The sequence below is a fragment of the Petrotoga sp. SL27 genome, from assembly GCF_002924605.1.
Lineage (GTDB): Bacteria > Thermotogota > Thermotogae > Petrotogales > Petrotogaceae > Petrotoga > Petrotoga sibirica.
The window spans coordinates 173014-230684 of the sequence record NZ_JAIP01000004.1; the positions used below are offsets into that span (position 1 = coordinate 173014).

Sequence of the window (57671 nt, forward strand, 5' to 3'; positions counted from 1 at the left end):
CACAGCGACAGCAAGTTCAAAGAAATTTGACGCACCGATCATACTGGCTGGTGCAGCGATATCATGTGGTAATTTTAATGCCTTGCTTGAAAAATAAGCAATGAAAAAAACAAGGAATGTCTGTATAATCAGAGGTATTGCGATCAAAATTATGTGTAAAGGATTATTGAGAATAACATCACCCTGGAATGAAAAAATGATGATTAATGTCAAAAGAAGTCCAATGGTTGTGACATTTCCGAACTTCGGAATAAATTGGTTCTGAAGATATTCCAGTCCATGCTTGCGGATAATATAATTCCGAGTTATCACTCCGCCTACAAGTGGAATGACAACGAACAAAACTACCGAAAGAATCAGAGTGTCCCATGGAATAGATACTCCTCCGACTCCAAGTAGAAATGCTACGATCGGAGTGAAAGCTACAAGAATAATCAGGTCATTAGTTGCAACCTGTACCACAGTATATGCAGCATTGCCATTTGTCAGATGGCTCCATACGAATACCATTGCAGTACAAGGTGCAGCTCCCAAAAGGATGGCACCTGCCAGATACTCCTTAGCTAGCTCTGGGGGGATAAGTGCTTTGAAAATCACAAAGAAAAACACCCAGGCGATTCCGAACATAGTGAAAGGCTTGATGAGCCAATTTATCACCCATGTTACAAATAGTCCTTTTGGATTTTTACCGACGTTCTTAATACTTTGAAAATCGACCTTCAACATCATGGGATAGATCATGAGCCAGATGAGTATGGCAATCGGTATGGATACATTGGCATACTCGAAGCGTCCGAGAAACCCAGGAATTCCAGGGAGAAATCTACCAATCAGTACACCTGCAATCATACACAAGATAACCCACACTGTAAGATATTTTTCAAAAAAACTGAGCCCTGTATTTTTACTTTTTTCCATATAACCACCCTTCAAATTCTATTTGATTTTTTGCAAAATCTTTAGGACCACTTCGACTTCTAAAAGCCCGCCATAAGAGATGACATATCAGTCAAAACTGTGACTGCTCTTCTTTCAATAAAATAATGTTAATATCAAATAATTTCAATGTGTTTTTCTGTTTTAAAGTTATCATTAGAGGGCATGGTTTTGCAGCAATTGTTTCCTTTTTCAACCGCTTTAGGGGTTGTCAACCTTTTGAGCAAAGTAGCGGCATAGGCACTGCCCTTCTCGCTAATTGTGTAGTATGTCCATTTCCCTTCCTTCCTGCTCTCTACAACCCCTGATTCAACCAGAATTTTCATGTGGTAGGAAAGTCCCGACTGCCCCAAATTCAACTGTTCTTGCAAAACACAAGCGCATTTTTCACCGCTACGAAGTAGTTGCAGTATTCGCAGACGTGTTTCATCGCAAAACGCTTTAAATACTTTTGCCTGTTCTTCATAAACAGTTGCCAACTTAATCACCTCATATCAAAATTATTTGATATGATACTATTATATACATCATATCAAATTTTGTCAATGTGTTTGAAAAAGTTTTCGGACAAAGCAAAGATCTATGGATATTTACTGGCCCAAAAGATATAAGCAATTATAAAATGATCTGTATACAAATGACAAACATATGTCTCAAAATCCAGTGCAACCATTTATGAAGTAAGTTTTGAAAGGAACAAGTACAGTTCTTAGACAAAAAGGAGAGAAAAATCCCTCCAAGTTAGTCGACAGTTGGTTGACACTCATTTTAAATTCCTAATATTTTTATTGGGTGCTATACAAGGGAGAAGATTTTTAATATGGGTATGAAAAAAACAACAATAGAACAGAAAAGGCTGAATGCTGATATATGGATAATTCTGATTACAACTTTTGCAGCTCTTGGAATATATATGGCTTTCCAAAGCCAGTTTAACAACGTAGTCAAGAATGTGCATTTACCCATTTTGTTAAGAACTTTGATTGCTGCCATATGTCAATTTAGTATCGCCGGATTAGGAATTAGCATAGTAGCAATTTATAGAAAAGAAAGCTTTTTTTCACATGGTTTAAGGTTAAAAGGTACTTTGATGTCCATTGCCCTCTGCGTACTTTGTTTTGTTCCACATATCATTTTTTTAGCTGTAACACAACAGATAACAAGTTATTTACCTTTTCAGGCTGTATGGATGACGAAAGAAGCTCTATCAAGCGGGTCCCCCGTTAATATAGTGACAATGTTAATTATCGCAACAGCGTGGGGCTCTTTTGAGGGCTTTAACTATGTGGTAATCAGCGATAAAATTAATCTGCGGTTTCCCTGGAAAAACAGATTGCTCAATTGGGGTGCGATTTTTTCTGCGATAGCGTGTATTTTAATACACGGTATGATAGGTGTTACCCTTGAAGGCTTCATTGAAATGTTAAGTGTAATTATCATTATTTATGGTATGCTAATGGTAAGAGAAATCACAAGAAATGCCTGGGGATGCATATTCATTTTTGTGTTTTTATGGAATGCGTTTTAGTAAAAAGCATTTTCAAAATTTAGGATTAAATCTGTAAATATAATCAATCACCAAAAATACCTATACTATAATTCGAACTTATTCAAATTTTAAATCAACGGAGAGATTTTAATATGTATTCTATCTTACTAGTGATTATCTATATTTCATTCATCAGTCTCGGATTGCCAGATGCTCTTTTAGGGTCAGCCTGGCCAAGCATGTATAAAACATTAAACGTGCCCGTATCGTATGCAGGAATTATATCAATGATCATCTCTGGAGGAACTATTTTTTCAACATTGTTCAGCGGAAAGTCTATATATAAACTTGGTACTGGGAAACTAACCGCCATAAGCGTTGGAATGACTGCTATAGCATTGTTTGGTTTTTCTATATCAACTTCTTTTTGGCATTTGTGTTTGTGGGGGATACCTTACGGTTTAGGTGCAGGAAGTGTTGATGCGGCACTTAACAATTTTGTCGCCCTACATTACAAAGCTAGACATATGAACTGGTTACATTGCTTTTGGGGAGTTGGAGCCACAATTGGACCATATATTATGGGGATATTGTTGACTAACGGTTTTAAATGGAATTCAGGATATTTTACTATTTCGTTAATTCAGATTGTTTTAACCTCTGTACTATTTTTTACTTTGCCTCTGTGGAAAGATAAGAAAACAGATAACAAAGCCGAAGAAGAAAAATACAAAAATTATTCTTTAAAAGATGTTGTTGCCTTACCAGGGGTAATGTCTATTATGATCGCCTTTTTTTCTTATTGTGCTTTAGAGGCAACTACTGGTTTGTGGGCGGCAAGTTATTTAGTACTAAATAGAGGTATGTCTGCTGAAATAGCAGCCAAATGGGCTGCTTCATTTTATTTCGGAATTACAATAGGAAGGTTTATATCTGGATTTATAACTTTCAAAATGAATAATAAAAATATGATACGTTTGGGGCAAGGGATAATCATTTTAGGATTGTTACTATTGATTCTTCCTTTTAGCAATTATACGGCATTTATAGGCCTTATTCTCATAGGTTTAGGTTGTGCACCGATATATCCAAGTTTGATGCATTCAACACCAACTAATTTTGGTGAGGATGCATCACATTCCATTATAGGGTTACAGATGGCTTCAGCATACCTTGGAATAACTCTTATGCCACCCTTGTTCGGATTTTTGCAAGAACATTTCGATATAAGGTTATATCCCATATATTTAACTATATTAGTCTTTCTTATGATAGCCATGGTGGAAAAGGCAAACAGTTTATTTTTGAGAAAACCTGTGATCAATAGTAACCCATGATTTATTTAATATCCTTTGAGTAAATCAGTAATTCGTCACGTTTGTACCACCCTGTTTTTTCCCAAAATGTCTTGCCAATTTCATTCTCATAATAAACAAACAAATGGCATTTTATGATACCTTTTTCTTTTAAACTATTTAAAACCAAGTTTACCAATTCTTTCCCTATCCCATTCCTTCTATACTTCTTATCAACCGCAAGATGGTAAAGATATCCTCTTCTTCCGTCTTCGCCACATAGTATTGTACCAACAATTTTTTCATTATCTTCACATACATAATTTAAACCTGGGTTTTTATTCAAAAATCTTTCAATATTTTCTTTTGTATCAGATTCGCTCAACCCCATGCCTTCTGTTGTTTCCCACAATCTATACATCTGCTCATAATCTTCTATTTTTGCTTCTCTAAATTTTATTGCCATTTTTCTTTCCCACCTCAAGAATTGATCAATTGCGTATGTAAGGTATACATATCCCGATAGTTTTGGATCATTTTTTCAAAAAAATTGTAATAAGCCTCATATGTTTTAACTGACGAGGTTTGAGGCTCAAAACTCTTCCCCAGTTTTATCATAACTTCCCCAGCTTGCTCAATATCGTTGTAAACTCCCAATTGTGAAAAAGCTACCATCGATTCACCTATCAACGTTGCATTTTCTGTCTTTGATTTGGTTACAGGGATGTTGAATATATCAGCTAAAATTTGAATCCAGGCATCGCTTTTGCTGCCTGAGCCCCCAACTGTCAATCTTTTTAAATTGACGTCGTTTTCTTCTAAAGCTGTTTTTATCATGTTCAGCCCATAACCTACACCTTCATATATAGATCTTGCCATGTGACTTAAGTTGTGAAAAGTTTTTAATCCAAAAAAACTCCCTGTAGATAAGCTGCCTATTCGTGGATCTCTTTCTCCTGTTAGAAACGGGAAGCAAATAAGGCCTTCGGAACCGACTTTAACCTTCAAAGCCTCTTCGTTTATTTGATCATAATTCATACCATTAGCTATATTATTTCTAAACCACTCCAATACTACACCTGCATTGTTAACCGCTCCTCCTATAGCCCACATCCCAGGTAATAGAGCATAGGTTTGAAGCCTGTACTGCCCTGTTTTATCAAGTAATGGCTCATTATATGCGCTTCTAAACATTGCAGTAGTACCTAAATTACATACAGCACTTTTTTTATAACCCCCCATTCCTAAAATCATTGCCCCACCATCATATACTCCTAACATAATAGGAACTTCTTTTTCGAGACCAATTTCTTTAGCTATTTCTTTTTTTACTGTATCCACAATTACGTTCCCAGGAACAAGATCAGGCAATTGATCTTTATCAATTCCCAATCTTTTTATTAGTTCTTCATCCCATTTTTGCGTTTTTATATTCAAAAGTTGTGTGACTGAGGCTAAACTTGGTTCTGTGTAACACTTACCCGTTAATTTGAATGTGAAGAAACTTTTAATGTCCAAGAACTTATAGGTTTTGGCAAAAATTTCTGGTTTTTCTTTTTTCAACCACAATATTCTGGCTATTGTATAATTAAAAGCAGGTGGGCAACCAGTCTTTTTGTATATCTCTTCAAAGGAAAATCTTTCTTCAACTTCGTTCATTATATTCTGTGATCTTGTGTCTAAGAGTGTTACCATATTCATCAAAGGATTACCTTTTTGATCTATCGGTAGAAAACCGAATTGGTACCCAGAAAAAATTAATAATGAAATATCACCTTCGAAGTTTGTGATTATCTTCTTTGAAATATCTAAAAAGTTTCCCCATAATTCTTGAGGATCGTGTTCCGCTACCCCTTCCGCAGACTGAACTAAATTTATCTTTTTAACTTCTTGAGAGATAATGTCACCTATTTCGTTTACAATCGCTACTTTCATGTTTGTCGTCCCCACATCGAGGACTAAAACACATTTCATAACCAAAACCCCTTTTGTTGTTTTATTTTTTCTTTAGAATCCACAAATTTTTGAAAGATTTCTATTGTTGTAAGTTAAATTTAATCAGCTTTAGCGCCCCTTCGCCCCGCTCCCCACCCGTAAGGATTAAGAAGTCTTTACTCCTGCAACCTGCTTCTCATCAATAGAAATTGAGAAAGTCTTTGCCGATGCAGATTATCTTAAACTAATAACTTATTTTCGACCTCTGAATTGTGTTATATTTTTTTCTATAACTTCAGGGTTAACTATTTGTTCGGGGATTTCACCTTTAATCTGCTTTTCTATATCTTCAACCATTTTTTCATCCATTTTTCTTAATGAATACTTCCCATATCCTCCTATATGAGGCAGTATGTACACATTAGGGTATTTCAGTAATGGATTATTTGGGTTTATCGGTTCTTCTTCTAATACATCAAGCCCTGCAGCTGAAACCTTCTTCGATTCTAAAGCCTCTATGAAATCATTCTGGTTTATCAATTCTCCTCTTGCTGTATTAACTATTACAACCCCATTTTTCATTAAGTCGAAAGCACTTTTGTTTATAAAATGATAGTTCCCTTCATTTAAGGAAGCATTTAAACTTATTACGTCGGATGTTTTTAAAAGTTCTTCAAAACTTACAGGTGTTACCCCGGTTTTTTCTATGACCTTGTCAGCTATATAAGGGTCATACGCTATTACTTTTGAGCCGAATCCCTCTTTTACTATCTCAGCAACACGGCTTCCAATATTTCCATAACCAATTATTCCTACCGTCAATTTTGATATTTCATCACCAACAAAACTTCTTCTATCTTGCCATTTATTTTCTTTAACCGCTTTATTCGCAGGAATAATTTGCCTGAGACATATGAGAATCAAAGCAATAGCAAGTTCTGCAACGGAATCTCTTTCGTGAATACCAAGAACCTTTGTAACCATAACACCACTTTCTGTGGCAGCTTTTATATCCACATTGTTGTATCCGATACCGTGGCGGGCAATTAATTTTACATCTTTGTTGTATTGAAAAAATTCTGAAGTAAAATTTGGTGTAACGCTTGCTATAACAAATTTAAATCCTTTCAATTTGACTGCTAACTCTCTTCCTGATATTTGGGGATCCACCGTTATTCTTTCAACGATACCTATTTTTTTTAATCTTTGCATTAAATCGGGAAAATATATACCAAAAGTGCTGGAATTTACTATCGCGATGTTCGTATTGTCTTCCGACACCTCTTTACCCCCTTTGCTATATATTATGTATATCTTGCCATTCTGTGTGGAAAATTCCCTCTTTGTCCTTTCTTTCGTACGTGTGAGCACCAAAATAATCCCTCTGTGCCTGAATCAGATTCGCCGGTAACTCTTTTGAACTTAACCCATCAAAATAATCAAGGGCTGAACTGAGAGCAGGAATAGGTATACCAGCTTTTTTAATCTCTGAAACTACCTCTCTCAGCTTTGGAATTTTCTCCTTAATATCATTTTTGAATTCGTCAGAAATTATCAAATTTACTAAATTGGGATCATTTTTAAATGTCCTTTGAATGGGTTTTAAAAATGTGGATCTTATTATACATCCATCTTCCCAAATCCTTGCAACTTCAGATAAATCTAAGTTATACTCGTACTCTTTGGAGGCAACTTGCAACAACTTCATACCTTCTGCGTAAGCAATTATCGTTGAAATATACAAAGCATCCCTTAAAGAATTGATAAAGCTTTCGTCTAAATTCATTTCGATGGGGGTTTCATATATTTCTCCAATCCTCATCCTTTCATCTTTTATTGAGGATAAGGTTCTTGCATTTACGGCAGCGTTTATAGTGGGGATTGATATATTCAAGTCTAAAGCGTCTTGAACACTCCATTTCCCGGTACCTTTCTGTTTTGCACTGTCTAAAATAACGTCAACGATTGGTTGACCTGTTTCTTCGTCTTTCCACTCTAAAATCTTATAACTAATTTCCATCAAATAAGACTTGTGGTCTTCATTCCATTCTTTAAATAATTTACACATATCCTGAGGATTCATTTTAAGTACTTTCCTCATAATATCGTATGTTTCTGCTATCAACTCCATGATGGCGTACTCTATCCCGTTGTGAACCATTTTAACATAATGACCACTTGATTTGGGACCAAGGTAAGTAACACATGGACCATCTTCTGTTTGAGCAGCAGTAGCTTCGAGTATCTCTTTTACCTCTTCATATGCGGATTCATCTCCCCCAGGCATAATGGATGGACCGTGTAACGCACCGTATTCCCCTCCACTTATGCCGGTTCCTAAAAATCTTATTCCTTTTTTAAGTAAATCTTCGTATCTCCTGTCTGTATCTTTGTAAAAAGAATTTCCTCCGTCTATGATTATATCTTGCTTATTCAAATAGGGTAAAAGTTCGTTGATTACATCATCAACCGGTTTACCAGCTTTAACCATCAGGATGATCTTTCTTGGTGTTTTTAATGAATTAATAAGTTCTTCAATAGAGAAAGCCACTTGGATATTTTTATTTTTTGCTCTTTCTTCCACAAATCTTTCGGTTTTTTCATTTGTTCTATTGTAAACAGATACCTTAAAACCCTTAGATTCCATGTTTAAAGCAAGGTTCTGCCCCATCACCGCCATTCCTATAACCGCTATATCGCTCTTTTGCTGATCCATTATATCAACTCCTTCTATTTTTTATTTAACTCTCTCCCAAAGAAAAATTGGAACTTATAGCTTCCCTAAACAAAAATAAAACATATTATACGCCACTATAAGCTGCGAACCCTCCATCTATTGGAACAACAACACCGTTAACAAACTCAGAACTGTCACTTATCAACCACATCACTGTAGAAATTAGATCTTTAGGTTCTCCAAACCTTCCCATAGGTGTATGATCCAATATTTGATTTCCCCTTTGGGTTAAACTACCGTCTTGGTTGGTCAGTAAGAATCGATTCTGATTGGTTAAGAGAAATCCTGGAGCTATCGCATTGACCCTTATTTTTTTCGAGTAGTTGTGGTTCATATGAACCGCTAACCATTGTGTAAAATTACTCACAGCTGCTTTAGCTGCAGAATAAGCAGGGATCTTTGTCAAGGGTCTAAATGCGTTCATCGATGAAATATTTATTATCTCTCCATAACCTTTTTCTGCAAAATATTCTCCAAACACTTGACTTGCCAAAAATGTACCTAAGAAATTCAAGTTAAAAACCCATTGTACTGCATCTTCTGGGAGTTCAAAAAATGATTTGTCTTTACTTGTTGTTGCCTCCGGTTTGTTGCCACCTGCCCCGTTTATCAGTATATCTATTTTACCAAATGTTTCAAGAATTTCATCTTTTGCTCTTATTAAATCATTTTTTTCCAAGACGTTAGTTTTTATCGTTATGTGTTCAACACCTTTTTCTGTTAATTCATTACTTAACAGGGCCATAGCTCTTTCTGATAGATCCACTACAGCAATCTTCCCACCAGCTTCTCCCAAGGATCTAGCCATTTCAGAGCATAGAACGCCTGCTCCACCCGTTATTGCTATTACTTTGCCTTCCACATTAAAATAATCTTCGACTTTACTCACGTTGATCATCTCCTTTTATAAATTCTTATTTATATTATACAATTAATTCGTTCTAAAATGAAATTAATTATTTATACAATAATCATCTCTAATTCTTTCTAATCGGTTCAAATTACTTTTAATCGTTGATAATTCAAAGAAATAATGTTGCAGCCAAGGAAGACCATCCTTGGTTGAGTGATCCTCGAGCATAAATTGGGCTATAGTATTCCACAGGGTTTATCCATCCTTTTTCTAAAGAGTATTCCCACCATCTAGTTAAAGGATATCTATAATCCATACCTTCTCTTTTCTTAACCAAGGCATATATAGAAGACAAATAAGGCCAATCACTCCCGTTGTGGTACCTGTATGGGAAAATACTTTTACTGAAAAGGTGTTTTTTTGATTTAAAAAATGGCCAAACGGACATAACCCCCCAATCTTCAAACTTTTGCTCTTTGTTATTTTTTGTTTCAAGCAGTCTTTCCATAGCGTTTAAAGTTTTTCTTTTTTTGTCTTCATCTGCTATATCAAAAAGCAAAGCCAATATCGTATCTATATTCAAGTGATCTTCCAAATAGTCACCAATAAAATCATTAAAACACCCTTTTTTCTCGTTCCACATCTTTTTGTTGAAATTGTGTTTCATTATTCGATATTTTTCTCTTATATCTTCAGCAATCTTTTCCTCACCAATTAAATCATATATTAAAGAAGCTTCTTCAAAAGCTTTTATCTGAATCGCCAAATCGTAGGTAACAGCTCCATTTCTGTACACATTATCCGCCCAATCGTTTGAATCATAAGGCTTTTCAAATAATAAATCATTATCAATATCTAAACTAATATACCTTTTAAGAATATTACCAATCTTATCCAGTACTGTGCCGTCTGGAAATCGTTCTTTTAAAATACTCAAGTCTCCAGTATTATTAATATAATCAGACAAAAGTATTATGTAATACCCTCCAGAGTCATGATGGTTTGACCACCAATCTTTTTCGTATTTATAAAATTCTTTTGCTTTTTTGGGTAACATATTTTTTTTACTTCTAATAAAAGCCAATTCTTCTTCACCTAATTTCATAACACCGCTTGGACAGCTTCCATCTTCGTGAACACCTTCGGACAAAAATAAAATTTGGTTTTTAGCAAATTTTGGATCGACTTTTATTATTGGCTGGATAGTCCAAAAACTATCTCTAAAATATGTCCTATTCGGGAAAGAATAATTAACCCCTGCCGCTAAAGCTAGGTTTCCATCATAATCTTTTATAGAAGAAAAAGCAGTGTGCATTGTAAATAAAAACTCTGATTTTTCTAACTCACTTAAGTCTTTGTTTTGTATCAAACTTTTCAGATAATTAATGTATTCTGTGTTCTTTTTTTCTAAATTATTTTCTTCTTTTCCAATAATAATTTCTATTTCGTTGTTCTCGTCAGATCTCAACACGAAGGCTACTTTTTCACCTTTTATTAGATCTCTTATTTCACCTTTTTTAATGATAATTTTAAAGTCATCAGCGAATGCCAAACATTTATTTTCTACTTCCTGTTGGTAACTTATAGGAATTTCTATCTTATCGAAAAAAGGTAATTTGAATTCTTTTTTAAAAACAGGGGTGAAAGAGAAGACTAAATTTTTTAAATTTTTAAATTTAACAAGGAAAGAATAAGCAGATGGATCGCTCATAACAGACATTTTTGATAAACCATTATTAGCTGACATGCCATCAGGCCAAAATTTCACCCTTTGACTTGGGTAAAAGTTTAATCTTATTTTTGAGATTACCGTTCCATACTTGTTGGAAAAAACAGAAAAAGGCATGCAGTTTTTCAACAACATTGTGGAAGATCTGTTACTTATTATGTATTCTTTCGGAAATATTTGAAAATAAGTTAAGTTTCCATCTTCTTCAATCTTGAAATACATATAAACCCCCTAAACTCTTTTTATTGTAGATTGAAATTCCTTTAAATTAATATTTATTAAATATGATCTATCATCATTCTCAATTAAGTAACTTATCTCATAGTTATTCAATTTTACAAAATCGAAATTCTGAATTTTGTTAAATGTTCTTCTAAAGTTTATAACATTTTTGATATGTTCGTATATTGATAAATCCCACCTTTTTTCATCCCAGACAAATGTTCTTCTACAATCTGGATCTTTACCTCCAAACATTCCAATTTCATCTCCATAATATATAATCGGGTTCCCTGGAATAGTAAATGCAAGGGTAAATGCAATTTTAACTTTTGCATCACTTTTCAGGACTCCTCTAATTCTGCTGGTATCATGGCTTCCCAACATATTCCAGCATCGATTAAATTTACTATTCGTTTTATACTTAAGTTTTTCGGCAAAATCAATAGGATTTATTTCCCCTTTAAGTAATTTTATCACTTCGTTTCTAAAAATATAGTCCATAACACCATGAAAAGGATAATCTTCGAGTATTTCTGATGGATTATTCCAATACTCTCCTATTAATATAATATCAGAGTTAATATTCTTTGCCACACCGACTATTTCATTCCAGAAAACAGGTCCTATATGCCATGGCATGTCAAATCTCCAACCGTCTATTCCTTTCAGAGTCCAATAGGCCACTACTTGCTTCAAATAATCAATTACTTCCTCATTATTATGATTCAGTCTAGGAAGGTAATATATTCCAGAGTTTTCATAATTCGGTTTAGGGAGTCTTTTTACAGGGTATCCATTGAAAAAGTACCATTGCCAATATAACGATTCTCCACCTTTTTTTTCAGCATCTTTAAAAGCCCAAAAGTGATCACCTGTATGGAGGAAAACTCCATCAAGGATTAATCTAATATTTTGCTCATGTAAACTTTGTAGTAACTCATCAAAATCATTCATATTCCCAAAATTTGGATCAATTTCCATATAATTTTCAGTATCATATTTGTGAGGTCTTTTAGCCTTAAAGATCGGTGTTAAATATAAGCAGTTTATTCCAAGTTCTTTCAAATAGGGTATTTTCTCCTTGATTCCTCTCAAATTTCCTCCAAAATGACTGTTTCTATTAGGTAAGTCTTCCCATTTTTTGTATTTTTTTGCATAAGTTCCTCCCTTAAAAAAACGATCAGGAAAAATTTCATATAGAATTAGATCACTATCTTTCACAGGTCATCACTCCTTTAACCCAGATGTTGATATTCCCTCAATAAAATACTTTTGTGCTATTAGAAAAACTATTAAAGATGGTAAGATAGCAAAAATAGTTGCTGCGGATAAAAGTTCCCATCTTATTCCATATCTACCTTGAAAATATGACAACCCTACTTGAATAGTTCTCATTTTCTCGGAATCAGTAACAATCAAAGGCCATAAAAAATCGTTCCATGAAAATAAAAAAGAAAATAAAATATTCGTTACTATTACAGGTTTTGATATTGGTAATATTATTTGAAAAAATATTCTGAACAATCCCGCTCCCTCTATCCTCGCAGCTTCTTCTAAGCTTGTTGGGATAGAAAGGAAGAATTGTCTAAAAAGAAATATTGCAAAAACACTAACCGCACGAGGGACGATAAGAGCCCTGTAAGTGTCATACCATCCCAAATTTTTTATTATCAAAAAATTTGGGATTATTTTAACAGGCTCAGGTATCATCATTGTTATTAAAAAAATTATGAATAAAACATCCCTAAATTTAAATTTTAACCTAGCAAATGCATAACCAGCCATTGCTGAAAATAGAGTTTGAAAGAAAACAATTCCGCTAGACATTATCATACTATTCAAGATATATCTAGCAAAGGGGACTGATTGCCATGCTTCAATATAATTTTTAAAATAAAAATTTGTAGGAATTAATAAAGGTGCTGAAAATATTTTCCCTGGAGATTTCAAAGAAGTTGTTACCAACCACATGAAAGGCATTATACTGATAAAAGCTCCTAAAATAAGAAAAAAATATAGAATTATTTTTTTGACACTTAAATTTTTCTTAATCAACTTTCCTGCCTCCTCCCGTATACTTCCACTGTACCATAGATAATACAAATAGAATAATAAACATTAACACAGAAACTACAGAAGCATAACCTAAATTGAAATACTTAAATGCATGTCTATATAGTAAAAATCCAAGAACATCGGTAGCTCCTATGGGCCCACCATTCGTCATAGTATACACTAAATCAAAAACTTGAAATGACTCAATTAAACCTGTTATTATCAAGAAAAGTGATGTGGGAGTTAGCAAAGGAAATTTAATGTATCTAAATATCTGCCATTCATTAGCTCCATCTATTTGTGCCGCTTCTAAATAACTTTTTGAGATATCTTGTAAAGCTGCTAAATAGATTACCATACAAAACCCTGTCCTTTTCCAAATTCCAACAACAGACACAGAGAAAAGAGCCCAAGAAGGATCGTTTAACCATAGAGGACCGACAATATTGAAATATCCAAGTAAATTATTTATCACTCCATTATACGGATCAAACAAATATTTCCAAGTGACTCCTGAGGCTACGCTTGGGGTAATGACCGGGATAAAATAAATTAATCTGAATATAGATTTCCCTTTTAAATCCATATTTAAAGTTAGGGCAATTAGAACTCCCAAAAACATTGAAGCAAAGGTTACAAATACTGAATATATGAGAGTAACTACTATGGAATTTCTTAATTCAGGATCTTTTAATGCAGAGATATAGTTGTCGAAAGCGATGAATTCTTTAGTAGGATTAAAACCATTCCACTCGAAGAAAGTTAAGAAAAATGAGTAAAAAGCTGGAAATATATTGAAAATTAGGATGATTAGGATAGAAGGCATGAGAAATATATTTAGAGCTATTTTCTCCTTTTCTAAAAAATGGGGGGTCAGAGACCCACCTACTTTTGGAAACATTCAATCACTCCTTGCTCAATAGAAGATCAACTTGATTTGCTGCTTGATCAAGAGCTTGTTGGGGTGTACTCTTCTTATAGACTGCGCTCATTATAGCACCTGATACTATATCAGAGACCTGTGAATACTCCTTTATTGGAGGTCTAGCGTGGGCGTACTGTTGAGCTTCGATAAATGGTAGCAGGAGTCTATTTGTATTTTTTATGTAAGCGGTGTAATTTTCACTTTCCGCAACAGACTTTTTGACTGGTATAAAACCTGTTGCTTTATCCCAATCAATCTGGATTTCAGTACTTGTAAACCATTTTATAAATTCCCAAGATGCCTCTACTTTTGCTTTGGATTTTTCAAAAATAAATATCTGTTCACCACCCATATTGGTTGCAGGTTTTCCATCTTCTGGATACGGGAAAATAGCGCTTCCCAACTCAAAATTTACTTGCATGGGGAAAAATTGAGTCATCCAGGATCCATCCATAACCATAGCAGCTTCTCCTCTACCAAATAAACCCCAAGGAGCTATGGGGGAAGTGCTGTATTTATTTGTTAAATCCACCCAAAACTGAAGTGCTTTTACTCCTGACTCTGAATTAAAAGCTGACTTTCTATAATTTGAAATAGAATCAAGAAACTCTCCTCCTGCTTGCCATAAAAATATTTGCCATTGCCATGTTGTCCCTTCTCCCCCATCTAAAAATAGTTCGTAACCAAATTTACCTGTTTTTTCTTTTATTATCTCGCTAAATTCTATTAATTCTTCCCATGTTTTTGGTGGTGCTTCTGGATCCAACCCTGCTTCCTTAAATAAATTTTTGTTCCAGAACAACCCAAGATTACTCGAACTCACCGGAATGCTGTATAAACTCTCACCAAGTTTTCCATAAACTAAGGTGCTTTCATAAAAATCATTTAGGTCGTAATTATCTTTCTCAACAAAAGGCATGAGATCAACAACTTTACCTGTATCCAAAATCAAAGGAACTCCAATAATATCTGAAATTGCAAAATCAGGTGTTTGCCCCGAAAGAATAGAAGTTTGAATTTTAATTAACAAATCCGATCCGGGTATAAAGACAGGCTGAACTTCTATTTCAGGATGCTCAGAGTTAAATTTTTCCACCAATGCTTCCAGCTTTTTGCCATTTTCACCATCCCAATAATGCCAAAAAACTAACTCAGTTTTACCGAACATAAAAACACTGACAATAACGATTACCAACCACAAAAAAATTTTTTTCATTTTTTTCCCTCCTTAAAATTTTTTCATCCTTTATTGAGTAATACCAAACTACGCCGAAGTTCTTCTAACCACTATTGGGTCAAATTTTATAGATTTCCTGCTAGATACCGAATATTTTGAATAAATCTTGTCTAAAAGAATATTGGTTGCTAAGTCGCTCATTTCTTCAATTGGTTGTTTTATAGTGGTTAACCCAATATCCTCGGTCCAAGGTTGCCCGTCTACACCTACTATGAATACATCTTTTCCCACCTCCATACCTAAATTTTTTGCTGCTAAAATGATTCCATAACCAAACAAATCAGTTGTTGCAAAAAAACCTACTGGAAATTTCTTAACTTTTTTTAGTACCGATAAAGCCTCATTTAAAGCATAATGCAGATTTAATTCACTATGAAAAATATTTTTTTTCGAAAAACTGACACTATTTTGATTTAAAATATTCTCAAAACCTTTAACCCTTTTTTCAAACACACCGGAAGTAAAAATGTTTTCCGGCTCAATAAAGGTGAAAACTAGTAGGTTATCAGTTTTTTCCATAAGTATTTTTGCAGCGATTTTACCTATCTCATAATTGTCAATATATACGCAGTCGTAATATTCTGATTCCATATCTAATAAAACAACCGGCTTATCTGTTGGAACTTTCCCATCTTTAAATAATTTATTAACAGGCAATGAGGACATTAATATACCATCAGAATGATAAAGAATAGAACTTTTCTCTAAAAATTTTTTTAATCTATATTCAGACAACAGTGGAAATATGGAACTTTCATAATCTTTTCTAACAAGTGTTTTGTCAACAGAATTAATTAATCTATCATAAAAGTCTGTTCGAATCATAGGTACTACTATAGATATCGATTTGGTTTTACCAGTTGCTAAGCCTCTTGCATAAGTGTTTGGAACATAACTTAGCTCTTCAATGACTTTCGAGACTTTCTGTAAATTTTCTTTTGTAACATTTTTTTCTCCGTTTATTATTCTTGAAACGGTTCCAACTGATACTTTAGCTTTTTTAGCCACATCTTTTATTGTTATTCTTGTCATAATCTCCTCCTTATTGAAACGTTTCAACAATTATTGCTATTATACCTTTTATATTTGACAAAGTCAAATGGAATTATTTGGAGTTAATGAGAATTAAGAACGATTATGCTCAATTAAAAGCAATTAAGAACAAAATCCTTTTATTTTCATATATATTAATCAAAAGTTTTCAAAACTTCAAAAGTTAGTATAAAAGGATAAAATACTTCTACGGCTTTGTTTCTTCCTTCTAAGACATCGGCTGCTATATATTTGTTCATCAAAGGTATGGGGTCTAAGACTTCCCTTTGAGATTCGTATAATCTTAAAACCTTGATTTTGTCTTCCAAAAAATCAGTGATATCTACATAAACTTTAGATTGAGGAATCTTTGTTATATCAGATATAAACATAAGAACGTTGGTACAATTGTAAGGTTCATTTTCTAAATCATCTCTTTTCGTTCTGGCTAAAAATAAGGCATCTTTAGTACTTTCTCCAATTGCTTTGTGATCGGGGTGCTTATCTTCAAAATAGTGTGTGAAAAGGATTTTGGGCCTATACTTGCGTATAAGATTTGCGATTAAACTGGCTAAATTATTAATTTCATCTAAATATCCGTCTTTCAGTCCTATCATTTCAAAATAATCGAGTTTCAAAGATTTTGCAGCCCGTTCTGCCTCCAATTTTCTAACGTTGACATCGTTGTTCTTACCTGCGGAGCCATCGGTTAAAATTATTCCTCCACAACTCTTCCCTTCGTTTTTCAATCGAAGTATTGTTCCTCCTGCAAAAGCCTCATAATCATCAGGGTGAGCCCCAATGAAAAGCGCATCCACCATATTTTCTCCTCCCCTTTTTTCTTATTTTAGAGATCCCATTGTTATACCTTTTACAAAATACCTTTGAAAGGCTAAAAATACAACCATTACAGGGATCATAGAAAGTGTTGTCATCGCCAAAAGAGATCCCCATTGTACGGTATGCTCACCTGAGAATAATGCTAACCCAAGCTGAACCGTCATATATTTTGGGGAACTAACAACTAACAAAGGCCAAATATAATCGTTCCATCTCCAAGTAAATGATAACACAGCTAAGGCAGCTATTACAGGTTGAGATAAAGGTATTATGATCCTCCAAAATATTTTTAATTCACTTGCTCCATCGATTTTCGCGCTTTCTATTACTTCTGTAGGAATCGTTGACCTTATATACTGGGTTGCCAAAAAAACTCCTGTAGGCGTAGCCGCTGGTGGTATTATCAATCCCCAATAGGTGTTTATCCATCCAATGCGGGCCAAAACAAAATATATTGAGATCATAATAACCTGCATTGGTATCATCAAGGTTGATAAAAATAATGTAAAGAAAAAGTTCTTTGATCTAAACTGAATTTTAGCCAAGGCGTATCCAGCCATTAAACTAATGATTATCGTGATAATCGTAGAGGTTATACTTACTATACTTGAATTTTTAAAATAAGCCAGAATATCAGTATTTTGAATGACGTTAATGTAATTGCGAAAGGTAAATTCTGAGATCAATTTTGGTGGATATGCGAACAAATCTTTCTCTAATCTGAAACTCGATATAACTGTCCATATTATTGGAGTAACATACACAATTGCAAAAACATAGACAAGCAAGTTTACAATAATTATTATACTTTTTCTGTTCATCTTATTACTCTTCCCCCTTCATATACCTAAATTGTAGTAACGTCAATCCAAGTAAAACAAAAAACATTACAACTGACATTGCAGAAGCCAACCCTAATTTGTAATCTTGGAAGCCTGCTTCATAAACTTTTTGAACCATAAACATAGTGGCGTTCCCCGGACCACCTTTTGTAAAAACATAAACTAGTTCAAAATTTCTTATAGCCATAATCGTTGAAAGGACCATTACCAACACAGAAGTTGGTTTTAAAAGGGGAAAAGTAATATACCAAAACCTTTGCCATTTGTTTGCACCATCTATACTTGCCGCATCGTATACTTGCATGGGAATAGATGTTAGAGCAGCATTGAACATGACCATGAAATATCCTGCAACATACCAGACGTTAACCAATGTAACCCAAAAAAAGGCTAGATCTGGCTCTAATAACCACATTCTTGGTTCCATGCCAACCTTTTCTAAGATTATATTTAAAAAACCCGCATCGATATCCAAGAACCATTTCCATGAAAGTGCAACAATAACGGGGGATAAGATCCAAGGCCAATAAAAAAGGGCTCTAAGAATACTTTTACCTTTTACAATCTCAGAAGTAGTAAGAACTGACAGAAACAACGAAAAGAAAAAAACTAGGGGAACAAACATCGCTGTGAATAGAAAAGTTCTTAACATACTTCTTAAAAAGGAAGAAGTGCTAAAATCGGAAAAAATCTTTACAAAGTTTTCAAAACCAACAAAGTTTGCGGATGTCCCCAACATACTATAATCTGTGAAAGCCAGAAAAATCCCTGAAATTGCCGGAAAAATTACAAACAAAGTGAATATTACCAGATTAGGTAAGATGAAAAATAATCCCGTAACTTCGACACGATAACCTTTAGATACAGCCAAAAGTATCCCTCCTCGTAGAAATAATCCGCATGCCCGATTCAGACATGCGGATTATATGGAACGAATTATTTTAAACCAGCTTCAGTTCGAATTTGATCTGCGAGTTTATTCATCGCTTCTTCAGGTGTTTGTTCGTGAGTGAGAACTGAAACAACCATATTAACTATTGAAGATACGTTCCCTTGAATCACAGGAGATGTCTTTAAATTATACCAATCAAAATCTTGCCTCTTTTTCGCTGCTGGAGATGTGTTAAGCAAATCATTCATCGCTACTATGTTAGCTTCTTGAACCATTTTATCATCGTAAGTTACTTCTGTCATGTCCGATCTGTCAGGCAATAGATACAATGCAGAACTAATATCAGCAAGGTTCTCTTTATTTGTTAAATAGAATGCTAATTCAACACCTTCTTCGGTTAATGGAACTATCAACTTACCTCCAGAAAAGGTGTATCTTTCTCTCTTCACAGGCATTGGAATTGCCCCCCACTCAAAATCCAATTGTTCCGCGAAGGTTGGAAGCATCCATGTGCCGGAGAGATACATTGCAGAAAGCCCATTTTGGAAGTACTTTAAAGGCGCATCACCAGAAATCCAAACGGCTTTCGGCATCAAATCCTCATCATGAATTTTCAAGAAAAATTCCATTGCCTCAATAGACTCTTTAGAATCCAAGATAATCTTTGTCCCAGTTTCATCCCAATAACCTCCGCCATATGTGTACATCAACCAAGAGAATCTTGATGGACTCCTATCCCAAACCAAAGGATAGCGTACTCCAGATTCTTTCAACTTTACCATGGCATCGTACCATTGGTCAATTGTCCAAACCCCATCTGTTGGGACTGTGATCCCTGCATTTTTGAATAATTCTTTATTATAAAAAAGAGCAAAAACGTCAGTGGTATACGGAATGGCTGGAATCATCCCTGACTCTAAGCTATAAGTTTTAAACCAACTTTTATACACGGTAACTGTGTCCAACCACTCCATAGGTTCCATGCCTGTGTATTGTTTTACATAAGGGGTTATATCGATGGCGTAATCTTGTAAATAAACAACATCGGTTTCTCTTGCAACATCGGGAGGTGTCCCCCCTTGTAACATCATGATCATCTTAGTCTTCCAATCTGCGTAGGGTATTACCAACAGTTCTACATCTTTCCCCGTTTCCTCTTCATAAGAAGCAACTTGTTTCTGAAACACGGGTAGATCTGGGCCATCGATGAAAGTCGCAAATGTGATATCCTGCGAGAATCCAAAAACGGCTGATAAAATCATTATGCTACTCACCAACAACATCGAAAATACTTTTTTCATTCTAACCTACCTCCTTCTAAATGATTTGAATAACGAAATAGTTTCAGTAAACATTTTCCCCTTCCAATCCTACTGTAACTTTTTTTAAGTACAATTCTATGGCTAAAATAGCAGCTCCTTCGACAATGGCACTTTCTTCACTTCTGTGAATTTTAACCTCATTGAAATTAGGATATGTTTTGTCCCATTCTTCTATTATCTTATCCATCTCTTCCTGGTGGGTACAATTCAACACGATTTTGTCTGGTTGTAGGACGTAATAAATATTTCTTAAAAGACGCATCCATTCTTTTATAACTTCATTTTGGCTAGAAGAATCGATGTACTTCTCCAAAGTTTGGCCATTGGTAAGTATACTTCCTAACTCACCTGCTCGACCTTTACCAACATAAAGCATTTCATCAATTATTAAACCCATTCCTACCCCTTTTCCCCAATAAATACAAACTACATTCTTCACTTTTTTATCTGAATAGAATCTCTCTTTTATCGCTAAAAGGTTTGCATCATTTTCAAAGGCAGTTAAAGCATTCGGAAACAATTTTTTCAAAGTTTCCACCAGAAAGGTAACATTGGAACCATTTATTCTTAAAGCGGAAGAATTAATAATTCCATCTTTTGAAACATACCCAGAGATTCCAACTACTACGGATAAGATATTTGTTTTGAGCTTTTTTAATTCGTCTTCTAACTGAGCACAGAGTTCTGTTATGGAATCATAATCAGATAAAAACCTCTTTTTAGAATCTAAAACTTCGTTTTTCAAATTGTATATTCCATATATTATGAATTCATTTTCAATTTGAATTCCAAGTATTTTATATTCTTCGTTGAGTTCTAAGATCTCAGCTTTTCTACCTAATTTGCTATCCTTCATTCCTGAAGTCAAAACTAAATTATTTAAATATGGTTCTAAATTTCTCGATACCGTAGGTGCACTAATTTTTAATTTTTTCGATATCTCAGCTTTTGTTGCTATTTTATGATTATAGATATAAGTTAAAATTTTATACCTGTTAATATTTCTAATCCCTTTTACATGATTATGTTCAGTTATAAGTGACCCCCCCCTCTCATTAATTATTTTCTTACTGTATGTAATTATATTGTACATGACTTATAAGTTTTTTCAAAATCCCCTCAGAGGCGATAAGAGTTGATTAAAACTTTTTATAACTAATTAAATTCAATTACATTCAATTTTCGCATGAGTTTTAAATTATTATACAAAATTTCAACTTATCACTATTTTTTGATAAAATAATTTTATAGAATCTCTTAATAAAAAGGAATTAAAACGATGATAGATATAATTGCAATTTCCGACGAGGAAGTATATTTAATAAATAAAGACAAGAAAAGGTTTGACTTACTTATTTACGCTGGAGATCTTTCTCCACAATATATGGATTACGTAATAAACGAATTCAAACCATCCTTAAGCTTAATGGTACACGGTAATCATGATAAAAAGTATTATAAATTATACGAAGAGGAAAACAACTCTTTTTCAAAGGTATACAAAGGAGCCTATGTTTTAAATCATGGCATAGTTAACTTAAAAAAATTCATAGGCAAAGATATCATAGTAGCGGGATTTTCCGGTGCTCTAGCTCATGGATATAGACCTTTTTATTTCAAAGAAAGGGATATTAATAAATTTAAAAGAGAGGTACTTTTCAACACAATCTTTAAAGGCAATAAGTATAAACCAATCGATATAATGATTACACACAATCCTCCTTACATAAAAAATACCATAAAAAAATACGGTCAATCTCATACCCCTTCAAGAGCCTTGGGGGAATTTTATCTTAAGACACTTCCAAAAATTTGGATATACGGTCATATTCATCCCAAATACGATTTTCAGGAACTTGATTTTGAAATTAAATTCTTAAATAATGTATCTTATCTAATAAATGCGGTCCCTTACAAATTAATAAAATACGATGATGAAAAAAAAGAAGTTATAGAAATTTGTACTTATAAGAAAATCCGTACAAAAACTATTTCAATTTAGTGATTAATTAATTTTTTTAAACGAAATTTTAATTATTGTGTTGTATTATTGAATTAATCTTATAAGAATATATCCCTAAAAGGTTTTGCTGTTTCTTGCAAAAAATCTTTTTCATAATAAACTTTGATTTTGAACTTGGGGATCTTAAGGGGCTTACCCCTTAACGTGCCCACAAAAACGGGAGGCTAAAGCGAAATGTATAGGACCTCGAGAAGTCTCAGCAGAAGTGAGTACGAAAAAGCCAATAGATTAGCAAAAAAAGACTTTTTGTCTAATATTTCAAAAGGGGCGGAAGGATATCTGCCGTGTTTAGAAGATATCATCCACAACGTTGAAATAATTAAGGAAGAAAAACTCGGCCTGATAGATATCCCTATAGAAAGGATCAAAGGAACTTACTATCATTCTCGCTCACTCTCTTTTTCAGCAAATTTTTATCCTTTAATGAAAATTGATTCAGAGTTTGCAAGCAAATGGATTAATTTGTACGAAGCTCATATATCTGAAGGGATAAGAGAGCCGGTAACAGCCTACGAATATTTAAACTGGTTTTACATTGTTGAAGGGAACAAAAGGGTAAGCGTTTTGAAATATTCAGACGCTTTTTCAGTCCGCGGGGAAGTTACTAGATTGATTCCCAAATGGGATGAAAACAATCCTGAAATAAGGATCTACTATGAATTTTTAGATTTTTATAAAAAGACAAAAATTAATATAATCTGGTTCAACAAAGAAGGCAAATTCAAAGAACTGTACGATTTAATCAAAGATTACAAGAAAAAAAGTGATTTTGTTGATAATGATTATGATGAACTGATCAATTCAGTATATCTTCTATTTAGAAAAGTGTATAGGGAAATTGCCAAAGACACAATTTCGCTTACTGAAGAAGAGGCTTTTTTAGAATATCTAAAAAAATTTGGTTTGGAGAATGTTCCCACTATTGAAAGAGAAATGAGGAAGCAGGTTAACGAGTTGGTAGAAGAATTAGAGGAACGCCTGGGTAAACCATCCGAGCCATTGTTTAAATTACCTCAGATTTTCGCAGGGAAAACATTAAAAGTAGCTTTCCTTTACAATACTTCAATAGAGGGGTCAGCATGGACATATTCTCATGAATTGGGAAGAAGGTACGTTCAAAAACGTTTAGGAAGTGAAATAATAACAAAGTATTTTGAAAATATTTCTAATTTGAAAACATATGAAAGAATATTAGATAAACTTGAAGAAGAAAAGTTCGATCTAATATTTTCTACAAGTTTTGAGTTCTTACAAAATCAGAATACAAAGGAACTTCAAAATGTTCGATTTATGTATTTTTCTGGGTATCGTACTACGAAGAATATTAATACATATTTCGGGCGTATGTACGAACCAAGATTTCTCTCTGGTATGATAGCAGGTGCTATGACAACAAACAATAAAATAGGTTACGTTGCTTCTTACGGTATACCTGAAGTCATTATGGGAATAAATGCCTTTGCTTTAGGAGCAAAGGCTGTTAATCCAAAATCAAAAGTGTTTGTTGGATGGACGAATACTTGGCGCAATATAGAATATGAAAGAGATACGGCAGAGTATTTAATAAATGAAATTGGAGTGGATGTTTTAACACATCATCAGGATTCTCCAGAAGTTTGCAAGGTTGGAGAAGAATATGGTGTTTATACCATTGGTTACCATTTTGATATGAAAGAATATGCTCCAACTACCCATTTAACCTCCGTGGTTTGGAATTGGGGAGTATACTACGAAAACATCATTAAAGATGTATTAAGAGGATCAAACTTTTCCTTATTTAGATTGTTTTCTGGTTCAGAAAAGATAGAGAACTTTTGGGGTGGACTTAAGAGCGGGATCGTTTGTTTGTCACCTATAAGTGAAATAGTTCCTTCTACAACAAAAAACCTTGTTGACACTGTGAAAACAGATATTATGGACAATAGGTTTCATCCTTTCCGAGGTAGTATTTTTGATAAGGAAGGTAATATGAAAGTCTCGAAAGGCAAAAATATTTCAGACGAAGAACTAATGAAAATGGATTGGTTTGTAGACAACGTTTTTTATTCCTAAAAATGGGGAAATTTATGAAAAGATTTTTTATAATGTTGTTATTCTCTTTTGCTTTTACAATCGTTTTTTCAGAAGTTAATTTTTATTTTTCTATATCGCATAGCATAGTACTAAAAAATTATGAAACAAACGCGAGCCCTTAATCTTAAGCTTCCACTTTTTCTAACTTTTTTATCAATTCCAAAGTTATTTCTTTCATATTTTCCACCACTAAATCTGCTTTCGATAGATCCTGATTGAGTGAGTTAGGGTTTTTAAAACCTATACACTTCATTCCAGCAGCTTTTGCCGCTTTAACACCATTCTTTGAGTCTTCTATAACTACACATTCATCTGGTTTAACCTTTAACAAGCCTGCTGTGTATATAAAAATATCAGGTTTAGGCTTACCACGAGCAACGTATTCTGAGCTCACCAAAACCTCAAAATACTTCTCAATATCAAACAGGCAAAGAACTTCTTTGATCAATCTCATAGGGGAAGAAGAGGCCAAAGCTATCTTATAATTGCTTTCTATCAGAGTTTGTAACAACTCTATTACACCTTCTATTGGCTCTTTAACACTTTCTTTTAATAATTGCAAATTCTCTAAGTTTTGTTTTTCAAGCAATTCTTCAACACTTTGTTGTAGATTGTATTCATTTTTTAAGTCTTGCCACATTTCTTGATTGCTTACACCTATATAATTACTATATGAACTTTTATTCATTGGAATTCCCAATTCTTCAAAAATTCTTTTATTTGCATTATAATGGATGGGTTCACTATCAATGATGACCCCATCCATATCAAAAATAATAGCTCTTATCATTATTTTCTCCTCACCTTTATACAGATTGATAGTTAACATGATTCACAACATCTATTTTAAGAAATTCATTTATTTCTTTTTCGCCCCCAATATATTCTTTTAACTCTTCAAGGTCTTTGCTCATAAGCTTCTTGAATTCTTCTCCATAGATCGTTTCTTTTTTAAAAATATAAGAAGCTAGAAGATCAAGTTTCTCCTTATTTTGCCTAAGCAGCTCAACAGCTTTATCGTACATTGAGTTAATTATCTTCTTGACTTCAACGTCAAGTTCTTTAGCAGTTTCTTCCGAATAATTCTTTTGTTTTGTCAACTCACTACCCAAAAATATTTCTTCCTCTTCTCCTTCCCAATACACCGGTCCCAACTTTTTGGACATCCCTAACCTATAAATCATGGATTTTGCGTAGTCCGTAGCTTTTCTTAGGTCATCTTTGGCGCCTGTAGTAACAAAATTGAACACTAATTTCTCACTTGCTCTTCCCCCTAGGGCTACAACGATTCTATTAAGTATTTCACTTTTTTTAATTAGGTATCTGTCTTTTTCGGGAATTTGTAAAGTAGATCCTAATGAACCTATACCCCTTGGAATTATAGTAATTTTATAAACAGGGTCGGTATTAGGTAATAAATAAGCCAATACCGCATGTCCCAGTTCATGATACGATAGAATCTTCTTCTCTTTATCGGATATTATCCTATACTTTTTGGACGGACCAGTTAATACTCTATCAATAGCTTCTTCAAAATCATTCATTTCGATTTGAGTTTTCTTTTTTCTTGAAGCTATTAAAGCAGCTTCATTAACTAGGTTTTCTAAATCTGCTCCTACGAAGCCCGGTGTCCTTTTGGCTAACAATGTTAAATCAACATCTTGGGCTATTTTCTTTTTACGTGTATGTATCTTTAAAATTTCTTCTCTTCCTTTTCTGTCAGGAGGGCCTACCATTATTTTTTTATCAAACCTACCGGGTCTAAGTAAGGCTTTATCAAGAACATCAGGTCTATTTGTAGCAGCCATTACAACAACACCTGTAGAAGAATCAAAACCATCGAGTTCCACCAACAAGGCGTTAAGAGTTTGTTCCCTCTCATCGTTCCCGCCGCCAAGTCCAGCTCCTCTTTGTCTACCTACTGCGTCTAATTCATCAATAAATATTATTGAAGGAGCATTTTCTTTAGCTGTTTTAAAAAGGTCTCTAACTCGAGATGCTCCCACTCCTACAAAAAGTTCAACAAAATCTGAACCACTTGCATAATAAAAAGGTACATCTGCTTCACCAGCTATAGCCCTTGCTGTCAAAGTTTTACCCGTTCCTGGAGGGCCTACCAGCAAAGTTCCTTTAGGCATTCTTGCACCTAATTCTTGAAATTCTTGAGGATTTTTCAAAAATTTTACAATGTCCTCTACTTCCTCCACAACTTCATCGATTCCCGCCACATCTTTAAAAGTAACTTTTTCACCAATTGGTTCATACTCCTTTGCCTTACTCTTTCCAAAGTTCATACTGCTTTTAGCACCTGATGCAGCGGAACGATATAACCAAAAAAAGAAAGGCACCATTATTACTATAGGTATTATATTAATCAATAAACCAAACCACCACTTTGAGGCTACACTTTCGATATACTCGACTTTTATACCTTTTTGAATTAAACTATTCACATACTGTTTATCGATTACTAAAGCTGGAGAAAAAGATTCATAAGTAGAATCATCTTTAGCAAATATTGTCACGTCCCCGTTTTGATTTATTTTTATGGATTCCACCTGACCGTTATTGATCAAGCTTAACATTTCAGAATAGGATATCCTAGGGTTATTTTCCCAGTTCAAAGCAACGAGAGCTCCAACAAAAATAACCGCAAATATAATATAAACCCAAATTATATTGGAAAACTTTAATTTCTTTTTTTCTTCTTTGGTGTTTTTATTTTCAGGCATTTATTTACCTCCTCACAGATGTTGACCTATATACATTTAATCCAAAATACTGTACTTTTTCAACGTTTTCATCTTTCTCCAATTTTTCAAAAATCTCCTTTTTATTTTTACATCTTCTTTGATCTAAAAAGCTCTCAATCTCATGCTGATTCATCGGATGCCTTTTTATTATACTTAAGATAGCTTCCAAATCATCTTCTATAGAACTGTAGAAATCTTCTTCTTCTTCTAAAAAATCAAGAGATATGCCTCCTAAGATATTTTGAGCTAGCTCAATTTTTTCTCTTTCTAGAACTGTTACCCAATCTTCCGCAGGGGGTCTCATGGGTAAATTGATATACAATCGATCATAATTTATTCTGTTAAATATTTCTTGGATTTTCCTTAAAGATTCTTCATCATCATTTAATCCTTTTACCATCATGAATTCCATCCAGATTTTACCTTTAAAATTTTTAGAAAAACTTATCAATCCATTCACGTAGGATTCAAACAATATACTTTTAAGAGGTCTATTTATTTTTTTAAACGTTCTTTGATCATAAGCATCCAGCGTTGGCATTACAAGATCACTTTCACTTAACTCTTCCCTTGCTTTTTTTTTCAGACAATAGAGCCCCATTTGTAATTACAGCAACAGGTTTTTCAACATAAGCTTTTATAGATTTTATTAGTTCACCAATTCTAAAGTATAATAATGGTTCACCTTCACCAACTATGGTTACAAAATCAAACTGGGATACGCCGCTTTTAATATAAGATTTAAACTCTTCTAAAATATCTTGTAAATTAAAAAATTCTTGTCTTTGGTTTGTCATGTTGCTCGTTCTTCCTAACTGACAGTATACACAAGAGAAATTGCAGGTTTTTGGAGGTATTGGGCTTACTCCTAAGGATCTTCCCATCCTTCGAGAAGGAACAGGCCCTTATAAGTGTTGAAAATTCATCGGACACCTCGAATCTATTTTCAATGTTTTTTTATCCTTTTAAATTATACCAAAAAACCCCCACTAAATAAAAATAATAGTAAAACATACTAAAGAAAAAGAAATTAGGAAAAAAGTATCTTTTATTTCCCAATTAAACTGCTTAAATCTTGTTCTCCCTTCCCAGCCATTGTATCCTCTTGCTTCCATCGCAACGCTCAAATCTTCAGCCCTTCTCAGAGCAGATACCAACAAAGGTATAATTATAGATATAGCCCCTCTAATCCTTCCAGAAAATTTTCTATCATCAAAATTTGCCCCCCTACTTAATTGTGCCTTCATTATTCGATCCGCTTCATTCGCAATTACAGGGATAAATCTTATAGCTATCGTCATTACCATCGATATTTCATGGGCAAATCGTTTTGGCACAAAAAACCATCTCAGGATATCCTCAAGAGCATGAGCTAAAGAGGTAGGAGAAGTAGTTAACGTGAGAACAGAAGATAACAAAACTGCAAACAGTATTCTGAAGGTAATTATAGCAGCATTAAATAAACCGGTATCTGTTATTCTGATAAAGCCAATCTTAAAAAGTGTATTCCCTCCTATTGTGAATAATTGAATTACAAAGGCAAAGATAACTATAAACCATATTGATTTTAAGGATTTCATGTAATACTTCAAACTTAATTTAGATAACAACATCAACAACAAAGTATACGAAGACATAATCAAAACATCGTAAAAACTGTTTATAGAAAAAGCGAATCCTGCTAAAACGAACAATCCTAAAAGTTTTCCCCTTGGATCCAGTGAATGCATCAACGAGTCTAATTCAACGTATCTTCCCAAGGCAACATTATCCAAAAGCATTTAAATACTCCTTTTATCAATCATTTTTTCTAATTCCCAGCATTCAATATTTTAACATAATTTAAGAATTAGTATATTATTCGTGAGAAAAGATTTTGTTGTTTTTTTAAAATATTAATAAACAGAATGGCAGATTTTTATTAAGTTTTGATTAAGTATTTTGGTAAAAAATATGGTATAATAAATTATTATAATACGTAATAACCCTATAAGGAGAATCAAATGAAAAGATCCTTAGCAAATAGAAATGTGAAGTATCTATTCATACTTTTGTTGATTTTAATAACATGTATAATAATTGCTTTTTTAGTTTCTAAATCCTCAAATTATAAAAAGCAAATTATTTTTTTTGAAGAGTACTTAAAAAATAACTATACTCTGGACGATGCAACAATAAGAGAATTCGTTAACGTTTTTGAAATATTATACAACGAATTTCCCTACGTAACTGAATATGTCTATCCAATCGAATTGTTAGCTATTGGAATAGTAGAAACGAATTTTGAAAATGCAAAAGGAGATAATGGGAAAAGTTTAGGATATTTTCAAATTCAAGCCCCTACTTATTGGTATTTAAAACATAATTATCCTGAATTTTACCAGAGGATCAATTTCTTAGAACCTTGGTATTGGGATATCGTAAGCGAAAGACCTGATGTGCAATTAATGACTTCTATCCTATACTTATACGATATCAAATTACGTTACGGGGAAGAGGATGCATACAGTATTTACAATGGCGGTTCAGAAATATATAAAGACAAAATATTATTAAGACTTAGTATTTTAGAAAATACATTTAAAAAATTTAACAGGAGGTAAGCATGCAGATATCAGAACCCCTTGTTTCGAAACCAGTTTTTAGTGAAAAAATTTGGGGAAGTAACGAGTTAAACAGAATTTTCAACTACGAAAAAAACCAAACAATAGGAGAAGTCTGGCTGTATTCACCTTTAGATGGCCATGAAACCGTATTGTATGGAAGAAATAGCCAAAGAGAATATGGAAAAGCAAGTGAACTCTTCCCAAAATTCCCTCTACTCTTAAAACTAATAGCAACCTCTTCCTGGCTTTCCATACAATTGCATCCGGATGATACAATGGCCAAACAATTAGAAAACGAGCCATGGGGTAAATCGGAAGCTTGGTACTTTCTGAAGGATAATGGTCAAATTAAAGTTTCAAATAATAATAAATATATCCTCCAAGCTTTTGAAAACAATCGATGGGATGAAGTACTAGAAAGTTATGAAATGAACAAATTCGATTCCATATTCATACCCGCTGGAACCGTGCATACTTTAGGTCCCAATAGCTTTTTACTTGAAATACAGCAAAGCTCAGATTTAACTTACAGACTATACGACTGGGGAAGACCTAGAGAAATCCATGTTGATAAATCTAAAAAAGTTCTCAACAACATTCACACCAGTTACTCTATTTCAAGGAAGACTGAAGGATTGTGTACCAAATACTTTAGCTTTTCCAGATTTGCCAACCAAAATAAAAAAGGGTTAGGCGTATATGTTAACTTGAAAAGCTATGAAACAATAGTACTTCCAGAAGAAGTAAATTATAATTTTCAAGGTGAATTTGTGGAATTTAAATTAAACGAAATTGGCTGGAAATCACTTTTATAATTTCATAATTAAAAATTATAAAAATATTTAAAATTTTTACATTCCATTTCATTTTCGACTTATTTTGTCTGATATAATTGAACAAGTAGAAAACAAAATTCGAGGAGGAATCCTGATGAATAAAACTATGAAAGAAGATGTATCAATCGTCTTATCTGGTGAAGCAGGCCAAGGGATTCAAACGATAGAAAGACTGCTAACTTTTATTCTTAAAAGGGAAGGTTATTATGTATTTGCCACAAAAGAGTACATGTCGAGGGTTAGAGGTGGAAGCAATTCAACTGAAATAAGGGTAAGTTCCAAACCTGTAAAAAGTTACGTTGACAAAATTGATATACTCATACCTCTTACAAAAAGTTCAGTTGAACATCTAGGAGACAGAGTGAATGAAGATACCCTAATCATAGCAGACAACGATTCGTTGAAATTAGAAAACAAAAATCTTTTCAACGTCCCCATCCTCTCTATTGCAAAAGAAATAGGCAATGAAATATATGCAAATATAGTTGCTGTTGGTGTAATTTTGGGTCTTTTCAAAATAAACATAAAAACGATAGAAGAGTATCTAAGAGAAAGATTTGGAGATAGGGGAGAAAAAATTGTTTCAGATAACATAAAAGCTGCTTCAGAAGGTCACAAATTGGGTAAAGACTTTTCTGAAAATGGAGAGATAAAAATAGAGATCTCTGCAAATGAAACTTTAAAAGACGATTTATTAATTAGCGGAACCGACGCGGTAGCTCTAGGAGCATTAGCAGGAAATTGTGATTCGATTTTTTCATATCCAATGACGCCTGGATCTGGGGTTCTAGTTGATTTAGCAAATTTTTCAAAAAATTTCGACATTTTAGTTGAACAAGCCGAAGATGAAATTGCCGCAATCAATATGGCAATAGGCGGATGGTACGCTGGAGCAAGATCAATGGTGACTACTTCTGACGGAGGATTTGCTTTAATGGAAGAAGGACTTTCTCTAGCTGGTATGATCGAATCACCGTTAGTAATTCACCTTGCTCAAAGACCTGCCCCTGCAACAGGTTTACCAACAAGAACCGCTCAGGAAGGGTTAAATCTTGTTATACACTCAGGGCATGGTGAATTTCCAAGGCTGGTTTTTGCTCCTGGTAATCTTGAACAAGCTTTCTATTTAACTCAACAGGCATTTAATATCGCCGATAAATATCAGATCCCAGTATTTATTTTGACAGATCAATTTTTTGTTGATTCGTATTATAACGTTAAAAAGTTGGACCTTTCCAAAATTGAAAATAAAAAATATTTCGTCGAAACTGGTGAAGATTATAAAAGATATGATTTATCAAAAGCAGAAAACGGTGTTTCACCAAGAGGTATACCTAACTTTGGTAAAGGATTAATTATCGTAGATAGTGATGAACATGATGAGGAAGGTCATTTAACTGAAGATTTGGATATCCGAATTAAAATGGTGGAAAAAAGGCTCCAAAAATATGATGCTTTAAAAGATGATTTTGTTTCTCCAGAATTCTTTGGAAATAGAAACTACAAATATCTCTTAGTATGTTGGGGTTCAAACTATAATGTTGTGAAAGAGGCAATAGAAAATATAGATAATAAAGATCTTGCTATGCTTCACTTTAGTCAAGTTTTTCCCTTCCCAGAAAATGCGGTTGAATTTTTAGAGAATGCAGAAAAAATAATTGATGTTGAAAATAATGCCACGGGCCAATTTGCAAAGTTAATAAGAGCAGAAACTGGTATAAAAATAGATAGTAAGATACTAAAATTCAATGGAATGCCGTTTTCGGTTGAAGAGTTAACCGCTAAAATAAGGGAGGAGTTACAATGAGTGAAAGAAAAAATATTTTTAGTCTAGAAAACGAAAAAGAATTAGACATAGCTTGGTGCCCTGGTTGTGGTAATTTTGGAATACTGAATATATTAAAAAAAGCCTTGGAAGAAATGGAAGAAATAACTCCCAACAATTTTGTGCTCGTTTCAGGAATAGGACAGGCAGCAAAAATTCCTCATTACTTTAAAAACAATGCTTTTAATGGCCTTCATGGTAGAGCTTTACCCGTTGCCTTTGCCATTAAATCGACTAATCCAGATTTATACGTAGTAGCTGAAAGTGGAGATGGAGACATGTACGGTGAAGGGGGAAACCATTTTATCCACAATATAAGACGAAACGTGGACATAACAAACATAGTCCATGATAACCGGGTTTATGGATTAACAAAAGGACAGGCTTCTCCTACTTCACAACAAGGAATGGTCACCCCTGTTCAAGTAAACGGAGTAATACTAAACCCCTTCAATCCCATTGCTGTGGCTATAGCTAACGGAGCTACTTTTGTTGCACGGGCTTTTGTAGGCGACATTCAAAGCACTAAAGAAATTATTAAAAAAGCTATCAGACATAAGGGATACTCGCTAATTGATTTGTTCCAACCATGCGTGACGTTTAACAAAATAAATACTTATGCCTGGTTTAATGAACATACTTACAAATTAGGGGAAGATTACGATCCATCAGATAAAATGCAAGCTCTACAAATGGCTTTTCAAGAAGACAAAATTCCTCTGGGTATAATATATGAAGAAAAGGGAAAACCAACTTTTGAAGAACAATTGACTATTTATAAACAAAACAAAGAACCCCTTTTTAAAAGAAACATAGATTTAAACAAATTAGAAGGTTTTATAAACTCAATGAGATGAGAGGTGATACTATGGCATTGAAGGTTGGAGATTTGGCTCCCGATTTTAAAGTGAAAGATCAAAATGGTGATGAATTAGGCTTTGGCAAAAAGTTCGAAACCTAATTTATCATTATGGAGCAAAAAATTATGAAAAAACTGGCTTTTATTTTTTTAATTTCGATGATTCTTTCAACCAATTTATTGAGTCAAACGATAAATATACCGCAATTTCCAAAAGGAACTCTAACTATTTCACAAGAGGGAAGAGTTGTGACAATCCCTATTGAAATTGCTAATACGAACGAATTAAGAGAATTCGGTTTAATGTACAGAGAAGATATCCCAGAAGAATATGGAATGCTTTTTGTATTCCCAAATCCTGGAATAAGAGGCTTTTGGATGAAAAACACCTTTGTTGAACTTGACATCGCTTTTATAGATAACAATGGAACAATATTAAATATACAAAACATGAAACCTTGCGAAGAATCAACCTGCCCTATTTACATAATTTACAAACCTTTCAAATATGCTTTAGAGGTAAAGGCAGGTTTTTTTGAAAGGTACGGATTCAGTGAAGGAGCAAAAATTGACTGGTCGATAGATGACTAAAAACTGTGTTACAAGGCAAAAGAGCTATAAAAATGCATTAGTTTTTTAAAGAGAGTAAGAAAAGCTCTAAAGGAGGACTGATAAAAATGAAAAAAATAGTTATTTCGGTACTTGTTATTTTGTTTGGTATAAACTATATATATGCAGCTGAAAAGGTAGTCGTCGGAGCAAAGGCTTTCACAGAAGGTTATATATTGTCAAGCATGGTTTCTTTACTTCTCCAAGAAAACGGGATTAAAGTAGTAGAAAAGTTTGGACTATCCTCTTTTCCTCTTCGCAAGGCTATGGAAACAGGTCAAGTAGATGCTTATGTAGATTACACAGGAACTGCTTGGGCAGCGTATTTTGGACATACAGAAAACATATATGATCCTGAGGAACTGTTCGATTTAGTAGCAAAAGAAGACTTAGAGAAACACAACATCGTATGGTTAGATATGATAAATTTTAATAATACTTATGGTTTGGCAGTACGAAGCTCTTTTGCTAGAGAAAACGGAATACATAGTTTAAGTGATTTGGCTGATTATATTAATTCTGGAAAAGGAAAAGATTTAATTTTTGGAGTTAATCCAGAATATTATGAAAGAAGCGACGGGATATTTGCTGTTATGGATGAATACGATATGAATCTACCAAGAAAAAATGTAAGAACGATGGAAGCAGGGTTAACATATGAAGCGTTAGCGCGTAAAAATATTGATGTGGCTATGATATATTCTACCGACGCACAAATCTTACGTTTTGATTTAGTGATTTTAGAGGATAACAAATCTTTCTTTCCACACTACAATCCTTCTGTTTTGGTTAGAAAAGAAATAATAGATGCATACCCTGAAATAAAAGAAATTTTAAAACCATTGACATTGTATTTAAATGAGGATATAATTATAAGGCTGAATTACTTGGTTGACTTTGAAGGTTTAGAACCAGAAATTGTTGCTAGAAAGTATCTCCATGGTTTGGGCTTTATCAAATAAATAGATTACAATAACTTGCGGAGGCGTGCACCGAATTGGCTAAGGGGCCGGTCTCGAAAACCGGTGGGGTTTATCCCCTTGTGGGTTCGAGTCCCACCGCCTCCGCCAACTTTTATTGAGGAGGGAAGTAAAAGATGCCTATTCTATCTGAAATTAACAGATATTTAAAAAGTAAAATTTCACTTGGTAAAGATGATTATGCGATACCAAAAAGATGGATGCCCCCTAATTATACCGGTAAGGTTAAACTATCTGGGAGAAAATTTTTTGTTAATCCATATGAGTTTATTTCTAACATAATAGATAATCTGTTAAAAAATGCTTCAGAAGAATTGGATTACAGCAAACCCCTTTCTTTCATTAAAAATGTTAAAAACCCTGATTGGATTAGAACAAGCATAGTTTATTCTGCTCATGTAAGAGCTACAGCTGCCTATGTTCATGACCAAACTACTTTATTCGTTCCGATAGATGAAAAAGGTTATACTGAATCAGGAACCTTTCTAAAAATGTTGATGTTAATACCTTATTTTTCTAGCTATAACGTTGATAGTATCTATTTACTTCCAATTACTCAATCCAGCAATAAATTTAAGAAAGGTGAAGTAGGCTCACCTTATGCGGTCAAAAATTTTTTCTCTGTAGAAAAAGATTATCATGACACCCTTTTGGAAAGTGAATTCACCCCTGATCAAGAATTTGCAGCCTTCGTCGAAGCCGCTCATATGGCTGGAATGAGAGTATTGTTAGACTTTGTGCCACGAACAGGAGCCAGGGACAACGACTTGATTTTAGAACATCCCGATTGGTTCTATTGGATAGATATAGATGAAATGAACGACTTTGCCCCACCTAAAGTTGACGGTTTAGGATTTGTTCAACCAAGTAAAGAAAATTTAAAAATTGTATACAATGACGAACAAGTCAAAAATCATCTTAAAAAATTTAGATGGGATCCAAAAACTCAGAATCCACAAAAATGGGAAAATTTTATAGATAAAAATAAAAACAACCCGGATTTTTTGGATGAGATAGCAAAAGAGTTTAAAGTAATTACCGTTCCAGGATTTTCAGATTGGATAAATGATCCCCAACCCGCATGGGAAGATGTCACTTTCTTAAGACTCTATCTTTCTCATCCGGAAGAAGCCCTAAAATATATAGATGGGGCAAACCAACCTCCTTATGTGCTCTTTGAAGTTGTTAAATCAAGTTTGTTCCCGGGGAAAGAAAAGAATACCGAACTTTGGAACTTAATAGCAAACATTATTCCATTTTATCAAAAAAATTTCGGTATAGATGGTGCTAGGTTGGACATGGGTCACGCTCTACCTGATGAACTTGAACATGAAATTATAAAAAGGGCAAAAGACTACGACCCCGCCTTTGTAATAATAGCAGAAGAATTAAGCATGGACAACCATATAAAGGCTAAGAAAAACGGTTATGATGGAATTTTGGGAAATTCATGGTGGGCTGAGCCAAGAATAAAAGAAGGCTGGTTCAAAAAATTCATCTCAGAAGTAGCACCAAAAATATCTTTGCCTACATTTGCTACGGCAGAAACACCAGATACCCCAAGAGCCGTTACAAGAGAAGGTAAAGAAACTTTCTCAAAACTAACAGCGGTGGTAAATACTTTCATGCCAAACGGAATAACATTTATAAACTCTGGATATGAGCTTTTTGAACCTCAACCTATGAACACAGGCCTAGATGTAGAGGACCCGGTGGAAGAAAGATTTAAAAATTTACCTTCAACAGACCAATTTTATGGCAAACTAGCATTCTTTGATTGGTATGTATTGCATTGGGATACAGACCATCATATGGTGAAATTACTTTCCTTATTAGGCACACTAAAAGAGGAAGTCAAAGATCTTTTGAAAAACCCTGATAATTATCATTTTATTGATTTTTCTGAAGATGCAAGTGCACTGTTTTGGTGGAACGGAGAAAAAGGAGTTGTCATACCTATCAATACCAACTTTCAAAATCCGTACTTCTTTGATATAGACCTTGGATACTACACCTGGAAAAGTAATCATAATATTCAAACAAAATTGGAAAATTACAGAAGAGGAGAAAGCTCTTGGAATGTTCAAGATGCACATTTAAAAGTAACAATCAATCCAGGTGAAGCCAGAGTGTTTTTCATATATTAAAAAGGGCTTTTAGCCCTTTTTTATTTTAATTTTGGAAAGTTAAACTTGTCTACTTCTTGCTTTTTTATAAATTTTCTAAACTTTTTCTTTGCTTCCTTCATTAGCTCTTCTTGAACTATAAAAATTTTTGACTTTTTCCCAGTTGACCTTTTATACTCTCCATTCGGTTGCAACTCTCTTGCTTTGAAATTATCTTTTAAATAAAGGTTCAATACATCTATCAATCGTTGCTTTAGATCTTCTTGCTCTATTGGTATCAAGGTTTCAACTCTTCTATCCAGATTTCGAGGCATTAAATCGGCACTAGATATAAATAATTTGGGTAATCCGTTATTTTCAAAATAATATATTCTACTATGTTCTAAATACCTTCCCACTACACTTCTAACTTTTATACCTTCACTAACTCCTTTTATCGCTACTTTTAAAGCACATATTCCTCTAACGATTAATTTAACGTTAACACCGGCCATAGATGCCTTATATAATGCTTTAATTATAGATACATCTAGCAAGGAATTCACTTTTATTATTATTTTCCCTTTTCCACCTTTTTTAACCACATCTATTTCGTTGTCAATCCACTGTAAAAAAGTTTCTCTCAAACTTGTGGGAGCAACTCCCAATTTTTTCCATGTTGGAGGCTTTGAATAACCCGTTAAAATATTGAATAGTGCCGATACATCTTGAGCATAACTTTCCTTACAAGTAAAAAAATCTATATCTTCATACAATCTTGCAGTTATGTAATTGTAATTCCCAGTACTCATATGAACGTATCTTCTGATCCCACCTTCTTCCTTTCTAACAATCAACAAAAGTTTTGCGTGTACTTTTAATCCGACAAGTCCGTAAACTACATGACAACCAGCTTTTTCCAACTCCTTAGCCCATTGAATATTATTTTCTTCATCAAATCTGGCTTTGACTTCTACCACAACGGTAACTTGTTTACCGTTCTCTGCCGCTTTTATAAGGTAATCTATTATTGGAGATTTTTTCCCAACTCTATACAAAGTTTGTTTGATAGCCAATACTTGTGGATCTTCCGCTGCCTGCCTTAAAAAATCCATCACATGCTCAAAAGATTCATAAGGGCGATGTAGGAGAACGTCCTTTTCTCTAATTACCTTAAAAATACCCTCCTTGCCATAAAAGCTTGGCGAAGGTTGGGGAGAATAATACTCAAATTTTAAATGATCATATCCTTCTAAATTAGCTATTTCCATAAGAGAACTTAAATCTAATAAACTAGATATCTCGAAAATATTATCGCTTCTTAAATTTAGTGAATTTAATAGGAAATTTCTTAGATTCTCTCCCATATTTTTGGATATTTCTAATTTAACAGGAAAGCCTGTTTTTCTTTCTTTCAACGAACTTTCAATCTCAATTAACAAATCTCTGGCATCATCCTCGTCGATAGAAAGGTCTCCATCGCGGGTGATTCTGAACTCAGAGATCTCAACCACTTTGTATCCGCTGAAAAATAAATCAGAATGCATTTTTAAAAGATCTTCCGTTAAAAATAAGCATGTACCATCCTCACTAGGGATGTTTATAAACCTAGGAAAAATCGTCGGTAATGGTATAAAGGCAAATAACGTTTCCCCTTTTTCATCTTCCAACTCCACACCTAGATTAATACCGCTACCAGGTAATATTGGAAATGGTCTACTCTGATCGACCGCCATTGGAGTAACAACGGGAAAAACGACCGTTTGAAAATAATTATCTAAAAACTCTTTTTTTTCTTCATCAATATCATCAACTTTGAGAACTTTAATATTCTCCTTCTCTAAAGAAGGTAATAACTCGTTTTCTAAACAATTATATTGCATTTCTACCATTTTATGAGTTTTTTGGGAGATCTTCATTAATTGATCTCGGGGATTCAAACCAGAAATATCGACTCCACTGAAACCAGCTTGAAGTTGTTCTTCCAAGCCAGCCACCCTTATCATAAAAAACTCTTCAAGATTGGATGAGGTTATAGAAAGAAATTTAACCCTTTCTAAAAGAGGGTTCGTTGTGTCATAGGCTTCTTCTAACACTCTGAAATTGAAGTCCAACCAACTTAACTCTCTATTGTTATAATATTTATAATCGTTCAAATCAATTTTCTTTTCTTTAGTTTTGTTGTTACTAGTTTTTGCCATTAAATCTCATCCCTTTAAATTTTTCTAACTAACTCAGGAACTATTCCAAAGACTTCTAAAAAGAAATTATCCTTCCTTTTCAATGCCCACTCTTCTAGCAAGGTTTCTTTTGGTGTATGAGTAATTATAATCAGACGATTGCCTTCTAAATTAACTTCAATATCTCCCAATTTGCTCTCATGAGCTACATCTAAGGCGTCTGCAAGCCTCAATATGGCAAGCATCTTTGTTATCAATATCTTATCTGATATGTTTTCCAGTTGTGATGAATAATCATCAATCTCTAAATCTTGGGCGCTGTGAAAGTAAGCGATTCTTGAGACAACGTCTAATTCTTTTGAAGTTAAACCTATAATCTCTGAACCCTTAATTATATTATACGAATGCAAATAATGTTTCTTAATATTTACATATTTCCCCATGTCATGCAAAATTGCAGACACTTGCAAAAGAAGTCTATGTCTTTTACCCAATTGATGAACCGGTTCTAAAACATCGAATAATTTCATCGCATATTTTTCTACTGTTTGGCTGTGTGTCTCCTCATAGGAATACTTTTTACCTATATTTCGTGAAGAGATGATCGTACTCTTTTCCAATAAATTGAAAAATCTTCTATATTTTCTGCTTAGCAACACTTGAAATAACAAACTACTACTTAAATTAACCTTTGGAAAAACCAAAATATTTTCTGCTCCGGATACTTCTAAAAGTAATCGGTAAAAAGCCAATGCTGATAATAACGAATTTGCTTTGTTTTCTGAAATATCATATTCTCTGGATAATTCGGTGGCATTCTTTGATTTCAAATCCTGAAAAAGAACATTGAATTCAGCCTGGGAAACGTTCATTACTTCTTCTTCATCCTTTTCCAAGAGCCCAGCTAAAAACTCTATTTCATTACCACAAGTTACAAAGGTTTTGATCTTTTTATTACTAAGCCAAACCTTGATTGGGTGGTAAAATGTACTCAAATACTCTCTTATTAAATTACTATAGTGTAATGTGTTTTCTTCCAAAGCTCTGAGCATCTCTGAGACTTTTACAGAACCTATTTTTATATTTTGTGAATTATCTATCAAACCTTTAGAATACGTTGCTAACCCCATACTTCCCGTTCCTATGTAAACAAATAAAACATCATCCTTTTTGTACTTTTTATATTTTTCAAAGTTCCTTATCAATTCCATGTAGATATGTGATTTCTCTTCATAATCATCTAAAACATTGATATTCAACCCTGTTCTTGTTTCGATCTGATCTAAAATAAAATCAAGATTTTCTGCTTCTCTCAAAGCGGTGGTACCTACTATCTTCAATCTATTAGTTCCGTATTCTTCTGCTACTCTTTTGAATCCTAGAAGTTTTTGACTTAGGATCTCCACTTTTTCAAAAGATATCCTTCCTATTGTAAAGGTATCTTTACCCAAGAATAAAGGGTAATCTAAACTTTCTATAATATTGATATCATCTTGATCGTTCTGAGCTATATCAAAAGATATGTTTTCTGTTCCAATGTTTATAACACCCGCAACCATTGTTATACACCAACTTTTTCTTTAATAAGTGAAAAAGCACCATACAAACAAGCATCATCTTGCAATTTTGATAATTTAAATTCACAACATTCAAAGATGTGAGGTATAGAGTACTGCTTGGCTGTTTCAACAACGATAGGAATCAATTGTTCTCCTAAAGCCTCCATGACCCCCCCTCCTAAAACGATAACTTCGGGATTTAATAAGTTAATAATGGAGCCAGCATTTATTCCTATATACCTTGCAGCATCGTTCAAGACACCTCTAACAAGATCGTCCCCTTGATCATAAGCAGCTTTCAAAGTAGAACTTTTCACTATACCTTTCAAGTCACTGCTTTTTATTAAGGTTTTTTCGCCTCTTTCTTTTTTTCTAATTATTTCTCTTTGGATAGCTACTTTAGAAGATAAACTTTCCAAACAGCCACGAAGATTACAACCACAAAGAGGGCCTTCGGGGTACACATTCATGTGTCCAATCTCGGCAGCAAAATTGAATGAACCTTTATATAATGATTCATTCAATATTAAACCTCCACCAATTCCTGTTCCTACAAAATAACCTACGGCGTTTTTTGCCCCTTTAGCAGCACCAAACTTCCATTCTCCATACATACTTGCATTGGCATCATTTTCTATAATCACTTTGATATTGTACTCTTCCTCAACAAATTTAGCTAAATTAAATTCATTCAACGGCATGTTAGGAGTAAAGGTAATTTTCCCATCTTTTATAACTCCTGGTACACCTATTCCTATCCCTTTTACATCTTTATTCTCCTTCAGCAAAGAATCCAAAACTTTCTTCAACTGCTCAACAACTTTCTCTTTGCCTTTTGAACTTTTGGAACTTTTTTTCTCCGTCTTCAATTTGTTACCTTTCTCATCAAATAAAGTTCCAAGGATTTTAGTCCCTCCTATATCTACCCCTATCCAATTACTCATTTTTTTCACCCTCTTTATAAGGATTAAATTTAAGCCTCTTGACTAGAAATGTTATTGTACAACTTTTCAAAAATCTCATTCACCTCAACATCTATCTTCCCTTGTAATTTAACTAATTCTTTATCAATTTCTTTTAATAAAGCTATAATATTATCTTCTTGAAATTTTTTTACCAACTTTTTCTTTAAAACAATCAAATCATGATGAGCTCCTAAAATATCTTGAATCTGCTTAAACATGTCTTCTTCAGGTAAAGTGCTACTTTTCAGTGCCCCGAATATCTCTGTTTTATAACGCAGGTTTTTAAACTTTATCCTTATTTTATGAAGCTTTCTATAGTCACTTCTATCTGTACTTTTAAACTCTTCATAAACGTCTTTAAATTCTTTTATATAAAGATTAGCAAAATAAGGATCATTTATCTGAAAGTTTTGTATAAAATCAAATACCAAGAAGCTTAAAGAATTTTCTAGTAGATTATCCAACTCCGAAATTTTTAAAGAATTTAAATAACTTTTCAACTTTTCTTTCTCTTTACTATATTTTTTCTCGAAATAATCGATTAATTCATTATCTTGCCATTCAATTTTCTTAAGAAAATCTAGGTGAACTTTATAATCTCTTGATTTATTGCTTATTTTTAATATCTTATTTACTTTTTTCTCAGCTTTCTTAGAACTTTCGTGTTTTGAAAATCCTTCCAAAAAATCTATACTTGTTTCTATCCTTCTACAAGACGTTCTCATGTCGTGAACAGTATCCACACCTTTTTCATCTAAAACATAAGAAATGTTTTTCAGAAGACGATGTTTAATCCTTTCAAAATATTCGATGTACTCTTTTAAAAACATCCATGGATTTACTGAAATATCGTTTAAGAGTTTATTGACTTCGGATCCACCATCCATTTTAATTTTCCTTTTCCAGATAAAATATCATCGAATGATTCTCCTTCAATACAAATTACTCCTGCCTTTCTCAAATGCAAATCATCACCAGTTAATTTTTTTGCAAGTTCGTCAAAAGTTGGATTGTGACCAAATATCATTACATTGTTATACCCCTTTGTAATGTTTGAGATTTTTTCAATTATCTCTTCTACTTCTCCTTCATACAGTAATTCTTCCTCTAATATCTCTGGCTTTGATTTAAAAGACTTCGCAAAGATTTCTGCTGTTTCTTTTGCCCTCAAAGCAGGAGAGGTAATCATAAGTTCAACCTTATTTAAAAGTTTAGCCACATATTCTGCAACTTCTTTAGAATCGTTTCTACCAACTTTTGTCAACTTTCTTTCAAAATCATCAATTTCCGCGGACCTTTTTTCTGCTTTAGCGTGCCTAACTAATATTAGGTTTTTCATATGTGAACTTTCCTCCTCGTATAAACGTTTTTAAAAAGAATTCACATAATCTCTTAAAGCTGATCCAATTCTTTCTAATAAGGAATCCATATCACGAGTTTTGTTCAATTTTTTCAGAGTGTTCCAAAAAATAAATATTCCAGCTATGCTCCCTATCAAGTTTCCTATAAAATCCGTCATCGTATCGAAAAGGCTTTCTTCTTGAGCCATTCTATATCCAGGATAGTCTCTAAAGATTAAATCCGAAATAAATTCTCCTATTTCCCAAAACACTCCCAATGTCATAACAATAGAAAAGGTAACAACAAATATTTTTAGAAAGAAAAAAGGCATTTTCATTTTGGCCCAGATTAGTTCAGAACCCATTACCAATGGATATATAAGAAATGAAAGCCAAATACCTCCAGTAATATGAAGAATAAAATCGTAAATTTTAAAATAATCATAAAAGTGGTACCACATCCCAAATACACTATGTAAAGAAATTTGAATTATTGTTACTGTACGAATCTCTTCAAGAATCGTAGACTTTGTTACCCATTCAAAAACCCATGTTAAATAAACTCCAAAGGCGCTTAAGAGATATCCTAAAAAATGTGGTAAGTTAAAATCCCGAAAGCTTCCTATAATAGGAATAAACACAACAAAAGAAAAAAATAAGTTAACCGCTCTTAAAACAGAATAAAACTTTGAACTTGAGGTAAACAAGGTTTCTTTCACCAAAGGATCTCTCACCAAAAAATGATGGATTTTGTCAAATTCTATTTTTGCTTTTTTCAATGTTTTTGAAAACCTTGGTGTAATCAGTATCACCTCATTTTGAGTTCTTTGCATATTCTATAATTTATTTTAATTATACCATTTAGATACAAAAACAAAAAAAAGCAGCGAACTAATTCGCTGCTATGAGGGGATGATACGACTATGGTGGCTCCGGGTGAGGGATTCGAACCCCCAACCTAGTGGTTAACAGCCACCCGCTCTACCGTTGAGCTAACCCGGAAAAAATAAAAACTCTTCAAAATCTAAAAATGATTATATCATCAAAATGGTGTTTTGTCAACATTTTTATTTTTATCACCGGGGACTACTTCACCAAGAGTAACAAACCTTTTAGCCCCAGTTATTTGAGGTACATTATTTTTTCGTCCTTTGTAAGTCTGATAAGCTAATATTGCAAACGCTACCGATTCTTTAGCATCACTTGAAAAACCTAATTCTTCTAAAACCATCACGGTAGCTTTTTCATCTATCATCTTTTTTACATAATATTTTATCATCGATATCAAAGTAGGATTATAACTTCCACCACCAGAAATTATAACTTGGTCTATGTTAGTGCCTATAAATCTTAGATAGGCATCGGCAATCGATTTAGCGGTAAAAGCTGTTACGGTTGCAACAATATCTTCGTCGTTTAATTTCATACTTTTTCCTCTGTTTATTATCTCTTGGGCATACTTTAACCCAAAAACTTCTCTTCCTGTGGTTTTGGGAGACTCTTTTTTTATAAAAGGATGAGCCATTAGTTCTGCTAAAAGCGTATCAGAAATCTTCCCATTTTTGCTAATCTTTCCATCTTTGTCATAATTTTGCTCGCCGTTGCTTAGAATCTGAACTACTCCATCTATAAGCATATTCCCTGGGCCTGTGTCGGTACCTTTTATATCTTCTATCTTGGCTTTTTTTGGTATATAGGTGAAGTTTCCTATCCCTCCGATATTTTGCATAACCCTGTTGTAATCATCATTTTTAAACAAAATATAATCAACATAAGGTACAAGTGGCGCTCCTTGACCACCAGCTGCGATATCTCTTGCTCTAAAGTTGGTAACGGTGGTAGTTCCTGTTTTTTCTGCTATTACACAAGCTTCACCTATTTGAAAAGTGGAGATAAAATCATCACTTACATAATGGTATATAGTCTGCCCATGGGAACCTATTAAACTAACATCTTGCATATTTAAACCTTTTGATTCCACAACTTCTTTGGCGGCTTGAGAAAACAATTCTCCAAGCTCGAAATTCAATATGCAGATTTTATCAACGCTACCCGTTTTGGGATCAGAACATTCTAGAATTTTTTCTCGCATTTTTTTACTATAAGGTGTATTTATAAAATTAACAACTTTTACATTTAACTTTTGTGGCCCTTCTTCTGTTATTTCAACTAGTGCAGCATCTATTCCATCCACTGATGTCCCTGACATTAAACCTATCACCAACATAATATCTTCTCCTTTTACTTCTAAAGTGTTCATTTATTAATGATCTTTTCGAAAAATTATATTATTTATCTTATTTCTTATCACGTTCAATTCGGGTTTTTTTAAGAATCTATCGTAGTAAACAGAATTTGTCAAAAATATAGAAAATAATCCATCTTTTCTAATCCAAATGGATGTGCCTGTAAAGCCATTGTGACCGAATCCTGTACTATCAAGTGAGTATTGACATCCTGCAACAGGTGGAGCCATCCAGGCTATATGGGTAGTATTTTCCCCTCTTTTTACCAGAGTAGTGGTAAAAAGATCTAAGGTGTCTTTTGAGACTATTTCCCCACTTAACAAACTAATTATGAAAACTCTCAAATCACCAGTATTAGAGAATAAACCTGCGTTACCACTCACTCCACCTAAATAGTAGGCAAGTTCATCTTCGACTACACCCTTTAACCTTTTACCTTCTCGGATAGATGTGGATACAGCTTTATCTTGATTCTTTGGATTGAAACAAGTATTTTCCATTCTTATTTTTTTAAAAATATCTTCGACGTACTCTTTGAAATGCTTTTGAGTAACTTCTTCAACAATTTTCATAAGTGTTATAAAATTTAAACAAGAATATTCATAACACTTGTAGGCATTTTCTTGGGGTTGAATATTGATTATCTGCTTAAGCAACTCTTCTCCTTGATACTTTTCCCATAGATTTGAATAAGCTTGTATTCCAGAAGTATGAGTTAATAATTCGAAGATAGTAATCTCGCTTTTTGGACTACTTACCTCTATGAATTTACCAATTTTATCTTCTAATTTTATTTGTTTTTCATCTATTAGTTTCATCACTGCGGTTGCAGTTCCTACAACTTTGGTAACGCTTGCTAAATCAAAGATGTCCTCTTCTGTAAGTTTTTCTTTTTCATCCTTTGTTCCGTAAGTATTTTTATACAATAACTTTTCATTTTTACCTATTAAAATGGATGCTCCTGTATACACATTATTTACTCCTGATGAAACAATTTCGTTTAAAGATTCGATATCTTTTTCTTTCAAATCATCACTTCCTTTCGAAATCTTCTATAAATCTTTCTAAGATACCATCACAAACCACATAAGAGTCTAATCTATCTACCTCGTTTTTTATATCAACTTTTTCGTTAGAGCTAAGCAAGTTACTAGCGACTCCTGCAAGCTGGGAAAGCTTTTTTAGCCATGGATGTATATCTTCATATAACTTTTTATCTTTTATATATCTTAATTTTCCTTCAAGATTGCTCAATCTCTCTAAGTATTCCTTTAACTCTTTTTTCTTATTCAAGGAATCGTTTCTGAATTCTCTTATAAGACTTTTCAACTTAAATGATGTCTCCCCAAAAATTCTCGATTTTAGAAAATTTTCACTGAATAATTTCATATCTTCAAAAAAGTCTGACCCTATCAAATTAAAAATAGACTTGTTCCATGAACACAAAGGATCGTACGCTTGTGAGTTCCAAAGATAATCTGCTATTGTTTGCAAGGCAAGCATCGATGCATAGGGCTGGTTCATCGGATTTGAGATAACCCCTTTTACTTTTGATATACACAAGTCATTTTCCCTGTTCATTAAAGGGGCTAAGAAAAGTTCGCCTTGATCTGCATCATTTACCGGATAATTATCCCATAAGATCAAATCATGGCCAAACTGTTTTGAAATCTTATCTGCGTTTTTTCTACTTACCCTTTTTGACCATACACCTTTCCCTGTCCAGATTACAGGAATTTCAGGATTTAAGTTTTCTTTCATCGTCCTTCTGTACAACGAATCTTCTTCCTGCCAGTATTCCGTTGGACAAAAATACAAGTTAGTCTCTGAATCTTTCCTTTTTAAAAATTCGTATAACTTATTTGCTACATATGTCTGAGCCAAACCATAATTCCCCTCAAACCTTCTTTCATCTTCCTCGTAATTCAGCTTTTCACGGATATCATCGAAAAGAATAGCAAATTTTTTTACACCTTTACTTAAAATCTCATAGTATTTTTTGCACAATAAATCAAACTCTTTTTGATCACCAAATTTCATGCTAAGTCCAGGACTTACACAAAACACAAAATCGACAAAATTGTCTTTTGAGACTTTTATTAGCTCATCTATTTTTTCTATTTCTTCTTCTGGATAATCCTCGCGCCATTTTTCCCTGTGATATGGATCATCTTTTGGAGCGTACCAATAAGTATTCATTTTATTTCTTCCACAAAAATTTATCATATCCAATCTGTTTTGATGGCTCCATGGTTCTCCATAAAAACCTTCAATTATTCCTCTCATTTTAAAAGAAGGAGAATCTAATATCTCAACTATAGGAAGAAGTTTATTCTCAAAATCAACAAGTTGTCTTAGAGTTTGTAATCCATAGAAAATACCTTTCTTAGATTTAGAAAAGATTTTAACCGTTCTATTTTCTTTTTCAACTTTCATTAAATAGCTTTCTACATCCATAATATCAATACTTAACTCTATATCGTTACTTTTGATAAATTCCTTTAAGTCTTTTTCAGAAGGGGAAATAAAAGTTTCTATTTTTAAGTCGGTACTATCTGAATCTCTTACAAAAACAAAATGGTCAGTTGGAAAAAGCTTAATGAAACTTTCTTCTTCAAAATTTTTGAAAATAGAAAGCTTTGAACTTTCAAAGTGAATATTTGCTCCTTCATAGAATAACTTTTTAGGTTTGGGATTCAATCTAAGAAATAAGTCCATTAAAACTCCTCCTTTTCAATATGAAATAAATACTGTTTTTTTAAATTCTAAAACTTGTTTAGCGCCCCTTCGCTCCGCTCCCCCCCTTGTTTTATTTCTAAAATATTCTAATATGGGATAAAGTAATTACTTTATTATCAATAAACGTTTTTTGTATTATACCATATTTATTTTTTAAAAAGTTCATCTTTTTCACAGATATGATATAATTAAACAAAACTTATTAAACTAAGGGGTGTGTTTTATGAAAAAATTACTTGTTTTAATGTGTGTTTTGATGGTTGGTTTATTCGTTTTTTCTGAAGAAGTTATAACTTTAAATTTGATTGAAGCCTTTTCAAGCCCCTACAGAACTCCTACCTTAAACAATATAATACAAATGTTCGAGACTTTGAATCCTGGGGTAAAAATCAATGTCATTTCTCCACCTTACGAAACAGCCTATCAAAAGATCAATTTAATGGTAAGTACAGAACAACCACTCGATATCGTAGAGATAGGTGACTGGGATTTAAGTGCTTTAGCTGCTATGGGAAAGTTAGAAGATTTAACTCCTTATATCGACTCTTGGCCTGAAAAAGATGACATGGTCGAAGGGGTTTTAGAAGCTGCTAGCATTTACCAGGGTATCCCCTATTTGTTGCCTCATGGCATTTTTGTAAAAGCACTCTTTTACAGACCAGATATTTTGGCAAGATACGGGATTGAAAGTTATCCAAAAACAATGCCTGAACTGTACGAAATATCAAAGAAATTAACAGAATCGGGCAAAAATCAGTATGGTTTCGCATTTAGAGGCAAGGGTTATCCAACGGCATTTATTGATATTGTTTTAACTTCATTCTTTGATGACATAGATCCAAATAATATGTATTTAACTAAATCCGGTGAAATTATTTTTGAAAACCCACGGGCCGTAGAAGCGTTAAATTTCTATGTCAGTTTGTATAAAGACACAGCTCCAAAAGATTCAATTAATTGGGGATGGGATGAGCAAGTTAATTCGTTTGTTTCGGGTATAACACCACTACTATTTCAAGACCCTGACACAACTGGCATGCTAAACGAAATGCTCCAACCTGGCCAATATAAAACTGCCCCACTTCCTTTAGGAACAAGTGGGAAAGTTTATCCAACCTTTGGATTCGTAGGCTGGGGAATTCCTACATACTCAGAACATAAAGATTTGGCTTGGAAATTCATTAAATTCGTTGCTTCAGCTGAAATAAATGGTTATTGGAGCAAGAGTTATGGTGCTTTACCAGTTTTACAATCAGTCTATACTTACGATCCGTATTTCAGCTCAGATCTTTTTGAAGGTTGGACCAAAATGTTTGACGATCCGGAACATTATCAATTCACAGAATACCCTTTAGATAACGAAAATTGGGGAAAGTGGAATGAATTCCAGGAAAAAACAATGCAACAAGTATTGCTCGGAAAACTTTCCGTAGAAAACTGCTTGAAGCAGTGGACAGATTTTTGGAAAGATACTGGCATTAAATAGGTGGTTTAATTGAAACGAAAAAAATTTATTTTTTTCTTGTTATTGCCCACTTTGTTATTAATATCTTTTATCATTTTATACCCCACTATCAGTGGGGTAATGTTATCTTTTAAAAATTACTCCCTTTATAACTTCCAAAATATTGAATGGATAGGTTTCGAAAATTTTAAAGTCATTTTTTTTTCTGATCCTTTTTATATAAATACTATTTGGAACACCCTGGAATGGGTTTTATTCTCCGTGTTTTTCCAGTTAATCTTGGGTTTTATTCTAGCCCTTTTGATGAAAGAACCTTTTAAAGGTAGAGGTATATATGCAGGACTAGTTTTTTATCCATGGGCAATTTCTGGGTTTGCCATAGGCTTAATTTGGTCATGGTTGTTAAATGGTCAATTCGGGGTTATCAATGATATATTAATAAAAATTGGAATCATTGAAGAAAACATTAGTTTTCTTTCGGACCCTTCGTTAGCAATGTTTTCTGTTATTTTAGTGAATGTCTGGTATGGAATACCTTTTTTTGCCATCATGATTTTAGCAGCATTACAGTCAGTCCCTGATTCTCTTTACGATGCAGCGGAAATCGACGGCGCAGGTTACTTCACAAAGCTTTTTAATATCACTATACCATATATTAAACCCACTCTGATAAATACTATTTTATTGAGAACTATATGGGTTATGAATTTTCCTGATATCATTTACGGCATGACACGTGGCGGACCTGCTGGAAGCACAGAGATTTTGGCTGTAAAGATGATAAATACCGTTTTTTATGAATCCGACTACAGTAAAGCTGCAGCACATGGTGTGGTTATTATTTCAATTCTTTTCATTTATACTATCATGTACTTAAAATTAACTTCTAAACGGGAGTTTAGCTTATGAAGAAAAAATTTTTCCCTAAAGTTATACGTATAATTTTACTCTCTATGTTTTTTATTTTTGCAATTTTTCCGTTATATTGGATTGTAATAACTTCGTTAAAACCTACACAGGAAATATACTCCTTTCCAGTTAGGTATTGGACAAATAATCCCACTTTTTTTGGATACAAGAGATTATTTGAATTTGTCAATTTTAAAAGGTATTTTGTAAACAGTATTTTCGTATCTATAGGTGCTTCCTTTGTTTCAACAATATTTGCAATGTTAAGCGGATATATACTTTCAAGAAAGGAATTTAAATGGAAATATCCTATTATATTATTCTTATTTTTTTCTCAAATGATCCCAACTTATTTAATCATGGTTCCACAATATACAATGTTTTCAAATTTAAATTTGATCAACAAACTTATAAGTTTAGTAATAATTTATAGTGGTTTTGGAGCTGCTTTTAGTACAATAATGGCTAAGGGTTTTTTTGATAGAATTCCAAAAAGTATCGAAGAAGCCGCTTTAATTGACGGATGTAATGAAATCCAATCTCTATTTAAAATCACTATTCCCTTAATGTTACCTGGTTTATCGGCTATTCTCAGTTTTTCTTTTGTGAATAACTGGAACGAGCTGTTTACTGCTGTGATGTTTTTAAACACCTCCGACAAATATACCGTACCTGTAGGGCTATATTCTATTGTATCAAAGGCAGGTGTTCAGTGGAATGTGCTAGGTGCGGGGATTGTGATCGCTCTTTTACCAACAATCATAGTATTTGCTATCTCGCAAAAATATATTATTGCAGGGCTTACACAGGGAAGCTTAAAAGATTAATATTGTAAATGATTTTTATAGCTTAACTATCTTTTCTCTTTTCAAAGGAAATAGTTTAGTGATTGTTATTGTAGTTACTGTAACTTTGATCACCGATATAGAACATTAGTATAGAGAGTGAGAAAATGTTTACTAATAGTACAAGAAATTAAAAGACCTAATTAAAGGCAAAAACAGATACATCGACTTGCTCTAAAAAAGATTAAGTTATTCATTTACTGGAAAATGGAAATATCTTTGTCATTGGATAATTGAAACCGTATGAACTCAGAGATTAACTTCCAATTGTGGGAGAAAATGGAAGCTTACATTTTTTAGGCTACTCAATAAACCAAAAATTCACCTTAAAAAACACAATGAAAAAGCATGCTTTTCCCTATTATTTAATACTACTTTCTTCTAAAAAAGTAGTTTCTAAAAGAAGAGGTCATATGAAAAGCAAGGAATCCTACCAATGCAAAACATTTTTATTATTTCTTAAAAGTATTCTAAATAATTGGGGGTTTTTTATAAAGGACTAATGCATAAATTCAAAAGATTGTTTGATAGAGTACGTTTCATTGGGCTCCAACGTTAAAACATTGTGTTTTATGATAAAACGCAGGGCTGGGATTCCCCCCATTTCAAGTTGCCAATCTTTACCCCAAAGTTGTGCAATCATGGTTTTTTTATCATTTAGGTTCATTTTAAAGCTTTCATTTGTCAATGGGTTTTTTACTCCTATATAAGTTATTGAATCCTTTATTTCTTTGTATGTGTATTTCTCAAAATCATCAAGGGTTTTATCTGCAAGAAAAGGGTTATCTGATATAAGCCTCAAAGGTTCTTCCATATTGAAATTAACGCATTCCCAGAGTTTTACCTCTTTTGGTTTCTTTTCCACGTTTTTTATTGTCATTCTTACAGTTATTTCTGGGTCATTTTCTTTTATTTTAACCGTGATTGTATTATGTAACCCTTCTACTTCGTTGAGTCCTTCCATTTCTATAGAAACTTCATTTTCCTTTTCTGATATGGAGTATTTCAACGGATAAGGTTGATTACTTCTATCATTCCAAGGAACTGACACATACACTCCACCAATTTCAAATATGTAGGCTGTTGTTATCTCATCCAAAAAAGGCATAGGATAGTCTGATCTATTGTAGAGTAAGCCTTTTTTTGTATTATCTCTAGGAAATATCTGCCATAATATTCTACCTCTATTTGGTACTAATTCTACTTTGAACAATCCATTATCTACAATCAAAACGTCAGGCTTTAAACGAGTTTTTTCGAGTTCATCAGCTACAAAAATTTCTCTCTCTTCTGTTATTACCTGGATTCCAAAAATAGATAATGAAAATAAGATCGCTAAAGAAATAATCATTACTTTTCGTGGCATAGTGTACACCTCCTATTCTTTTAAAGCACCTGCTGATAACCCTGAAATAAAGTACTTTGACAATGGCAGAAAAACGGCCAAAACAGGGATAACCGTAAGAGTCGTTGCTGCAACTAATGGACCCCATTCTATGTACTGATCAGTCATATATGATGCCAGTCCTAGTGGCACTGTTTTTTTTGCCCCCTCTGTTATTATAAGCTGAGCCAGTGTATACTCACCCCACGTTGATACAAATACAAACATAAAGGATGTCACTATTCCAGGAACACATAAAGGTAGAGTTATGGAGTAAAAAGCTCTCAAAGCTGAAGCTCCATCTACCCTTGCAGCCTCTTCCAATTCAATGGGAATAGCTTCAAAAAAAGACTTTAAAAGCCATACAGAAAAAGGGGAATACATAGCTGTATATACCAGAATTAATCCTAGTAAAGTATCTATCAATCTTATATTTGACAATAGTGCATATATAGGTAGCAACAATGGAATCCCTGGTAACACATAAACTACAAGTAATATTTTACCGAAGGTAGCACTTCCTTTGAAAGGAAATCTTGCTAGACTGTATGCACCTAAAACGGATATGAATATAGATATTGTTCCTGTTGATATACCAACTATTAAGCTGTTTATTATATTAGTTGGGAAATCCTTTGATGGAATCCTTGTTGAGAAAAGAGATTGGTAATGTGCCAGTGTTGGATCTTGGGGAAATAATGATGGAGCCATGGTCATTATTTCCCTGGAGCTCTTAAATGATGAAAGTATGATCCAAAAAAACGGGAAAAGCATTATTGCAAGTACAAGAAGAACAATAATTTTTCGTTTGAGTTCTTTATTCATGATCTATTCATCACCTCTGTGTCATTTTTTGGTGATAGTAATGTAAAGTAGAGAATTCCAACACTAATTAAAATTAGGGTTGATATTAAAGCTGCAGCTGATGATCTCCCTGCATTAAACATTTTGAATGCCAACTTATATATATAAACTGGCAGGGTCATTGTAGCATTAGAGGGGCCTCCCTGTGTTGTTAACCAGATAAGATCAAAAGTATTAAAACTCCACATAAATGCCAGAAGACCTACAAACCAAATTACTTTTCCTATTAGTGGAAAGGTTATATAAATAAATCGTTTGAAGCTTCCTGCACCATCTACCTTTGCTGCATCATACAACGATTGGGGAACAGTAGACAACGCAGCGAGCATTAATATAGTTCCAAAGGGTATGAAATGCCAGGAATTAATTAACACAAGAATATGAAAGGTGAGATCCAAAGATCCCAGAAAATTAACTGGGCCTAATCCCATGTTGGTAATAAGATGGTTGACAAATCCTATATTCGGTTCAAGCAGCCATCGCCAAACAACAGATATAACAACCATAGGTAATACCCAAGGTATAAGTATTAGAGATTGTGCCATTGTGTAGAATTTCCCCTGTTTATTAAGTAATAAAGCAAATAGAAGGGGAATGGTAAGTTGGAAAAGTAGGTTTTCTAAAGTCCAAATAAAACTTTTCCATACTGCCCCAACGAATATTTCGTCAGCGAATAACTTTATATAATTGTTTAAACCAATGAATTCCCCCTCTCTGAAGCCAAATTGCGTTTTAAGTAACGAGTTGTAAGCCATATTTACTATAGGTAATATAGTTATGAATGCTACAAGTAATAACACTGGAGTTAATAATAAAAATCCTTTAAATCTTGAACGCATATTATCCCTCTTTTTCAAATGAAATATACTGTATTCTTCTATGATATTTGATGATACAATATAAGCATAAACAACTATTTTCTTTAAAAATGAGTGGTTAGTAGAACGCTTGTAGGTATCTGAACTCCTCGATTTAATTGATATGATCGATTGGTCCGTTGTTCCTGATTTCAGTAATAGGATGGGCAGAACAGGGTACTCCCGTCGGGCTTTACTTAAGGCTATTTTCGTTCAGAAGGTTAAGGGTTTTACAGTAAGGGAGTTGATTCATTTCCTTAAGAGTAATCCTTCTTTTGCTAAATGCATCAGTTTCGATCCTATTATCAATTACATTCCTTCTGAAGCTACTTTCTCTTCCTTTAAGAAGGAGTTTGGCCCTTCTTATTTGGATAAGGTTATCGTTTTTACCGTCCTTAAAGGTATCAAAGAGGGATAAAACGTCCCTATCTTCACCGTGGTTTCCCCTGCTTCTACCTATGATAAGAATTATGCTTTTGTACTTTTAGAAAAGGTTGTTAAGTATCTGGAACTTAGTGGGTTTAGCTTCTTAGCTGATGCCGCATATGATTCAAGCAATGCTTACTCTGAAGAAGTGCAATGCAATCTTTCTAACCTTTTCCATATAGTTTTTCTTATTTTAGCTTACAAAATAAAGAAAAAATTTGCTGTCTTATTCAATTGTCTTTTTTTATACGTATTTTTCTCACAAAATTCTTTAATTCTAACCATTTTTCGATTTTTAAGAATTATTTCAGATTTTCAAAGACGTTTAGGATAATTATCTGATACCTTAGTTCTTTTTCTATTTCATTTGACTTACTTTACCTTTTGTTAATAATTGATTTTGCCTTTTTCTGAAGTGCCTATAAGAACAGGAGTGCAAAGTCCCTCTTCTGCATAGTTTAAGTCAAACTATTCTTCAAGAAATTCTCTCATTCTTTCTGTAGTGTTTGAAACTGCTTCTTCAATGGTATATTTTTCAGTAACTACATTTTGTATCATTTCAGCTAGAAGATTAGCCCCAGATATGCTACCAATTGCAAGGTTAACTACTGAACCAGTTTCAAATCCATAAAGTTTTCCGTATTCGATTTCATCTACAATTACTCGATTAAGATGTTCAAACTGGTTTATTATCGGATCATTCCAATAAGCATCCGATTCCTGTGCTGCAACTGTTACAGGAACAAATGAACCTGGTTCTGTCTGAGCTGTAAGGATGGCATTGATTTCAGGCCTCATGATAAATCTGATAAACTCATAGACTTCTTCAAGATGCCCTTTTTCTTTTGCAGACTTGAATACGTGTATGTCGTTTGGAAATACTAGACTACTTCTTTGTCCGTCTATTGGGAATGGTTGGGGAACACCATCAAGATCATAGATTCCCATATCAAAGAAACGTTTTTGTAATCCTCCAAAATAAGGCATCATTGCAATTTTTCCAGCAGCAAAGTTCATTTCAATTTCTCCCCAAGCCCAGCCTGTTGCACCTGGAGGCGAGAATTTAAAGAGGTCTTTGTAAAACTCCACAGCTCTAAGTGTTTCCGGTGAATTAAATGTAAGATTTCCATTTTCATCAAACAGCTCGACTCCCACATTTGCCATAATTGTATAAACCTGCTCTTGAGTACAAAGATTGTTCCCTGCAGTGAGACCAATACCATATATCTCTTCTCCCTCTGCAGCTGCTTTCAGTGTTATTTTTTGTGCGGCGAGAAGTAATTCATTCCAATTCTTTGGTAGTTCCGATGTTTCCAGATATTTTTCGATTATGCTTGGTCTGTAAATCAGCACCATCGGCATTGTCCATATGGGTATACCCCAGTAGTTACCGTTGATCATGTATGGTTCAAGTTGCGAATCAATAAAGTCATATTTTTCGTCAATTTCTTCTATGAGTTCTCCTAAAGGTATTATGCCGTTTGCCTGATAGGCTGTTATGGTTAGATCTGGTAACGAAAACTGGAAGTCCGGTGTCGTTCCTGCATTGATTGCTGCTAGTGTTTTTGTATACGCGTCATCCCATGGTACTACCTGCTGAACCACTTTAATATCAGGGTATTCCTGTTCGAACAGGTCTATGACTTTCTGAAATGCAGCCACTCTGTGTGCCGGAGACTCATGGTGCCAGAATACAATCGTTGTCTCCGCCATGATAAAAGTAACTAATAATAAAACAATACTTACAACTAGTACTTTTTTCATTCAAAAAACCTCCTTTGTAGTAAAAATTACTGCCTTTAGAAGCTCTAAAATACCAATTAAATCATGGTTATAAAAAACGATTTTTCTCAAAATACTTCCCTGCTTTTTATCCGTTTCTATTCAATATTTGAATTTGAAAATCTTTTTACTAATTCTCTGAAAAGCGTGATATTTTACCATATTATCTAACTCTGATAAAAACCACCTACCATGTTCAAATTTTTCTATTTCTAAAGTGTCTAAGTAAAAAGTTTACGCGTGATATCTTGGTAAAATGAAAAACGCTCTTTTATTCCTCTGTCTCTTTCACCTCCTTCTATTTCTTCAATTTTTTCCAATTTGATCATTTGTTTCTGTGCGTGGGTGATATCCTTATATTTTGATATACCTACTGCCCCCAGAATCGCACCACCAATTATCGAAGACTCCTTTACTTCAGGAATATATATGTCTTCATTGAACAAATTTATAACTCCTTTCTTAATCAATGGGATTTTTGCTGCCAGTGACTGAGCAATCAAATTCCTTCTTTTGCCAAGATTTTCAGCCATAATTATATGAGATTCTTTCAAAGAGAAGATAGGTCCTTCAACAACAGCTTGACAGTATTCCTCTACTCTATCAGCTGAATCTATACCACTAAATCCCCCCATCGGATGATAATCTATGTAGGGTGTCCCTGTTCCTTGTATAAAGGGCATATATATTAACAATGATTCATTATTTGCTTTATTAGCCTTCGATATTAATTCTTTTTTTGAAAGTTTGCTTATTTCACTGAACCAATCAAGGGAATAACCGCCTGCTGGCACGGTTCCTAAATACAAATACTCTTCCTCGTTGATATATTTAAAACCAAATATTTTATTGGAAAGAGATTCAACCAAATTTGACTCTGTTGTTAATAACTGTCCAGCAGTACCATAAACTAAAACAAAGGTTTCATTGTTAACTCCGTTCCCTAATGAAGCAGTTATTAAATCACCTGCTCCGGCAATAACTGGAGTCCCTTTTTTGATATTTGTCAGTTTATTACCTTCTTCGGTAACTTGACCAACTATTTGGTGGCTTTTGTAAATAGTAGGAAGAATTTCTACTGAAATATTCAGTTCACTCAA

General features: G+C 33.6%; 52 protein-coding genes and 2 tRNA genes (2 of these 54 only partly in view). 16 read left to right on the top strand and 38 right to left on the bottom strand.

From position 1 onward, the window contains the following. Together arsB and AD60_RS02255 are read right to left on the bottom strand one after the other, a co-directional pair. Positions 1 to 918: the 5' portion of an ACR3 family arsenite efflux transporter gene (arsB, locus tag AD60_RS02250; protein ID WP_103876267.1), read on the bottom strand. Its footprint begins 147 nt before the window's first position; the window shows 918 of its 1065 coding nt (coding positions 1-918); the start codon lies at positions 916 to 918; its stop codon lies off the left edge, out of view. A gap of 134 nt (positions 919 to 1052) precedes the next feature. Beyond that, positions 1053 to 1415, bottom strand: a complete 363-nt coding sequence (locus AD60_RS02255; RefSeq protein WP_103927250.1) for a helix-turn-helix transcriptional regulator — start codon at positions 1413 to 1415, stop codon at positions 1053 to 1055. Between the two features lie 347 nt (positions 1416 to 1762). Between AD60_RS02255 and AD60_RS02260 the strand changes: the two genes are divergently transcribed. Both AD60_RS02260 and AD60_RS02265 read left to right on the top strand, forming a co-directional pair. Next, complete coding sequence (locus tag AD60_RS02260) at positions 1763 to 2464, top strand: hypothetical protein (RefSeq protein ID WP_233186792.1); 702 nt, start codon at positions 1763 to 1765, stop codon at positions 2462 to 2464. 113 nt (positions 2465 to 2577) lie between these two features. Beyond that, a complete protein-coding gene (locus AD60_RS02265) occupies positions 2578 to 3762 on the top strand; it encodes a sugar MFS transporter (RefSeq protein ID WP_103927252.1) in 1185 nt (394 codons plus the stop codon). 1 nt (position 3763) lies between these two features. On the opposite strand, the gene AD60_RS02270 is transcribed toward AD60_RS02265, so the two are convergent. The 16 genes from AD60_RS02270 to AD60_RS02345 form a co-directional block, all read right to left on the bottom strand. Next, positions 3764 to 4186, bottom strand: coding sequence for a GNAT family N-acetyltransferase (locus tag AD60_RS02270; protein WP_103876271.1), 423 nt, complete (start codon positions 4184 to 4186; stop codon positions 3764 to 3766). Positions 4187 to 4200: 14 nt separating this feature from the next. Continuing rightward, positions 4201 to 5694 (bottom strand): gluconokinase, encoded by a 1494-nt coding sequence (locus AD60_RS02275; RefSeq protein ID WP_103876272.1) that lies wholly within the window; start codon positions 5692 to 5694, stop codon positions 4201 to 4203. A gap of 213 nt (positions 5695 to 5907) precedes the next feature. Continuing rightward, a complete protein-coding gene (locus AD60_RS02280; RefSeq protein ID WP_103927253.1) occupies positions 5908 to 6936 on the bottom strand; it encodes a D-isomer specific 2-hydroxyacid dehydrogenase family protein in 1029 nt (342 codons plus the stop codon). Positions 6937 to 6952: 16 nt separating this feature from the next. Further along, complete coding sequence (gndA, locus tag AD60_RS02285; protein ID WP_103927254.1) at positions 6953 to 8371, bottom strand: NADP-dependent phosphogluconate dehydrogenase; 1419 nt, start codon at positions 8369 to 8371, stop codon at positions 6953 to 6955. Positions 8372 to 8456: 85 nt separating this feature from the next. Beyond that, the gene (locus tag AD60_RS02290) at positions 8457 to 9281 is read right to left on the bottom strand and encodes an SDR family oxidoreductase (RefSeq protein WP_103876275.1); all 825 of its coding nucleotides are present in this window, start codon (positions 9279 to 9281) and stop codon (positions 8457 to 8459) included. Between the two features lie 133 nt (positions 9282 to 9414). Continuing rightward, a complete protein-coding gene (locus AD60_RS02295; protein WP_103927255.1) occupies positions 9415 to 11196 on the bottom strand; it encodes an amylo-alpha-1,6-glucosidase in 1782 nt (593 codons plus the stop codon). Positions 11197 to 11205: 9 nt separating this feature from the next. Then, on the bottom strand, positions 11206 to 12417 hold the full coding sequence (locus AD60_RS02300; protein ID WP_103927256.1) for a glycoside hydrolase family 13 protein: 1212 nt from the start codon (positions 12415 to 12417) through the stop codon (positions 11206 to 11208). 6 nt (positions 12418 to 12423) lie between these two features. Further along, on the bottom strand, positions 12424 to 13251 hold the full coding sequence (locus tag AD60_RS02305) for a carbohydrate ABC transporter permease (protein WP_199177821.1): 828 nt from the start codon (positions 13249 to 13251) through the stop codon (positions 12424 to 12426). Further along, on the bottom strand, positions 13244 to 14152 hold the full coding sequence (locus tag AD60_RS02310; protein WP_199177822.1) for a carbohydrate ABC transporter permease: 909 nt from the start codon (positions 14150 to 14152) through the stop codon (positions 13244 to 13246). The genes AD60_RS02305 and AD60_RS02310 overlap by 8 nt, the downstream gene beginning before the upstream one ends. Positions 14153 to 14156: 4 nt before the next feature. After that, on the bottom strand, positions 14157 to 15392 hold the full coding sequence (locus AD60_RS02315; RefSeq protein WP_103927257.1) for an ABC transporter substrate-binding protein: 1236 nt from the start codon (positions 15390 to 15392) through the stop codon (positions 14157 to 14159). Between the two features lie 48 nt (positions 15393 to 15440). Then, the gene (locus AD60_RS02320; protein ID WP_103927258.1) at positions 15441 to 16445 is read right to left on the bottom strand and encodes a LacI family DNA-binding transcriptional regulator; all 1005 of its coding nucleotides are present in this window, start codon (positions 16443 to 16445) and stop codon (positions 15441 to 15443) included. 155 nt (positions 16446 to 16600) lie between these two features. After that, entirely contained in the window at positions 16601 to 17266 is a 666-nt protein-coding gene (locus AD60_RS02325) for a PIG-L deacetylase family protein (RefSeq protein ID WP_103927259.1), read from the bottom strand. Positions 17267 to 17287: 21 nt separating this feature from the next. Further along, positions 17288 to 18106: a carbohydrate ABC transporter permease gene (locus AD60_RS02330; RefSeq protein ID WP_103927260.1), complete on the bottom strand. Its 819-nt coding sequence runs from the start codon at positions 18104 to 18106 to the stop codon at positions 17288 to 17290. A 4-nt stretch (positions 18107 to 18110) separates the two neighbouring features. Then, the gene (locus AD60_RS02335; RefSeq protein WP_103876279.1) at positions 18111 to 18998 is read right to left on the bottom strand and encodes a carbohydrate ABC transporter permease; all 888 of its coding nucleotides are present in this window, start codon (positions 18996 to 18998) and stop codon (positions 18111 to 18113) included. A 65-nt stretch (positions 18999 to 19063) separates the two neighbouring features. Further along, positions 19064 to 20320 (bottom strand): sugar ABC transporter substrate-binding protein, encoded by a 1257-nt coding sequence (locus tag AD60_RS02340; RefSeq protein WP_103927261.1) that lies wholly within the window; start codon positions 20318 to 20320, stop codon positions 19064 to 19066. Positions 20321 to 20363: 43 nt separating this feature from the next. Further along, positions 20364 to 21434 carry an ROK family transcriptional regulator gene (locus AD60_RS02345; RefSeq protein ID WP_103876281.1) on the bottom strand — a complete coding sequence of 357 codons (1071 nt, stop codon included), beginning with the start codon at positions 21432 to 21434 and terminating at the stop codon, positions 20364 to 20366. Between the two features lie 186 nt (positions 21435 to 21620). Here AD60_RS02345 and AD60_RS02350 point away from each other — a divergent pair, with 186 nt between their 5' ends. Both AD60_RS02350 and AD60_RS02355 read left to right on the top strand, forming a co-directional pair. After that, positions 21621 to 22343 carry a metallophosphoesterase gene (locus AD60_RS02350; protein WP_103876282.1) on the top strand — a complete coding sequence of 241 codons (723 nt, stop codon included), beginning with the start codon at positions 21621 to 21623 and terminating at the stop codon, positions 22341 to 22343. A 195-nt stretch (positions 22344 to 22538) separates the two neighbouring features. Further along, on the top strand, positions 22539 to 24416 hold the full coding sequence (locus AD60_RS02355) for a BMP family ABC transporter substrate-binding protein (protein ID WP_103927262.1): 1878 nt from the start codon (positions 22539 to 22541) through the stop codon (positions 24414 to 24416). Positions 24417 to 24561: 145 nt separating this feature from the next. Here the strand turns inward: AD60_RS02355 and AD60_RS02360 are convergent, their stop codons facing one another. The 5 genes from AD60_RS02360 to AD60_RS02375 form a co-directional block, all read right to left on the bottom strand. Continuing rightward, entirely contained in the window at positions 24562 to 25227 is a 666-nt protein-coding gene (locus tag AD60_RS02360) for an HAD family phosphatase (protein WP_103927294.1), read from the bottom strand. 16 nt (positions 25228 to 25243) lie between these two features. Beyond that, positions 25244 to 27169: an ATP-dependent zinc metalloprotease FtsH gene (gene ftsH / locus AD60_RS02365; RefSeq protein WP_103927263.1), complete on the bottom strand. Its 1926-nt coding sequence runs from the start codon at positions 27167 to 27169 to the stop codon at positions 25244 to 25246. Positions 27170 to 27173: 4 nt separating this feature from the next. Beyond that, positions 27174 to 27731, bottom strand: a complete 558-nt coding sequence (locus tag AD60_RS10335) for a hypothetical protein (RefSeq protein WP_199177823.1) — start codon at positions 27729 to 27731, stop codon at positions 27174 to 27176. Positions 27732 to 27744: 13 nt separating this feature from the next. Further along, positions 27745 to 27987: a hypothetical protein gene (locus tag AD60_RS10340; protein WP_233186793.1), complete on the bottom strand. Its 243-nt coding sequence runs from the start codon at positions 27985 to 27987 to the stop codon at positions 27745 to 27747. 192 nt (positions 27988 to 28179) lie between these two features. Further along, entirely contained in the window at positions 28180 to 28971 is a 792-nt protein-coding gene (locus AD60_RS02375; RefSeq protein ID WP_103927264.1) for an energy-coupling factor transporter transmembrane protein EcfT, read from the bottom strand. A 222-nt stretch (positions 28972 to 29193) separates the two neighbouring features. Between AD60_RS02375 and AD60_RS02380 the strand changes: the two genes are divergently transcribed. From AD60_RS02380 to AD60_RS02420, 8 genes are all read left to right on the top strand, one after another. Next, a complete protein-coding gene (locus tag AD60_RS02380) occupies positions 29194 to 29793 on the top strand; it encodes a hypothetical protein (RefSeq protein WP_103927265.1) in 600 nt (199 codons plus the stop codon). Between the two features lie 2 nt (positions 29794 to 29795). Then, complete coding sequence (locus tag AD60_RS02385; protein WP_103927266.1) at positions 29796 to 30611, top strand: type I phosphomannose isomerase catalytic subunit; 816 nt, start codon at positions 29796 to 29798, stop codon at positions 30609 to 30611. Between the two features lie 115 nt (positions 30612 to 30726). Further along, on the top strand, positions 30727 to 32439 hold the full coding sequence (locus AD60_RS02390) for a 2-oxoacid:acceptor oxidoreductase subunit alpha (RefSeq protein ID WP_103927267.1): 1713 nt from the start codon (positions 30727 to 30729) through the stop codon (positions 32437 to 32439). Beyond that, the gene (locus AD60_RS02395; protein ID WP_103927268.1) at positions 32436 to 33314 is read left to right on the top strand and encodes a thiamine pyrophosphate-dependent enzyme; all 879 of its coding nucleotides are present in this window, start codon (positions 32436 to 32438) and stop codon (positions 33312 to 33314) included. The genes AD60_RS02390 and AD60_RS02395 overlap by 4 nt, the downstream gene beginning before the upstream one ends. Positions 33315 to 33442: 128 nt before the next feature. Then, positions 33443 to 33907 carry a DUF192 domain-containing protein gene (locus AD60_RS02405; RefSeq protein WP_103876291.1) on the top strand — a complete coding sequence of 155 codons (465 nt, stop codon included), beginning with the start codon at positions 33443 to 33445 and terminating at the stop codon, positions 33905 to 33907. An 86-nt stretch (positions 33908 to 33993) separates the two neighbouring features. Then, the gene (locus AD60_RS02410) at positions 33994 to 34887 is read left to right on the top strand and encodes a glycine betaine ABC transporter substrate-binding protein (protein ID WP_103927269.1); all 894 of its coding nucleotides are present in this window, start codon (positions 33994 to 33996) and stop codon (positions 34885 to 34887) included. Positions 34888 to 34906: 19 nt separating this feature from the next. Beyond that, positions 34907 to 34995, top strand: a tRNA-Ser gene (locus AD60_RS02415). A 26-nt stretch (positions 34996 to 35021) separates the two neighbouring features. Beyond that, positions 35022 to 37052: a maltodextrin glycosyltransferase gene (locus tag AD60_RS02420; RefSeq protein WP_103927270.1), complete on the top strand. Its 2031-nt coding sequence runs from the start codon at positions 35022 to 35024 to the stop codon at positions 37050 to 37052. A 20-nt stretch (positions 37053 to 37072) separates the two neighbouring features. Here AD60_RS02420 and AD60_RS02425 read toward each other — a convergent pair whose 3' ends face one another. The 10 genes from AD60_RS02425 to AD60_RS02470 form a co-directional block, all read right to left on the bottom strand. After that, positions 37073 to 39211, bottom strand: a complete 2139-nt coding sequence (locus AD60_RS02425; RefSeq protein WP_103927271.1) for an RNA degradosome polyphosphate kinase — start codon at positions 39209 to 39211, stop codon at positions 37073 to 37075. Positions 39212 to 39225: 14 nt separating this feature from the next. Beyond that, entirely contained in the window at positions 39226 to 40749 is a 1524-nt protein-coding gene (locus AD60_RS02430) for an HD domain-containing protein (RefSeq protein WP_103927272.1), read from the bottom strand. A 2-nt stretch (positions 40750 to 40751) separates the two neighbouring features. Beyond that, complete coding sequence (locus AD60_RS02435; protein WP_103927273.1) at positions 40752 to 41693, bottom strand: ROK family protein; 942 nt, start codon at positions 41691 to 41693, stop codon at positions 40752 to 40754. A gap of 29 nt (positions 41694 to 41722) precedes the next feature. Further along, entirely contained in the window at positions 41723 to 42601 is an 879-nt protein-coding gene (locus AD60_RS02440; protein ID WP_103927274.1) for a CHAD domain-containing protein, read from the bottom strand. Further along, positions 42568 to 43053 carry a histidine phosphatase family protein gene (locus AD60_RS02445; protein WP_103927275.1) on the bottom strand — a complete coding sequence of 162 codons (486 nt, stop codon included), beginning with the start codon at positions 43051 to 43053 and terminating at the stop codon, positions 42568 to 42570. Before AD60_RS02445 ends, AD60_RS02440 begins: the two co-directional genes overlap by 34 nt. A 30-nt stretch (positions 43054 to 43083) precedes the next feature. Further along, positions 43084 to 43833 carry a hypothetical protein gene (locus AD60_RS02450; protein ID WP_233186794.1) on the bottom strand — a complete coding sequence of 250 codons (750 nt, stop codon included), beginning with the start codon at positions 43831 to 43833 and terminating at the stop codon, positions 43084 to 43086. A gap of 148 nt (positions 43834 to 43981) precedes the next feature. Further along, positions 43982 to 44056 (bottom strand) — tRNA-Asn (locus AD60_RS02455). 40 nt (positions 44057 to 44096) lie between these two features. Further along, the gene (locus AD60_RS02460; protein WP_103927277.1) at positions 44097 to 45314 is read right to left on the bottom strand and encodes an anhydro-N-acetylmuramic acid kinase; all 1218 of its coding nucleotides are present in this window, start codon (positions 45312 to 45314) and stop codon (positions 44097 to 44099) included. A gap of 3 nt (positions 45315 to 45317) precedes the next feature. Further along, a complete protein-coding gene (locus AD60_RS02465; RefSeq protein ID WP_103876301.1) occupies positions 45318 to 46328 on the bottom strand; it encodes a serine hydrolase in 1011 nt (336 codons plus the stop codon). A gap of 4 nt (positions 46329 to 46332) precedes the next feature. Further along, positions 46333 to 48018, bottom strand: a complete 1686-nt coding sequence (locus AD60_RS02470; RefSeq protein WP_103876302.1) for a beta-N-acetylglucosaminidase domain-containing protein — start codon at positions 48016 to 48018, stop codon at positions 46333 to 46335. A gap of 244 nt (positions 48019 to 48262) precedes the next feature. On the opposite strand from AD60_RS02470, the gene AD60_RS02475 reads away from it, so the two are divergent. The 3 genes from AD60_RS02475 to AD60_RS02485 are packed head-to-tail and all read left to right on the top strand — an operon-like array spanning position 48263 to position 51240. Further along, positions 48263 to 49525, top strand: coding sequence for a sugar ABC transporter substrate-binding protein (locus AD60_RS02475; RefSeq protein WP_103876303.1), 1263 nt, complete (start codon positions 48263 to 48265; stop codon positions 49523 to 49525). A 9-nt stretch (positions 49526 to 49534) separates the two neighbouring features. Then, positions 49535 to 50413, top strand: a complete 879-nt coding sequence (locus AD60_RS02480) for a carbohydrate ABC transporter permease (RefSeq protein ID WP_103876304.1) — start codon at positions 49535 to 49537, stop codon at positions 50411 to 50413. Beyond that, positions 50410 to 51240: a carbohydrate ABC transporter permease gene (locus AD60_RS02485; protein ID WP_103927278.1), complete on the top strand. Its 831-nt coding sequence runs from the start codon at positions 50410 to 50412 to the stop codon at positions 51238 to 51240. The genes AD60_RS02480 and AD60_RS02485 overlap by 4 nt, the downstream gene beginning before the upstream one ends. 517 nt (positions 51241 to 51757) lie before the next feature. Here the strand turns inward: AD60_RS02485 and AD60_RS02495 are convergent. The 3 genes from AD60_RS02495 to AD60_RS02505 are packed head-to-tail and all read right to left on the bottom strand — an operon-like array spanning position 51758 to position 54345. Then, complete coding sequence (locus AD60_RS02495; protein WP_103927280.1) at positions 51758 to 52624, bottom strand: hypothetical protein; 867 nt, start codon at positions 52622 to 52624, stop codon at positions 51758 to 51760. A gap of 12 nt (positions 52625 to 52636) precedes the next feature. Further along, the gene (locus AD60_RS02500) at positions 52637 to 53467 is read right to left on the bottom strand and encodes a carbohydrate ABC transporter permease (protein ID WP_103927281.1); all 831 of its coding nucleotides are present in this window, start codon (positions 53465 to 53467) and stop codon (positions 52637 to 52639) included. Further along, complete coding sequence (locus AD60_RS02505) at positions 53464 to 54345, bottom strand: carbohydrate ABC transporter permease (RefSeq protein ID WP_103927282.1); 882 nt, start codon at positions 54343 to 54345, stop codon at positions 53464 to 53466. The genes AD60_RS02500 and AD60_RS02505 overlap by 4 nt, the downstream gene beginning before the upstream one ends. 142 nt (positions 54346 to 54487) lie before the next feature. On the opposite strand from AD60_RS02505, the gene AD60_RS02510 reads away from it, so the two are divergent. Next, positions 54488 to 54781: a transposase gene (locus tag AD60_RS02510; RefSeq protein ID WP_103927283.1), complete on the top strand. Its 294-nt coding sequence runs from the start codon at positions 54488 to 54490 to the stop codon at positions 54779 to 54781. Between the two features lie 476 nt (positions 54782 to 55257). Here AD60_RS02510 and AD60_RS02520 read toward each other — a convergent pair whose 3' ends face one another. Both AD60_RS02520 and AD60_RS02525 read right to left on the bottom strand, forming a co-directional pair. Further along, the gene (locus AD60_RS02520; RefSeq protein WP_103927285.1) at positions 55258 to 56553 is read right to left on the bottom strand and encodes an ABC transporter substrate-binding protein; all 1296 of its coding nucleotides are present in this window, start codon (positions 56551 to 56553) and stop codon (positions 55258 to 55260) included. A 239-nt stretch (positions 56554 to 56792) separates the two neighbouring features. After that, on the bottom strand, positions 56793 to 57671 hold the 3' portion of the coding sequence (locus AD60_RS02525; RefSeq protein ID WP_103927286.1) for a xylulokinase. The gene runs 552 nt beyond the window's last position; the window shows 879 of its 1431 coding nt (coding positions 553-1431); its start codon lies beyond the right edge, outside the window — the gene reads right to left on this strand; it ends in the stop codon at positions 56793 to 56795.

What these genes read in the sequence shown, in the direction of transcription:
- AD60_RS02330 (WP_103927260.1), bottom strand. Translation starts at nt 18,106, where the DNA reads ATGAACAGAAAAAGTATAATAATTATTGTAAACTTGCTTGTCTATGTT.
- AD60_RS02410 (WP_103927269.1), top strand. Translation starts at nt 33,994, where the DNA reads ATGAAAAAAATAGTTATTTCGGTACTTGTTATTTTGTTTGGTATAAAC.
- AD60_RS02430 (WP_103927272.1), bottom strand. Translation starts at nt 40,749, where the DNA reads ATGGTTGCGGGTGTTATAAACATTGGAACAGAAAACATATCTTTTGAT.
- AD60_RS02445 (WP_103927275.1), bottom strand. Translation starts at nt 43,053, where the DNA reads ATGAAAAACCTAATATTAGTTAGGCACGCTAAAGCAGAAAAAAGGTCC.
- gndA (WP_103927254.1), bottom strand. Translation starts at nt 8,371, where the DNA reads ATGGATCAGCAAAAGAGCGATATAGCGGTTATAGGAATGGCGGTGATG.
- AD60_RS02340 (WP_103927261.1), bottom strand. Translation starts at nt 20,320, where the DNA reads ATGAAAAAAGTATTTTCGATGTTGTTGGTGAGTAGCATAATGATTTTA.
- AD60_RS02325 (WP_103927259.1), bottom strand. Translation starts at nt 17,266, where the DNA reads ATGGTGGATGCGCTTTTCATTGGGGCTCACCCTGATGATTATGAGGCT.
- ftsH (WP_103927263.1), bottom strand. Translation starts at nt 27,169, where the DNA reads ATGCCTGAAAATAAAAACACCAAAGAAGAAAAAAAGAAATTAAAGTTT.
- AD60_RS02270 (WP_103876271.1), bottom strand. Translation starts at nt 4,186, where the DNA reads ATGGCAATAAAATTTAGAGAAGCAAAAATAGAAGATTATGAGCAGATG.
- AD60_RS02355 (WP_103927262.1), top strand. Translation starts at nt 22,539, where the DNA reads ATGTATAGGACCTCGAGAAGTCTCAGCAGAAGTGAGTACGAAAAAGCC.
- AD60_RS02345 (WP_103876281.1), bottom strand. Translation starts at nt 21,434, where the DNA reads ATGTACAATATAATTACATACAGTAAGAAAATAATTAATGAGAGGGGG.
- AD60_RS02405 (WP_103876291.1), top strand. Translation starts at nt 33,443, where the DNA reads ATGAAAAAACTGGCTTTTATTTTTTTAATTTCGATGATTCTTTCAACC.
- AD60_RS02275 (WP_103876272.1), bottom strand. Translation starts at nt 5,694, where the DNA reads ATGAAATGTGTTTTAGTCCTCGATGTGGGGACGACAAACATGAAAGTA.
- AD60_RS02505 (WP_103927282.1), bottom strand. Translation starts at nt 54,345, where the DNA reads ATGCGTTCAAGATTTAAAGGATTTTTATTATTAACTCCAGTGTTATTA.
- AD60_RS02380 (WP_103927265.1), top strand. Translation starts at nt 29,194, where the DNA reads ATGAAAAGATCCTTAGCAAATAGAAATGTGAAGTATCTATTCATACTT.
- AD60_RS02500 (WP_103927281.1), bottom strand. Translation starts at nt 53,467, where the DNA reads ATGAATAAAGAACTCAAACGAAAAATTATTGTTCTTCTTGTACTTGCA.
- AD60_RS02435 (WP_103927273.1), bottom strand. Translation starts at nt 41,693, where the DNA reads ATGAGTAATTGGATAGGGGTAGATATAGGAGGGACTAAAATCCTTGGA.
- AD60_RS10340 (WP_233186793.1), bottom strand. Translation starts at nt 27,987, where the DNA reads ATGACAAACCAAAGACAAGAATTTTTTAATTTACAAGATATTTTAGAA.
- AD60_RS02295 (WP_103927255.1), bottom strand. Translation starts at nt 11,196, where the DNA reads ATGTATTTCAAGATTGAAGAAGATGGAAACTTAACTTATTTTCAAATA.
- AD60_RS02440 (WP_103927274.1), bottom strand. Translation starts at nt 42,601, where the DNA reads ATGGATGGTGGATCCGAAGTCAATAAACTCTTAAACGATATTTCAGTA.
- AD60_RS02420 (WP_103927270.1), top strand. Translation starts at nt 35,022, where the DNA reads ATGCCTATTCTATCTGAAATTAACAGATATTTAAAAAGTAAAATTTCA.
- AD60_RS02310 (WP_199177822.1), bottom strand. Translation starts at nt 14,152, where the DNA reads ATGTTTCCAAAAGTAGGTGGGTCTCTGACCCCCCATTTTTTAGAAAAG.
- AD60_RS02470 (WP_103876302.1), bottom strand. Translation starts at nt 48,018, where the DNA reads ATGGACTTATTTCTTAGATTGAATCCCAAACCTAAAAAGTTATTCTAT.
- AD60_RS02395 (WP_103927268.1), top strand. Translation starts at nt 32,436, where the DNA reads ATGAGTGAAAGAAAAAATATTTTTAGTCTAGAAAACGAAAAAGAATTA.
- AD60_RS02385 (WP_103927266.1), top strand. Translation starts at nt 29,796, where the DNA reads ATGCAGATATCAGAACCCCTTGTTTCGAAACCAGTTTTTAGTGAAAAA.
- AD60_RS10335 (WP_199177823.1), bottom strand. Translation starts at nt 27,731, where the DNA reads ATGCCAACGCTGGATGCTTATGATCAAAGAACGTTTAAAAAAATAAAT.
- AD60_RS02350 (WP_103876282.1), top strand. Translation starts at nt 21,621, where the DNA reads ATGATAGATATAATTGCAATTTCCGACGAGGAAGTATATTTAATAAAT.
- AD60_RS02510 (WP_103927283.1), top strand. Translation starts at nt 54,488, where the DNA reads ATGATCGATTGGTCCGTTGTTCCTGATTTCAGTAATAGGATGGGCAGA.
- AD60_RS02475 (WP_103876303.1), top strand. Translation starts at nt 48,263, where the DNA reads ATGAAAAAATTACTTGTTTTAATGTGTGTTTTGATGGTTGGTTTATTC.
- AD60_RS02320 (WP_103927258.1), bottom strand. Translation starts at nt 16,445, where the DNA reads ATGACAAGAATAACAATAAAAGATGTGGCTAAAAAAGCTAAAGTATCA.
- AD60_RS02260 (WP_233186792.1), top strand. Translation starts at nt 1,763, where the DNA reads ATGAAAAAAACAACAATAGAACAGAAAAGGCTGAATGCTGATATATGG.
- AD60_RS02360 (WP_103927294.1), bottom strand. Translation starts at nt 25,227, where the DNA reads ATGATAAGAGCTATTATTTTTGATATGGATGGGGTCATCATTGATAGT.
- AD60_RS02460 (WP_103927277.1), bottom strand. Translation starts at nt 45,314, where the DNA reads ATGAACACTTTAGAAGTAAAAGGAGAAGATATTATGTTGGTGATAGGT.
- AD60_RS02315 (WP_103927257.1), bottom strand. Translation starts at nt 15,392, where the DNA reads ATGAAAAAAATTTTTTTGTGGTTGGTAATCGTTATTGTCAGTGTTTTT.
- AD60_RS02375 (WP_103927264.1), bottom strand. Translation starts at nt 28,971, where the DNA reads ATGCTTTTGGATAATGTTGCCTTGGGAAGATACGTTGAATTAGACTCG.
- AD60_RS02520 (WP_103927285.1), bottom strand. Translation starts at nt 56,553, where the DNA reads ATGAAAAAAGTACTAGTTGTAAGTATTGTTTTATTATTAGTTACTTTT.
- AD60_RS02265 (WP_103927252.1), top strand. Translation starts at nt 2,578, where the DNA reads ATGTATTCTATCTTACTAGTGATTATCTATATTTCATTCATCAGTCTC.
- AD60_RS02425 (WP_103927271.1), bottom strand. Translation starts at nt 39,211, where the DNA reads ATGGCAAAAACTAGTAACAACAAAACTAAAGAAAAGAAAATTGATTTG.
- AD60_RS02495 (WP_103927280.1), bottom strand. Translation starts at nt 52,624, where the DNA reads ATGCCACGAAAAGTAATGATTATTTCTTTAGCGATCTTATTTTCATTA.
- AD60_RS02485 (WP_103927278.1), top strand. Translation starts at nt 50,410, where the DNA reads ATGAAGAAAAAATTTTTCCCTAAAGTTATACGTATAATTTTACTCTCT.
- AD60_RS02390 (WP_103927267.1), top strand. Translation starts at nt 30,727, where the DNA reads ATGAATAAAACTATGAAAGAAGATGTATCAATCGTCTTATCTGGTGAA.